This window comes from Streptomyces boncukensis (assembly GCF_011045075.1).
GTDB classification, from domain to species: Bacteria; Actinomycetota; Actinomycetes; order Streptomycetales; family Streptomycetaceae; genus Streptomyces; species Streptomyces boncukensis.
Window position 1 is genome coordinate 1 of sequence record NZ_JAAKZZ010000004.1, and the last position, 47,123, is coordinate 47,123.

At 73.3% G+C, this 47,123-nt stretch carries 45 protein-coding genes and 1 riboswitch; of the genes, 24 read left to right on the plus strand and 21 right to left on the minus strand.

Annotated elements, in window-relative coordinates; all coding sequences use genetic code 11:
* Positions 1-212: 212 nt before the first annotated feature.
* Positions 213-1,967 carry an acyl-CoA dehydrogenase family protein gene (locus G5C65_RS00920; RefSeq protein WP_338146188.1) on the minus strand — a complete coding sequence of 585 codons (1,755 nt, stop codon included), beginning with the start codon at positions 1,965-1,967 and terminating at the stop codon, positions 213-215.
* A 230-nt stretch (positions 1,968-2,197) separates the two neighbouring features.
* Here G5C65_RS00920 and G5C65_RS00925 point away from each other — a divergent pair, with 230 nt between their 5' ends.
* Genes G5C65_RS00925 through G5C65_RS00935 form a run of 3 tightly spaced genes read left to right on the plus strand, consistent with a single transcriptional unit; the run spans position 2,198 to position 4,886 of the window.
* Positions 2,198-3,922: a fatty acyl-AMP ligase gene (locus G5C65_RS00925; RefSeq protein WP_165296612.1), complete on the plus strand. Its 1,725-nt coding sequence runs from the start codon at positions 2,198-2,200 to the stop codon at positions 3,920-3,922.
* Positions 3,923-3,924: 2 nt separating this feature from the next.
* Entirely contained in the window at positions 3,925-4,236 is a 312-nt protein-coding gene (locus G5C65_RS00930) for an acyl carrier protein (RefSeq protein WP_165296613.1), read from the plus strand.
* Complete coding sequence (locus tag G5C65_RS00935; protein WP_165296614.1) at positions 4,236-4,886, plus strand: SGNH/GDSL hydrolase family protein; 651 nt, start codon at positions 4,236-4,238, stop codon at positions 4,884-4,886. Before G5C65_RS00930 ends, G5C65_RS00935 begins: the two co-directional genes overlap by 1 nt.
* Positions 4,887-4,946: 60 nt before the next feature.
* Here the strand turns inward: G5C65_RS00935 and G5C65_RS00940 are convergent, their stop codons facing one another.
* The 3 genes from G5C65_RS00940 to G5C65_RS00950 are packed head-to-tail and all read right to left on the minus strand — an operon-like array spanning position 4,947 to position 6,984.
* Positions 4,947-5,717: a GDSL-type esterase/lipase family protein gene (locus tag G5C65_RS00940; RefSeq protein ID WP_165296615.1), complete on the minus strand. Its 771-nt coding sequence runs from the start codon at positions 5,715-5,717 to the stop codon at positions 4,947-4,949.
* Positions 5,714-6,148, minus strand: coding sequence for a nuclear transport factor 2 family protein (locus tag G5C65_RS00945; RefSeq protein WP_241265456.1), 435 nt, complete (start codon positions 6,146-6,148; stop codon positions 5,714-5,716). Before G5C65_RS00945 ends, G5C65_RS00940 begins: the two co-directional genes overlap by 4 nt.
* 41 nt (positions 6,149-6,189) lie before the next feature.
* Positions 6,190-6,984: a BTAD domain-containing putative transcriptional regulator gene (locus tag G5C65_RS00950; RefSeq protein ID WP_165296616.1), complete on the minus strand. Its 795-nt coding sequence runs from the start codon at positions 6,982-6,984 to the stop codon at positions 6,190-6,192.
* A 350-nt stretch (positions 6,985-7,334) separates the two neighbouring features.
* Between G5C65_RS00950 and G5C65_RS00955 the strand changes: the two genes are divergently transcribed.
* The 15 genes from G5C65_RS00955 to G5C65_RS01025 all read left to right on the plus strand — a co-directional run bounded on the left by G5C65_RS00955 (position 7,335) and on the right by G5C65_RS01025 (position 22,974).
* The gene (locus G5C65_RS00955; RefSeq protein ID WP_165296617.1) at positions 7,335-7,802 is read left to right on the plus strand and encodes a helix-turn-helix domain-containing protein; all 468 of its coding nucleotides are present in this window, start codon (positions 7,335-7,337) and stop codon (positions 7,800-7,802) included.
* A 22-nt stretch (positions 7,803-7,824) separates the two neighbouring features.
* The gene (locus G5C65_RS00960; RefSeq protein WP_165296618.1) at positions 7,825-8,367 is read left to right on the plus strand and encodes a hypothetical protein; all 543 of its coding nucleotides are present in this window, start codon (positions 7,825-7,827) and stop codon (positions 8,365-8,367) included.
* The gene (locus G5C65_RS00965) at positions 8,367-9,563 is read left to right on the plus strand and encodes an MAB_1171c family putative transporter (protein ID WP_338146189.1); all 1,197 of its coding nucleotides are present in this window, start codon (positions 8,367-8,369) and stop codon (positions 9,561-9,563) included. The genes G5C65_RS00960 and G5C65_RS00965 overlap by 1 nt, the downstream gene beginning before the upstream one ends.
* Before the next feature lie 318 nt (positions 9,564-9,881).
* A complete protein-coding gene (locus G5C65_RS40310) occupies positions 9,882-10,814 on the plus strand; it encodes a helix-turn-helix domain-containing protein (protein WP_165296620.1) in 933 nt (310 codons plus the stop codon).
* Positions 10,811-12,046 carry an alcohol dehydrogenase catalytic domain-containing protein gene (locus G5C65_RS00975; protein WP_165296621.1) on the plus strand — a complete coding sequence of 412 codons (1,236 nt, stop codon included), beginning with the start codon at positions 10,811-10,813 and terminating at the stop codon, positions 12,044-12,046. Before G5C65_RS40310 ends, G5C65_RS00975 begins: the two co-directional genes overlap by 4 nt.
* 179 nt (positions 12,047-12,225) lie before the next feature.
* The gene (locus G5C65_RS00980; protein WP_241265457.1) at positions 12,226-12,681 is read left to right on the plus strand and encodes a PaaI family thioesterase; all 456 of its coding nucleotides are present in this window, start codon (positions 12,226-12,228) and stop codon (positions 12,679-12,681) included.
* 65 nt (positions 12,682-12,746) lie between these two features.
* The gene (locus G5C65_RS00985) at positions 12,747-13,673 is read left to right on the plus strand and encodes a crotonase/enoyl-CoA hydratase family protein (protein WP_165296622.1); all 927 of its coding nucleotides are present in this window, start codon (positions 12,747-12,749) and stop codon (positions 13,671-13,673) included.
* A 63-nt stretch (positions 13,674-13,736) separates the two neighbouring features.
* The gene (locus tag G5C65_RS00990; protein WP_165296623.1) at positions 13,737-15,602 is read left to right on the plus strand and encodes an acyl-CoA dehydrogenase C-terminal domain-containing protein; all 1,866 of its coding nucleotides are present in this window, start codon (positions 13,737-13,739) and stop codon (positions 15,600-15,602) included.
* A 56-nt stretch (positions 15,603-15,658) separates the two neighbouring features.
* The gene (locus tag G5C65_RS00995; protein ID WP_165296624.1) at positions 15,659-15,913 is read left to right on the plus strand and encodes an acyl carrier protein; all 255 of its coding nucleotides are present in this window, start codon (positions 15,659-15,661) and stop codon (positions 15,911-15,913) included.
* A 24-nt stretch (positions 15,914-15,937) separates the two neighbouring features.
* The gene (locus tag G5C65_RS01000; protein ID WP_165296625.1) at positions 15,938-16,921 is read left to right on the plus strand and encodes an acyl-CoA desaturase; all 984 of its coding nucleotides are present in this window, start codon (positions 15,938-15,940) and stop codon (positions 16,919-16,921) included.
* The gene (locus G5C65_RS01005; RefSeq protein WP_165296626.1) at positions 16,911-18,689 is read left to right on the plus strand and encodes an AMP-binding protein; all 1,779 of its coding nucleotides are present in this window, start codon (positions 16,911-16,913) and stop codon (positions 18,687-18,689) included. Before G5C65_RS01000 ends, G5C65_RS01005 begins: the two co-directional genes overlap by 11 nt.
* Positions 18,686-19,738 (plus strand): SDR family oxidoreductase, encoded by a 1,053-nt coding sequence (locus G5C65_RS01010; protein WP_165296627.1) that lies wholly within the window; start codon positions 18,686-18,688, stop codon positions 19,736-19,738. Before G5C65_RS01005 ends, G5C65_RS01010 begins: the two co-directional genes overlap by 4 nt.
* A gap of 32 nt (positions 19,739-19,770) precedes the next feature.
* A complete protein-coding gene (locus G5C65_RS01015; protein WP_165296652.1) occupies positions 19,771-20,697 on the plus strand; it encodes an SDR family NAD(P)-dependent oxidoreductase in 927 nt (308 codons plus the stop codon).
* A complete protein-coding gene (locus tag G5C65_RS01020; RefSeq protein ID WP_165296628.1) occupies positions 20,694-21,569 on the plus strand; it encodes an SAM-dependent methyltransferase in 876 nt (291 codons plus the stop codon). Before G5C65_RS01015 ends, G5C65_RS01020 begins: the two co-directional genes overlap by 4 nt.
* 19 nt (positions 21,570-21,588) lie before the next feature.
* Entirely contained in the window at positions 21,589-22,974 is a 1,386-nt protein-coding gene (locus tag G5C65_RS01025) for an NAD(P)/FAD-dependent oxidoreductase (protein WP_165296629.1), read from the plus strand.
* Positions 22,975-23,483: 509 nt separating this feature from the next.
* On the opposite strand, the gene G5C65_RS01030 is transcribed toward G5C65_RS01025, so the two are convergent.
* The 7 genes from G5C65_RS01030 to G5C65_RS01055 form a co-directional block, all read right to left on the minus strand.
* Complete coding sequence (locus G5C65_RS01030; RefSeq protein ID WP_165296630.1) at positions 23,484-23,705, minus strand: hypothetical protein; 222 nt, start codon at positions 23,703-23,705, stop codon at positions 23,484-23,486.
* Positions 23,702-24,055, minus strand: coding sequence for a hypothetical protein (locus G5C65_RS01035; protein WP_165296631.1), 354 nt, complete (start codon positions 24,053-24,055; stop codon positions 23,702-23,704). Before G5C65_RS01035 ends, G5C65_RS01030 begins: the two co-directional genes overlap by 4 nt.
* A 211-nt stretch (positions 24,056-24,266) precedes the next feature.
* Positions 24,267-24,539, minus strand: a complete 273-nt coding sequence (locus G5C65_RS01040) for a hypothetical protein (RefSeq protein ID WP_241265458.1) — start codon at positions 24,537-24,539, stop codon at positions 24,267-24,269.
* 169 nt (positions 24,540-24,708) lie between these two features.
* Complete coding sequence (locus G5C65_RS01045; RefSeq protein ID WP_165296632.1) at positions 24,709-25,944, minus strand: helix-turn-helix domain-containing protein; 1,236 nt, start codon at positions 25,942-25,944, stop codon at positions 24,709-24,711.
* 279 nt (positions 25,945-26,223) lie between these two features.
* Positions 26,224-26,721 (minus strand): alpha/beta hydrolase, encoded by a 498-nt coding sequence (locus G5C65_RS38870; protein WP_241265459.1) that lies wholly within the window; start codon positions 26,719-26,721, stop codon positions 26,224-26,226.
* A complete protein-coding gene (locus G5C65_RS01050; RefSeq protein WP_241265460.1) occupies positions 26,649-27,767 on the minus strand; it encodes an alpha/beta fold hydrolase in 1,119 nt (372 codons plus the stop codon). Before G5C65_RS01050 ends, G5C65_RS38870 begins: the two co-directional genes overlap by 73 nt.
* Before the next feature lie 501 nt (positions 27,768-28,268).
* Positions 28,269-29,663, minus strand: coding sequence for a peptidase C39 family protein (locus tag G5C65_RS01055; RefSeq protein WP_165296633.1), 1,395 nt, complete (start codon positions 29,661-29,663; stop codon positions 28,269-28,271).
* A gap of 152 nt (positions 29,664-29,815) precedes the next feature.
* Here G5C65_RS01055 and G5C65_RS01060 point away from each other — a divergent pair, with 152 nt between their 5' ends.
* Together G5C65_RS01060 and G5C65_RS01065 are read left to right on the plus strand one after the other, a co-directional pair.
* On the plus strand, positions 29,816-30,415 hold the full coding sequence (locus tag G5C65_RS01060; protein ID WP_165296634.1) for a uridine kinase family protein: 600 nt from the start codon (positions 29,816-29,818) through the stop codon (positions 30,413-30,415).
* A 396-nt stretch (positions 30,416-30,811) separates the two neighbouring features.
* Positions 30,812-32,953 (plus strand): AAA family ATPase, encoded by a 2,142-nt coding sequence (locus G5C65_RS01065; protein ID WP_206441097.1) that lies wholly within the window; start codon positions 30,812-30,814, stop codon positions 32,951-32,953.
* Here the strand turns inward: G5C65_RS01065 and G5C65_RS01070 are convergent.
* From G5C65_RS01070 to ribD, 10 genes are all read right to left on the minus strand, one after another.
* The gene (locus G5C65_RS01070; RefSeq protein ID WP_165296636.1) at positions 32,847-34,094 is read right to left on the minus strand and encodes a hemolysin family protein; all 1,248 of its coding nucleotides are present in this window, start codon (positions 34,092-34,094) and stop codon (positions 32,847-32,849) included. The two genes, G5C65_RS01065 and G5C65_RS01070, sit on opposite strands and share 107 nt — an antisense overlap.
* The gene (locus G5C65_RS01075; RefSeq protein ID WP_165296637.1) at positions 34,091-35,461 is read right to left on the minus strand and encodes a hemolysin family protein; all 1,371 of its coding nucleotides are present in this window, start codon (positions 35,459-35,461) and stop codon (positions 34,091-34,093) included. The genes G5C65_RS01070 and G5C65_RS01075 overlap by 4 nt, the downstream gene beginning before the upstream one ends.
* A gap of 154 nt (positions 35,462-35,615) precedes the next feature.
* Positions 35,616-36,071, minus strand: coding sequence for a PH domain-containing protein (locus G5C65_RS01080; protein ID WP_165296638.1), 456 nt, complete (start codon positions 36,069-36,071; stop codon positions 35,616-35,618).
* 21 nt (positions 36,072-36,092) lie between these two features.
* Positions 36,093-36,941, minus strand: a complete 849-nt coding sequence (gene hisG / locus G5C65_RS01085) for an ATP phosphoribosyltransferase (protein ID WP_165296639.1) — start codon at positions 36,939-36,941, stop codon at positions 36,093-36,095.
* Between the two features lie 31 nt (positions 36,942-36,972).
* Positions 36,973-37,245 (minus strand): phosphoribosyl-ATP diphosphatase, encoded by a 273-nt coding sequence (locus G5C65_RS01090; RefSeq protein ID WP_165296640.1) that lies wholly within the window; start codon positions 37,243-37,245, stop codon positions 36,973-36,975.
* 12 nt (positions 37,246-37,257) lie between these two features.
* Positions 37,258-37,779 carry a 6,7-dimethyl-8-ribityllumazine synthase gene (gene ribH / locus G5C65_RS01095; RefSeq protein ID WP_165296641.1) on the minus strand — a complete coding sequence of 174 codons (522 nt, stop codon included), beginning with the start codon at positions 37,777-37,779 and terminating at the stop codon, positions 37,258-37,260.
* A gap of 40 nt (positions 37,780-37,819) precedes the next feature.
* Positions 37,820-39,199: a bifunctional 3,4-dihydroxy-2-butanone-4-phosphate synthase/GTP cyclohydrolase II gene (locus G5C65_RS01100; RefSeq protein ID WP_165296642.1), complete on the minus strand. Its 1,380-nt coding sequence runs from the start codon at positions 39,197-39,199 to the stop codon at positions 37,820-37,822.
* 28 nt (positions 39,200-39,227) lie between these two features.
* Positions 39,228-39,908, minus strand: a complete 681-nt coding sequence (locus G5C65_RS01105; RefSeq protein ID WP_165296643.1) for a nicotinamide mononucleotide transporter — start codon at positions 39,906-39,908, stop codon at positions 39,228-39,230.
* Complete coding sequence (locus G5C65_RS01110; protein ID WP_165296644.1) at positions 39,905-40,525, minus strand: riboflavin synthase; 621 nt, start codon at positions 40,523-40,525, stop codon at positions 39,905-39,907. Before G5C65_RS01110 ends, G5C65_RS01105 begins: the two co-directional genes overlap by 4 nt.
* Positions 40,526-41,674, minus strand: coding sequence for a bifunctional diaminohydroxyphosphoribosylaminopyrimidine deaminase/5-amino-6-(5-phosphoribosylamino)uracil reductase RibD (gene ribD / locus G5C65_RS01115; protein ID WP_241265464.1), 1,149 nt, complete (start codon positions 41,672-41,674; stop codon positions 40,526-40,528).
* A gap of 210 nt (positions 41,675-41,884) precedes the next feature.
* Positions 41,885-42,015, minus strand: a riboswitch (FMN riboswitch).
* A 220-nt stretch (positions 42,016-42,235) separates the two neighbouring features.
* Here ribD and G5C65_RS01120 point away from each other — a divergent pair.
* From G5C65_RS01120 to G5C65_RS01135, 4 genes are all read left to right on the plus strand, one after another.
* Positions 42,236-43,525 (plus strand): MFS transporter, encoded by a 1,290-nt coding sequence (locus tag G5C65_RS01120; RefSeq protein WP_165296646.1) that lies wholly within the window; start codon positions 42,236-42,238, stop codon positions 43,523-43,525.
* 151 nt (positions 43,526-43,676) lie between these two features.
* The gene (locus tag G5C65_RS01125) at positions 43,677-45,131 is read left to right on the plus strand and encodes a uracil-xanthine permease family protein (protein WP_165296654.1); all 1,455 of its coding nucleotides are present in this window, start codon (positions 43,677-43,679) and stop codon (positions 45,129-45,131) included.
* 80 nt (positions 45,132-45,211) lie between these two features.
* Entirely contained in the window at positions 45,212-45,919 is a 708-nt protein-coding gene (locus G5C65_RS01130; RefSeq protein ID WP_165296647.1) for a DUF5995 family protein, read from the plus strand.
* A gap of 96 nt (positions 45,920-46,015) precedes the next feature.
* Complete coding sequence (locus G5C65_RS01135) at positions 46,016-46,945, plus strand: TIGR03619 family F420-dependent LLM class oxidoreductase (protein WP_165296648.1); 930 nt, start codon at positions 46,016-46,018, stop codon at positions 46,943-46,945.
* The last annotated feature ends 178 nt before the right edge of the window (positions 46,946-47,123 follow it).

The window sequence follows — 47,123 nt, forward strand, 5'->3', positions numbered from 1 at the left end:
CAGCACGGCCACGGCGCCGGCCGCCGCCAGCACGGCGCACCACGCCAGCAGCCGCGCGACCGCCTTCCCGGGGGAGCCCGGCATCCGCGTCCGGTCCATGGCGCCCTCTCCCGTGGTGTTCGGCCTTCCGGCCCGCTGCCGGCCACCAGTCTGCGCACCCCCGCACGGGCGGGCACCACGGGCGGGCCGTACGAGTGAGCCCGGCCGCAGTCCTAGATGCGGAAGGAGTGGAGGGAGAACTCTCCGTCCTTCTCCAGGCTGTCCAGGACCACCCGCTCCAGCGGCGCCGCGTGGTGGGCGGAGAGCTGGCGGGAGGGGTCGAGCCGCTGGAGGAGGCGCTCCAGGCACAGCACGAGCCAGCCGCCTGCGGCGAACTCGCCGCCCAGGTCCTTCCGGTTGACCTGCCAGGTGAGCAGGCAGGAGGCGGCGGCGTGGTACACGGCGTGCTCGGTCGCGACCGACTGGGCCCGCACGCTGCCGCTGTCCCAGTCCCGCTCGGCGGTGACCGAGGACCAGCATGCCGTGCTGCGCTCCCGGAACTCTCCTACCAGGCCGCGCAGCTCCGGCAGGACCGGGAGGGGATCCGGCGCCGCGGCCAGCTCCCCGAGGTGCCGCTCCGCCTCGTCCCAGCCGGTGGTGATCTCGTCGTGCCCCCGGTTGCTCAGCTGGAGCCGGGAGCCGTCGGGTTCCCACCGGGGCGCGTCCCGCGTCATGCAGAAGACCGCCTCCAGCAGCCGCCGGCGCCCGGCCGCCTCCTCGGCGGTGGCCTCGCGCGAAGCGCGGCGCAGGACGTGCGGGAGCTGGTGGGCCACCCCGTGCAGGTTCACATGCGTGGTGCCCTCGAAGACGCTGGCGATGGCGTGGTCCCGCTGCAGCTTCTGGAAGATGCCGTCGGCCACTCCCTCGCGCAGATAGCCGCGGGCGCCCAGCACCGCGGCCATGCTCGCGACGACCTCCTCGGCCAGCACCGGCACGAAGAACTTCACCACGGAGGACCACAGGCTCAGCCGCGACGGGGCGACGCTGAGGGCCCGGCTGACCGGCACCGCCACGCACTCGCCGATGAGCAGATCCACATGGGCCTTCAGCAAGGTGTCCCGGATGACGGGCAGGTCGTAGACGGGGCGTCCGTACAGCTCGCGGTCGTGCGCGTAGCGCAGGGCGATGCGGATGGCGGCGTCCATCGTTCCGATCGAGAGAGCGGCGATGGCGGTGCGGGTGATCTGGAGCGCCTTCAGCGTCTGGGCGAGACCGGTCCCCTCGTGCCCGATGACCGAGGAGGCGGGTATCGGGGCCTCGTCGTAGACGATGCCGCTCAGATCGTGCCCGCGCAGGCCGGCGGTCCGTACGGCGGGCAGCTGCGCCCAGGTTCCCGGGGGCAGTTCGGCCTTGTCCACCAGCAGCAGCGAGAACCTCCTCCCCTCCTCCGCACGCGCGAAGGTCGTGACGAAGCGGGCCCTGGTGGCGTTGCCGACGGGCCACTTGGCTCCGGAGAGCACGAGGTGGCCGCCCGTGTGCCGGACGGTCGTCGCGCTGGACATCAGATCGCTGCCGTGGTCCGCCTCCGAGACCCCGAAGCAGGTGAGCCTGCCGCGCAGGATCTCCGCCGCCAGCGCCTTCTTCTGCTCGTCCGACCCCCAGAGCCACACCGGATTGGCGCCCAGCAGGGCCGAGCCGAACATCACGGCGACGGTGAGATTTCGCTGCGCGACGGTGCGGGTGACGCAGAAGAGCTCTTCGAGGTTGCCGAACCGGCCGCCCTGCTCCACCGGCACCAGAAACTCCTGGAATCCCCAGGAGCGTATGGCGTGAATCGCGCCTTCGGGAAGTTCGTTGCGCTCCTCTGCCGCAACTGTCTCTCGATAGGAGAAGGGCCCTCCGGGTTCCCGAGGGTTTCCCAGGAATGTGCCCAGTTCTGCGGCAGCCGCTCGGGCCGAGGTCATGCCAGGGTTTTCGGTGCTGGTCATACCATTTCCCTTCTGCCGCGCTATCCGAACTCAGCAGTCGCCATCCTAGGCGCCGCAATAGCGGTTCTGAAGCCGGATCCATGCCGCAGGACCACGATGAAAGAGCTCCTTTAGCTGTCGATAGCCATCACTTTTGCGGGCACCACTAGTGTGGCTCCGCGACGTCAGGAAAAACCGGTGAGAACAGTGGGGGTCCCTTGCACCAGTCGAATCCGGCATCTTTTTCGAAGATGATCCAGCAGCACGTCCAAAGGGGGGACCGTACTGCTTTCTCCTTCATCCGGGACGCGAAGAACGGAGAAGTCAGCAACACGCTCACCTACCGGGAGCTGGACGCGTCGGCACGCGGGATCGCCGCCCGGCTGACCGCGGACGGCGGCCCCGGGCAGCGAGTCCTGCTGCTCTTCCCGGACGGGCTCGACTTCGTCAAGGCGTTCGTGGGGTGCCTCTATGCGGGCGCCGTGGCCGTGCCGGCCCCGCTGCCCGACCGGTTCCGGACGGCCGCCGACCGGGCGGCCGGGATACTGCGCGACGCGGGAGCGGGCACCGTGCTCACCGACCGCGCGCACCTCGACAGCGTCCGGGCGTGGCTGCGCGCCCAGGGCGCCCCCGGGACGGCGTGCGCCGACGCGGGGACCCTCGCGGGCACGGCGGAGACCCGGAGCCCTCCGGCGCCCCCGCCGGAGAGCCTCGCCTTCCTCCAGTACACCTCGGGTTCGACGAGCGAGCCCAAGGGGGTGATGGTCTCCCACGGAAACCTGCTGGCCAATCTGGAGTCGATTCACCGCACCATCGGCGGCACGCCGGAACTCAGCGCCGTGGGCTGGCTGCCCGTCATCCACGACATGGGGCTCGTCGGGCAGCTGCTGTCGGTGCTCCGCGCCGGAGGGCATCTCGTCCTGATGCCGCCGAACGAGTTCCTCCGCCGCCCGCACCGGTGGCTCAGCCTCGTCCAGGAGTTCAGGGCCACCCACACCGCCGCTCCGAACTTCGCCTTTGATCTGTGTCTGCGGCGGATCACCGACGAGCAAGCGGCCTCCCTGGACCTGACGAGCCTTGAGGTCGTGCTCAACGGGGCGGAGCCGGTGCGCGCGGACACCATGGCCGCGTTCGCCGACCGCTTCGCCCGCGCCGGCTTCGACCCGGCCGCGTTCTCGCCCTGCTACGGCATGGCCGAGGCGACGCTGTTCGTGTCCGGCAGCCCGCGGCTGGAACCTCCCGTCACCGCCGCGGCGGACCCGGAAGCGCTGGCGGAGGGCGTGCTCAGACCGGCCGCGCCGGGCGCGGCGCAGCGGCGTCTGGTCAGCAGCGGCCGCCCGCTGGGCGCCTCGGTGGCGATCGTCGACACCGGGACCGGGGAGGTGCTGCCCGACGGCCTGGTCGGCGAGATCCGGGTGCGCGGTGCGGCGGTGGCCCAGGGCTACTGGCGGCGCGGCGCCCTCACCCGGGAGACGTTCGGGCAGACCACCGCGGTGCCGGGCGCGGAGGAGGGCTGGCTGCGCACCGGGGACCTGGGGGCGATGCGCGCGGGCGAGCTCTTCGTCACAGGACGCCTCAAGGACGTGGTCATCGTCGGCGGCCGCAACCTCTATCCGCAGGACATGGAGTACGTCCTGCAGCGTGCGGACGAGCACCTGCTGGCCGACGCCGGCGCCGTGTTCGGCCGGACGGCGGGGAGCGCGGACGTCGTGGTCGTCCAGGAGGCCAGGCCGGTGCTGTTCCGCTCCGGGGATCCCGAGGAAGTCGCCGGGAAGATACGCCGGGCTCTGGCCCGGGAGTTCGACATCTCCCCCCGGACGGTGCTCCTGACGCGGCCCGGGACCGTGCGCAAGACCACGAGCGGGAAAGTGCGCCGCTCACTGATGAGGCAGCTGTTCATCGACGGCGCGCTCGAAGGCGCCGGCTACCGAACGGACGTCCCGGCCGGAGCGTCGGCCGGGCAGAGAGGACAGTGACCATGGCGAGCAGTGCTGGGGACTCGACCGACGAGTTCCGGACCTGGTTGACCGAGCGTGTGGCCTTCTACCTGGACCAGCCGGCGGAGAGCATCGACCCCGCCGTCGAACTCGCCGAATACGGGATGGACTCCATCTACGCCCTCAGTGTCATCAGCGACATCGAGGACCGGCTGGGCATGGAGCTGGACGTCGGCGAAGTGCGCCAGTACCGCACCGTCGACGCCCTGGCGGACTATCTGGGGCAGTTCGGCGCCGCGCGCACGGAGCCGGCGCCGGAGCCGGAGCCGGCGCGGACCGCGGGGGACGTCTGATGGCGCTGCCCGATCGGCCGCGGCTCGTCGCGCTGGGCGACTCCATGACGCAGGGCCGGGACGACCCGGCTCCCGGGGGAGGCTGGCGCGGATGGGTACCGCGGCTGGCCCGCCAGCTCGGCATCCCCCGGGACACGGTGGCCAACACCGCGGCGGAGGGCGCCACGGCGGCGGACGTCGTCGAACGGCAGATCCCCCGGGTGCGGAACGCGCGGCCCGGGATCGTGGCCTTCATCTGCGGCATGAACGACATCACGGGCAGCGGCGATGCCGCGGAGTCGAAGCGCGGCTGCGAGGCGCTGCTCTCCTGGGCCGCGGGGACCGGTGCTCTGGTGCTCACCTCGGGTGTCGTGCCCTGCTGGGAGAAGCTGCCGGTCTCCCGGGTCCGGCGGTCGCGCCTCCAGCGCGACGTCGCCCGGTTCAACCACGACCTGGCGGCCCTGGCCGCCGCGCACGGCGCGTCGTGCCTGGATCCGGCGGTGCTGCCCGAGGCGCGGGACCCCGCCATGTGGGCCGGGGACGGCATCCACTTGTCGCCCCTGGGCCACCAGGTGATCGCGCGGGAGTTCACCCGGCTGGTGCGCCAGAGGCTGCCGCTGGAGGCGTCGGCGCGTCTGTCGCTGGGCCTGGGCCTGGAGGTGGGGACCTGACGGGCGCGGTGCGCCGGCCCGTCCGCCGGCGGGCCGGCGCGCTGCCGGCGAGCGGGCGGCTCAGCTCCCGAGGGGACGTCGGGCACCGGACGTCCTGAGTGCGTCGCGCGTCACCGCGAGGAACCCGTCGGCGATCTCGGCATAGCCGCGCGCCGACGGGTGGAACCGGTCCGCGGCGAAGAACACGCGCGGCTCGTCCGCCATGGCGTCAGCGGGCAGCGGCACGCAGAACGCGCCGTTCGCCGCAGCGCAGGCGCGCAGCGCCCGGTCCATCCGCTGGGCCCGCAGGCCGAGAGCCGCCCGCAGGGGCTGCGGAAGCGCGGGGAACCTCCCGACCGGGGGCAGCCCGCAGAACACGAGCGGCGGGGCCGTTCCCAGCCGGTCGCGGACCGTGGCGATCAGAACCTCCAGATCCCGCCGCCAGTTCCGCAGCCCCCGGTACCGGAGAAGGTCGTTGATCCCCACCACGACGATCACCAGATCCGGGGACGCGACCGGCCCCTTGGCCAGCTTCCTCGCGGTCGACTCGGCGGTGGCTCCCCCGCGCGCCACCACCTGCCAGCTGACCGAGCGGCCGGTCTCCGCCGCCCATCGGTCCGCCAGCCGGCCGGCCAGGCCGGCGCTGTGGTGCGGGACGCCCACTCCCGCGGCCATGGAGTCCCCCACGACGAGGAGCCGCAGCGCGGGCTCGGCGCCGGGCACTCCTCCGACGGCACCGGCGGCCTCGGACAGCCGCGGCGTCCGCTTTTTCACCCGCAGGATCTGCGGGACGAGCACGGGCAGGAGCAGCAGCGAAAGCCGCTGGACGGTGCGGAGTACGTGGTCGTTCACCGGGGCCTCGCCGCCCCGGCCGGGCCGCCGGCGGCTGGGGTGTCCTGCTCCATGCGGGCCCCGACGGTCCGGGCCAGGGTCATGGCGGCAGGCAGCGGGCGGACCATGACCACCAGGCTGGTCACCAGCCCGGCCGCGTCGTATTCGAGGACGTCGACGCCCTGCAGGGGCTTGTGTTCCACTCGCGCGTCGAAGAGCAGCACATGGGTGCGGCCGCCCTCGTCCCGGCTGTCGTTCCACAACTCCTGTGTGTAGCGGAACTCCTGGAGCACCTCCGACAGGACGCGGAGGAACGCGGCGACCTTCGTACGTCCCCGGTAGGGGCGGACCATGACCGGGCTGAAGAACGTCACATCGGCGGCGAGCGTCTTCTCCACCGCGGTCATGTCGCGTAACTCGACGGCCTCGCGGAAGGCGCGGACGGGCATCATGCAGACGGGTCCCTTCGTGGTCGGAGTTCCGGCCCCGTGCGTCACAGGGCCGGAGTCAGGCGGGTTTCCAGGGCGGGGTCGCGGTTGAGAATGGCCTGCTGCAGGGACTTGAGGCGGGCTCCGGGCTCCAGGCCGAGCTCTTCCACCAGGGCGCTGCGCACGGCCCGGTACGTCTCCAGCGCCTCGGCCGTCCGCCCGCAGTGGTACTGAGCGATCATCAGCTGCTCGTGCAGCCCCTCGCGCAGCGGCTGCCGCTTGATCAGCTCGGTCAGGCGGGGAATGGTCGTGCCGTACCGGCCCAGCAGCAGGTCCATGGCGATGTGCTGCTCCTGGGCCGCGAGCCTGGCCTCGTTGAGCCGCCCGGCCTCGGCGTTCAGTTCGGCCGGCCCGGTGATGTCGGCCAGGGCCGGCCCGCGCCACAGCCCCAGAGCCCGTCCGAACAGCAGGGACGCGCGCTCGATGTCCCCGGCGCACTCGGCCCTCCGCGCCGCCGAGCACAGCGCCTCGAACCGGGCCAGGTCCAACTCGTGCTCCTGGACGGCCAGGATGTAGCCGGAAGGCGCCGTCACCAGCCGGGTGGAGGCATCGCGCTCCGCGCTCCCTTCATGGACCGAGAGATGTCTCCTCAGTCTGCAGATGTAGACCTGCAGCGCCGTCTTGGCGGTCCTCGGCGGCGCCGAGTTCCACATCTGCTCGACCAGGTCGTCGGCGACGACGACGCGGTTGGCGTTGAGCAGCAGCAGGGCGAGCAGTTCGCGGAGCTTCCGCGGGGTGGGAGTGATCAACCGGTCGGGTTCCTGATACACGGCGACCGGCCCGAGCAGCCTGAATTTCACCAGTACCTCCACTGAGCACTGAGCCGAGACCTGTGTGGCAGTTGCGATGTGCGCGCGGCAGATGCCCGGACTCCGGTCACGGGCAAGCGGGTCCGCCGCGCGGGTTCGCCGAGGGGAGCTCGGCGGCACACCGGCGCGGGCCTGCGGAGCAGTTGTGGAGGTACGAGCGCGCTTCTATGCCCCTCTTGCCCCCGTTGTTACGCACTTGCCCGATCCCTTGATCATACGGTTGACTATCGTTCCGAGGCGCTCTGCTGTTCGTTGGACTGCTCCGCGATGATGAACCGTTCTCAACTGTAGGTTCAGAGGCGGAGAACAGTAATCGACTTCCAGTCGAGTTCTGCGAGGTGATGGTGGATCAAGCAACCGGGTCTCAGGGCGATCAGACGCTGGCCGGCCGCCTTGAGGCGCTCTTCGATCGCGTCCGACCCGCGGGCCTGCGGGGTCGCAGGTACACGAACGACGAAGTCGCCCTTGCGATCAAGAAGGACGACTACGCGGTCCGGGTGAGTGGAGCCTATCTCTCCGCTATCCGCAGGGGGTCGAAGACCAATCCGTCGACCGACCTCCTGCGCGCCCTGGCCCGCTTCTTCGGCGTCCCCGCCTCGTACTTCCTGGACGAGGATCCCGACGGGCAGGTGGATGCGGAGATCGCCCTCGCCCGGGTCGCGCAGAACAACGAAGTCCGAAACCTTGCGATGCGGGCCCTGGACCTCTCGCCGGAGAGCCTGACCGCGGTCAGCCAGATCGTCGACGTCTATCTGCGCAGCGATGGTGCCCCCTCAGGGTCCGGCACGCGGAATGAGCACAAGGAGTAGACCGACGGAGGGCTGTGCCCTGATGGACAAGAGAGCCATGCGACGGAGCTGTGCGCTGTTGGTCCGCGGGCTCGTCAGCGAGCGCCCGGATGATCCGGGCGCCTGGATCGACCCGCTGTGCGGACGGCTGCGGGAGCTGTCGGGACGCGCCGTACGGCACAAACTGGTCGCGTTTCCGCCCCGCACCGTCAGCGGCCTGTGGGTGGCGACGGAGGATACGGACCACATACTCTGCGAGCAGAACACCAGCCCCTGGCATCAGCTCCTGATCACCGGGCATGAGGTCTGGCACATCCTGGACGGCCGCCGGCCCGCCGCCGGCGGAGCCCGCTGCCTGCCCGCGGTGGACGCCGGCTCGCTGAGCTCCGAGGCCCTCGGGCGCATCATGGCCGCACGGGGACCCTACGACGCCCGAGCGGAGCGCGAGGCCGACCTGTTCGCGTCACTGCTGCTGGCCAGGCTGACCAGCCGGTCGTGGAAGCCGGGGTACGGCACCCCGAGCGACGTCGCCGTCCACCGGGTGGACAGAACGCTGCGCGGGGTCGCCGGGAGGGATGGCCCGTGATGGAGCGCAGCGTGGGCTACTGGGCGTGCGCTGTGCCGCTGTGGCTGGTGTTCGCGTCCAAGGCGATCGAGCTGACGAGAGCCTGGCACGACCCCATGCGCCGCGCCGTGTGCGCGACGCTGCTGTCCTGCGCGGCGATTCCCACCCTCACCGCGCCCGCGGCGATGGGCGCGGTCAACGACCTCTCCGGGGTGCCCAACCTGGGCATCTTCGTCGTCTTCTCGCTGGGGATCACGCTGGCGGCCTCGGTGCAGGTCCTCGTCGTGTACTGGCAGGAGCCGGACGGCCAGTCCGCGGTCGTGGCACGGCGCTGGATCGCGGGATACGGGGGCGTGCTGCTGGGGATGTCCGGGCTGTTCTGGGCGGGCGAGGCGCCCGTCGAGCGCCGCACCGACTTCGAGACGTTCTACGCGGACACTCCCTACATCTCCGAGTTCGTTCTGCTCTATCTGACCGCCCAGGCGGTGGCCATGGTCAGTGTGAGCCGGAGGTGCCTGCGCTGGGCCCGGCTCGCGGGGGACCCCTGGCTCCGGCGGGGCCTGAGGCTGATCGCGACCGGCGCGGCGTTCGGCGCCGGTATGAGCGTGGCCCGGGGCCTGGCGATGGCGGCCCGGTGGCTCGGCGGCAACTGGGACGTGCTCAACACGAGGGTGTCCGTCCTGTGCACCCTGCTCGGGCTCCTCCTGGGAGTGCTGGGTTTCGCGCTCCCCGCGTGGGCCGGACACCTCGTGGGCCCCCGGGAGGCGCTGCGCTCCTATCGCGGCTACCGCGAGCTGTATCCGCTGTGGAACGCCCTGCGCACCGCCGTGCCCACCATCGTGCTCCCCGCCCGGATCCCGTGGTGGAGCGTGCAGCTCCGGCTGACCCGGCGGCTGGCGGAGATCAACGACGGTCGGCTGGTGGTGTGGCCGTTGACGGACCAGCGGGTGGCCCTCCGGGCCCGCCGCCTGGGGCGGCAGGCCGGCCTGTCGGCCGCCGAGCAGAGCGCCGCGGTCGAGGCCGCGCTGCTGAAGGGCGCCCTCGACGCCCGGCGGGCCGGTGCCGACGGCGGGTCCGCCAAGGAGCCGCCGCCCGAGCCGGCCGACCCGGTCGCCGTGCCCGGAGGGCTGAGCGAACTGGAGTGGCTCACCCTCGTCGGCCGGGCCTTCGCCGGCGCGGTCGCCACGGCGGCGGCGCTGCCGCGCAGCACCGCCTGAGCCCGGCGGCCCGGCCCGCGTCGCGCACCGCCGCCGCCCGGCTCCGCCGGAGGAGCAGCACTCAGGGGCCAGAGTGGCCCGGGTGGCGCGTGGTGGAGGTGTGTTCCGCCTCCTGGACGTCGTCATTGACGGCACAACAAGAGATGCGGATCGTGGGGGACTTGACCAGCGGGGCGCGGACCGAAGCCTCGGATCTGCCGTGGCGCGGAAGCGGCGGGCGGATGTCCGCACGCGTGGAGCGCCCGCCGGTCCAACGGGTGGATTCCTGGAGGAACACAAGTGGACGGAACAGCGTTACACGACGACCGACTGCCAGCAGTGGAACGGCCCGTCCGCAGTCAGGCACCGCGCCTGTCCGGACCGCACACTCCCACACCCCCTCTTCCCTCGCCCCTCCGCGCCGGGACAGCCGACGGCGCCTTCGAGCACCTGCTCGTCCTCGACGCCGGTCCCGAGCATCTCGCCGCGCTCGCCCGCTACCGCGGCGCCGCGCCCGTCCGCGGCGTCTTCACCCTCACCGCCGGCGGCCGCCTCCTGCCGCGGCTCCGCACGGAGCTGACCCGCGCCGAGACGGCCCGCCTGCACCAGGTGCTGCGCCCGCTCGGCAGCGCGTCGGCCGCGGGCGACGTGCTCTATGTGCGCCGTGCCGACCTGCCGCTGGACGACGGGGACGTGCGGCGGCTGACCGGCGTCCGGCTGGCCGCGGAGGGCGGGCCCGGCGCCGCGCTCGCCCGGTTCCTCTCCTGCCTGCTGGACGACCCCGTTCCGCTGGGGCCGCCGGATGAGCTGCGCCTGGGACGGATCGCGCTGGACCTGCTCCTGACGGCCCTGTGGCGCCACCTGGACGCCGGCAGCGCGGGTGCCCCTCCCGACCCCCGCCAGGAGCTGATCCTGCGGCTGCGGCTGTACATCGAGGAACACCTCGCCGACCCCGCGCTCTCGCCCGCCGTGCTCGCCGAGGCCCACCACATCTCCGTACGCCAGCTCCACCGGGTGTTCCAGCAGCAGGGCGCGACCGTCGCCTCGTGGATCAGGGCGCGCCGTCTGGAGCGCTGCTGCCAGGACCTCGCCGACCCGGCCCAGGCGCATGTGCCGGTGCACGCGGTCGCCGCGCGCTGGGGCTACCGGCGCGCCCCCGAGTTCACCCGCGCCTTCCGCGCGGTGTACGACATGCCGCCCAACACCTGGCGCCGGCGCGCGCTGCGGGCCGCCGGGACGGTGCGGGAAGCGGACGCGGGGCGCCCGCGATGAGCGGGCCGGCGCACCGGCAGCGCGGCCTGCTCCGCCGCACGGGCACCTCGCTGGTCTCGGCCCGGCCCGCCGCGCGGGCCCTGCTCGAACACCACACGGGCCTGCGCGCCGCGCGCCTCGCAGCGGCGGCGGCCGACGGGCTGCGCGAGCGGCTGCGCCCCACGCGCGGCCGGATGCGGGCGCTGACGGCCGGACCGGGCGGCCTCGCGTGGCGCGAGGTGCCGCAGCCCCCGCCTCCGGGCCCCCGGGGCGCGAGCGTGCGCCCGATCGCCGCGGCCACCTGCGACATGGACCGCCCGCTCGCGCTGGGGGCCACCCCGTTCCCCCTCCCGGCGCACCTCGGCCACGAGTGCGTCGCCCAGGTGCTGGAGGTGGGGGACGAGGTCACCCGGGTGCGGCCCGGCGACCAGGTGGTGGTCTCCTTCCAGGTGGCCTGCGGCCGCTGCCCGTCCTGCGCCGGGGGCGCGACCGGCGTGTGCGAGGAGGTGCCGCCCTGCTCCATGTACGGCTTCGGGGCGATGGGCGGCCACTGGGGCGGCACCTTCTCGGAGGTCGTCGCGGTGCCGTACGCCGACGCGATGCTCTTCCGGCTGCCGCCCGGCGTCTCACCGCTCGCCGCCTCCAGCGTCGCCGACGGGGTGTGCGACGGCTACCGGCACCTGGCCCGCCACCTGCCGGGCCTGCTGGACCAGGACAAGGACACCGAGGTACTGATCCTCGCGGGCCTGGCGCGCCGGCCGCTCTTCTCCCCGAGCGCGGCCCTGTACGCGGGGCTCGCGGCCCGGGCCCTCGGCGCCCGCGAGGTGCGGCTGTGCGACAGCAGGCCCGCGGTGCGGGAGCGGGCCGCCCAGCTCGGCATGGTCCCGCTGGCCCCGCGCGAGCTGGGCCCGAGGCAGCGGGCCCGGCTCGTCATCGACCGCAGCTGCCACCGGCGCGGGGTGCCGCTGGCGCTCTCGCTCACCCGGCCCGAGGGGGTCTGCGCCTCCACCGGCGGACTGCACCGGGTGGCGCGGGTGCCGTATCTGACCTCGTTCGGGCGGCGGGTGACGCTCCAGCTCGGCGACTCGCACAACCAGGCCGCCGTGCCCCGCGTACTGGAGCTGATCGCCGCCGGCGAGCTGCGGCCCGAGCTGGTCATCAGCCGGACCGCGCCCTTCGACGACGGAGTACGCGCGCTGCGCGCGCATGTGCGCGGGGACGCGGTCAAGACCGTGCTGGTGGAGAGCCGATGACGGCGCGGAATGCCAAGGGGTGGGCGCTGAGCGCTAACGACTTCCGCCCGGCCCGTGTGCGAATGTTCCCTCACACCGGCTCCGCCTCCGGTGTGCCGCACGACGGCCTGGCAGGAGTAGCGCCCGCATATGCGACACTCCGTCCCGATCGGCACCGCGTCCTGATGAGGTGAGATGGCTTGACCGCATCGTCGTCCGCACGGCAGTGGCGGGCACCCAACCCGGAGTTCGCGAAGGTCGTCCAGGACGCGTTCGAGAAGCAGTCCGCGATGGCGCTGCTCGGCGCGACGCTGGAGGTGTGCGAACCGGGCGTCGTGCACATCGGGCTGCAGTGCCACGAGCGGGTGATGTCGCACATCCCGCCGGCTGTGCACGGCGGGACCGTCGGGATGATCGCGGACAGCGCCATGGGGTTCGCGGGGCTCACGCTCGCGGACGTGGGCGAGCAGGGCGTGACGGCGGAGTACAAAATCAACTTCCTCGCACCGGCCGTCGGAGATCAGCTCATCGCGCGCGGCGAGGTGTTCAAGAAGGGCGCCAAACTCACGGTGGCCACCGCCGAGGTCGTCGCCGTGCAGCCGGACGGCGCCGAGAAGAAGGTCGCGATGTCCACCGCCACGCTCATCCCCTTGTGACGCCCCGATGACGCCCTGTGCGGCGCCCCCGGTGACGTGAGCAACCTGGTGTCGAGAGGAATGCGATGACCGAGCCCGACACGGAATTCCGCACGATGCTCTACACGGTCGACGGTCCTGTCGCCCGCATCACCCTCAACCGGCCCAAGCGCGGCAACGGCATCACCCTCGACATGGCCGGAGAGCTCCAGCGCTGTGTCGAGCGCGCCAATGTCGACGCAGCCGTCCATGTGATCGCGCTCACCGGCAACGGCCCCGGATTCTGCGGGGGCTACGATCTCGCGAGCGCGGAGAGCCTGAACGCCTACGACCCGCAGAGCGCCGAGGCCCCGGCCGGCGGGCCGCTCGACCCCATGGTCATGGCCGCCAACCACGACCAGAACGGCACCTGGGATCCGGTGACGGACTACCAGATGATGTCCCGCAACGTCCGCGGCTTCATGAGCCTCTTCCACTCGGACAAGCCGGTGCTCGTCAAGGTGCAGGGCTTCTGCGTCGCGGGCGGCACCGACATGGCGCTCTGCGCCGATCTGCTGGTGGTCGCCGACGACGCGAAGATCGGCTATCCGCCGGCCCGCGTCTGGGGCACCCCGACCTCCGCGCTGTGGGCGGCCCGGCTCGGCGTCGCGCGCGCCAAGCGGCTGCTGTTCACCGGTGACTGCCTCTCCGGCACCGAGGCGTACGAGTGGGGGCTGGCCACCGAGTCGGCGCCCGCCGACCAGCTCGACGAACGGTTCGAGACGCTGGTGCAGCGCGTCGCGCGGCTGCCCGTCAACCAGCTGGTCATGCAGAAGCTGCTGATCAACCAGGCGCTGTACGCCCAGGGGCTGCAGGCCACCCAGGTCCTCGGCACCTTCTTCGACGGGGTCTCCCGCCACTCGCCGGAGGGCTTCGGCTTCCAGTCGCAGGCGGCCGAGCACGGCTGGCGCGAGGCGGTACGCCGCCGCGACGAGCCCTTCGGCGACGCGGGCTCCTCCACCTTCAAGGGCTGACAGCGCCGCAGGGGGCGTCGCACCAGCACTGCCGCACCGCACCGCACCGACCACGGGGGACGTGTGAGTCACTACAGGGGAAATGTCGGCGATCTGGAGTTCAACCTCTTCGAGGTGCTCCGTATCCAGGACGGTTCGGGCTCCGCGTCCGGTGAGCGGCCCGACGAGGACACCGTGCGGGGCGTGCTGCGCGAGCTCGACCGCTTCGCCGCCGAGCAGCTCGCCCCCTCCTTCGCCGAGGTGGACCGCCACCCGCCCGTCCTCGATCCCGCCACCCACGCCGCGCAGCTGCCGCCCCCGCTGCGCGACGCCTTCGACAAGCTGTGGAAGGGGGAGTGGCACCGGCTCCACCTCCCCGCCGAGCTGGGCGGCTACGGGCTGCCGGGCTCCGTGCGCTGGGCGGCAGCCGAGATCCTGATGGCGGCGCACCCCGCGCTGCACATGTACTTCAGCGCCGTCCCCAACTGCGCCGACCTCGTCCACCGCCTCGGCAACGCCGAGCAGCGCGGCTGGGCCCGGCTGATGGCCGAGCGCGGCTGGGCCGGCACCATGTGCATCACGGAGCCCGAGGCCGGCTCCGACGTCGGCGCGCTGCGCACCCGCGCCGTCGCGCAGCCGGACGGGAGCTGGCATCTGGAGGGCGTCAAGCGCTTCATCACCGGCGGCGAGCACGACCTGACCGAGAACATCGTGCACCTGGTCCTGGCCCGTCCGGAGGGCGAGGGCCTCGCCCCGGCCCCGGGCACCAAGGGGCTGAGCCTGTTCCTGGTGCCCAAGTTCCACTTCGCGGCGGAGAGCGGGGAGCTCGGCGCGCGCAACGGCGTCTTCGCCACCCACCTTGAGGACAAGATGGGCGTGCGCGGCTCCACCACGGCCGAGCTGGTCTTCGGCGGCCACGGCACCCCGGCCTGCGGCTGGCTCATGGCGGACGAACACCGCGGCATCGCCCAGATGTTCGAGGTCATTCGCTGGGCCCGGATGCTGGTCGGCACCAAGGCCGTCGGCACCCTCTCCACCGGCTATCTCGGTGCCCTCGCCTACGCCAAGGAGCGCCGCCAGGGCCCCGACCTGACGCGCCTCACCGACCCGACCGCGCCCCGCGTCCCGATCATCGACCACCCGGACGTGCGCCGGCAGCTCATGCTCCAGAAGGCGTACACCGAGGGACTGCGCGCCCTCTATCTCTACACCGCCTCCCTCCAGGACCGCACCGACGCGCCGGAGCCGGGCGCCGCCACCCATGCGCAGGTGCACGACCTGCTGCTGCCCGTGGTCAAGGGCGTCGGCTCGGAGCGCGCCTACGAGCAGCTCGGGCAGGCGTACCAGGTGCTCGGCGGCTCCGGCTATGTGCGCGACCACCCCTTCGAGCAGTATCTGCGGGACGCGCGGATCGACTCGGTCTACGAGGGCACCACCGCGATCCAGTCCCTGGACCTCTTCTTCCGCAAGTACCTCAAGGACGGCGGGCTCGCCTGGGCCCGGATCGCCGCCGGGATCGAGGAGACGGCCACGGCCCCGGACGCCGGGGGCCCCGCGGACGACTCTGCCGACGGCGACGGCCCCGCCGACGCTCTCGCCGAGGAGCGCGCCCTGCTGCGCGTGGCCCTCGCGGACGTCTCCGCCATGCTCGGGGCGCTCTCCGCCGCCTTCGGCGAAGCGGCCGGGGACCCCGGGCACCTCTACCGCATCGGACTGCACTCCGTACGGCTGCTGATGAGCGTCGGCGACCTCCTGGTCGGCTGGCTCCTGCTGCGCCAGGCCGACATCGCCGCCGCGCCCGGCTCCCGTACGAGCGCGGACTTCAAGGCCGGCAAGGCGGCCGCCGCGGCCTTCTTCGCGCGCACCGTCCTGCCCGAACTCACCGCCCGCCGGCGCATCGTCGAGAGCGCCGACCACCGCCTCATGTCGGTACCGGCCGGGGCCTTCTGACCCGTACGGCCGACCACCCCACCCAGCGGACCGGTCCGTCCACAAGGAGAGCACCCATGATCACCGTCGAAGAAGTCACCAAGCTCATCCACCGGGAGATGCGGGGCAAGGCCCCCACCGGCATCGAGATAGCCGAGGACACCAAGCTGGGCGACCTCGGCCTCTCCAGCCTCCAGGTCACCGAGATCGTCTTCACCCTGGAGGAGACGCACGGCGTCGAGTTCGACCCGGCGCGCGCCGCTGACGCCCGGACCCTGGGCGACCTGATCGCCATCGGGAACGAGGCGCTCGCCGCTCAGGACTCCGCGTGACGCACACGCCCAAGGAGTGATCCCATGGACGGCCGGAAGCACTACGGATTCATCCTCGTCTCGTCGCTGCTGCCGCTCTTCGGCGTGGTGGCGGCCATGGTCCTGCTGTGGAACAGCCTAGCGGGACCGTCCGACCTCGTCGCCTTCCTCGTGATGTTCGTGATCGCGGGGCTCGGCGTCTCCACCGGATACCACCGGCTGCTCGCGCACCGGTCGTTCCGCACCTACCGCCCGATCAAGATCTTCTTCGCGACGGCCGGCGCCATCGCAGGCCAGGGCCCGCCGCTGATCTGGGTGGCCCACCACCGCAGGCACCACCGGGTCGCCGACAAGCCGGGCGACCCGCACAGCCCGTACCAGGAAGAGCAGCCCGGCATCCGGGGCGCCCTCAAGGGGCTGTGGCACTCGCACCTCGGCTGGCTGTTCGACCCGGGCCTCACCAGCGACCCCATCCGCTACTGCCCCGATCTCGCCCGCGACCGGGATCTGCGGGTGATCTCCCGCTGGTTCATCCCGATCGTGCTCGCGGGCATCGTGCTGCCCGGACTCATCGGGTTCGCGCTGACCGGCACCCTCTTCGGCTTCGCCACCGGTGCGCTGTGGGGCGGGCTCGTCCGCTTCTTCGTCAGCAACCACATCACCTACGCGGTCAACTCCATCGGGCACTACTTCGGCCGCCGCCGCTTCGACACCCCCGACGAGTCGCGGAACGTCGCGTGGCTCGCGATCCCGTCCTTCGGCGAGGCATGGCACAACAACCACCACGCCTTCCCACGCTCCGCCAGCCACGGCATGCGCTGGTGGGAGGTGGACGTGAGCGCGCTGGTGATCTCCGGCCTGAAGTCGGCCCGGCTCGCCTGGGACGTCATGGAGATCGACCGCGAGCGCCAGGAGCGCCGCGCCGACGGGCTGCGGAAGACCGGCGGCGGCCGTCAGGGGCGCTCCGCGCCGCCCGTGCCGCTCGCCGAGCGCAAGGACGCCGTCGTCGGGGTCGCGGATGTCGAGTGACGCGCGGCGCCCGGAGCGCCCGGAGCATCCGGAACACCCGGAGAACACGGCGCGGGACGTGCGCCCCCAGGGGCGCGGGGCGGCGGACAGCGCGGGGCAGCCGCTTCCCAGCCAGGGAAAGCTCTGGCAGCGCCTGACCCGCGACACCGCGGCGTTCACCACGGCGCTGCACGCCTGGGACGGCGACACCTACCGGGAGATCCCCTGGCCGCGCCTGGTGCGCGACGCCGAGGCGATGACCGCCGGGCTGCGGGCCGCGGGGGTGCGGCCCGGCACCACCGTGGCGTCGGTGCTCACCAACTCCGCCGCCACGGTGCGCGGCCTGCTCGCCGTCTGGCTCGCCGGCGGCGCCGTCGCCTCCCTGCCCGTGCCGGTACGCGGCATGAGCGCCGAGGAGTACCAGGGCCGGCTGCGCGCCATCTGCGGGCAACTGCGCCCGCCGGTCCTCCTCGTCGAGGAGCGGATGCGCACCCTGCTGCCCGAGCACCTCGGCTCCGGCACCCGGGTGCGCGCCTGGGAGGAGATGGACGGCACAGGCCGGATCGACCCCGCCCCGCCCGGGGACGACGAACTCGCCTTCGTGCAGTACTCCTCGGGCTCCACCAGCGCGCCCAAGGGCTGTATGCTCTCCACCCGCGCGATCACCGCGCAGCTGGAGCTGCTGGGCGAGCTGATCGACCCGCGGCCCGGCAGGGATGTGACGGTCGGCTGGCTGCCGCTCTCGCACGACATGGGGATGTTCGGCATCCTGCTCACCACCTGGTGGGGCGGGGCCGACCTGTATCTCTCCACGCCGGAGCGGTTCATGTTCGCGCCGGGCACCTGGTTCTCCGACATGGCCGCCGCGGGCGGCACCCTGACGGCCGGCACCCCGACGGGCCTCTTCCTCGCCGCGCGCTCGGCCAGCCGCGCGCCCCGGCTGGGCGACGGGCTGCGCGCCCGGGTCTGCATCGTCGGCGCCGAGCGCGTCGAGGAGCGGGCCCTGCGGTATGCCGTGGACGTCCTGGGCCCGTACGGCTTCCGCGAGGAGGCCCTCATGCCCGCCTACGGCCTCGCCGAGGCCACCCTCGCCGTCACGGCCACCCGCCGCGACGAGGCGCCCCGCGCGGTCACGGTGGACCCCACAGCGCTGGCCGCCGGCGAGCTGGTCGAGGCGGATCCCGCCCAGCCGGACGCCACCCGGCTGGTCAGCGCGGGGGCGCCCTGCGCCGGGGTCGAGCTGCCCGCTCCCGGCACATCGGCGGTCGGCGAGATCACCGTGCGGTCGCCGAGCCTGTCGCACGGCTATCTGGGCGACCCGGACGGCACCGCGGACCGCTTCGCCGGCGGCGTCCTGCACACCGGCGACCTGGGCTTCGTGCGCGACGGGCACCTCTATCCCGTGGGACGCGCGGACGATGTGATCTCGCTGGCCGGGCGGAAGGTGTACGCGAGCGAGATCGAGTCCGCCATCGACACCCTGGAGGGGGTGCGGCGCGGCTGCTCGACCCTCATCGGGCACCACGAGGGCACCGCGATGCGCTTCACCCTCTTCCTCGAACCGCGCGGCCGGGACCTGGACTTCGAGGCCCTCGCGCGCAGCGCCGCCGATCTGGCGATGCGGCGCGCCGCGGTCGGTCTGGACACCTGCGTCTTCCTGCGGCGCGGCGCCCTGCCCAAGACCCCCACCGGCAAGATCCAGCGGCACCGCTGCCGCCAGCTCTTCGACTCGGGCGGCTTCGAGCCGCTGGCCACCGTCGAACTCGCGCCCGCCGGGGGTCCGTCATGACCGGCGGTGCCCGGCCCGGCGGGCACCGCACCGTGCTGATCACCGGTGCGTCCGGGGTGATCGGCCGCGAAGTCGCCCGGGAGCTGGCGGACTTCCATGTGATCGGCACCGCGCACAGCGACTCCCGCCCGCTGCCCGTGGACGAGACGCTCCGCTGCGACCTGGCCGCCGAGCGGCTGGGCCTCGGCGTACCCGAGTGGCAGCGGCTGGCCGACCGTACGGATGTGATCGTGCACTCCGCCGCGCTGACCGAGTGGGGCCTGCCGCGCGCCCGGTACGAGGAGGTCACGCTGCGGGGCACCGAGCGGGTCGCCGAGCTGGCCCGCGCGGCCGGCGCGCCGGTCCACCAGGTGAGTACCAGCTTCGTACGGGCCATCGAGCGCGGCACGGTGGAGGAGATGAGCCCGGACAACGTGGTGACGCCCTACATCTGGTCCAAGTGGGAGTCGGAGAAGATCTTCGCGGCCTCCGGCATCCCGCACACGGTGTACCGGCCGACCAACCTCGTCGGCCACTCCCGCACCGGAGCCAGCGACCGCCCGCAGATCGTGCAGCGCCTGTCGGACTGGCTGGGGCGCGGCAAGGCCCCGTACTACCCGGCGCACCCCGGCAATCTGGTCGACCTCGTCGCGCTCGACACCACCGCGCAGGCCATCGCGCACGGGGTGCGCCAGGACGCGCTCGGGAAGCTGCTGTGGCTCACCTACGGCGACGGGGCGATGACCGTCGACGAGGCCCAGGACATCCTCATCCAGCACGCCCGGGGGCGCGGCAGGGAGCTGGCCCGGCTCGAAGTCGTCGATCCGGCCCTGCTCGGCGAGCGGGACCTGGCCGAGATCCCGGCCATCTCCCGGCAGTTCATGCGCACCCTCATCCATGTCAGCGAGGTCACGGCGGCGTCCGGCGGCGCGCTGCCCTCCTCCTGGCCCGAGCTCACCGCGCTCGGCGTCCGGCGGGTCAGCGACCGTGACGCCTTCCGGCACAGCCTCGCCTTCTGGGCGCGCGAGCGCGAGCGCGAGCGCGAGGGCGAGGGCGAGGGTGCCGCATGACCGACACGTACCACGAGACAGGGGAGTTCGGCATGGACGAGCAGGACCGCTGGGCACCGCCGGATCTCAGCGGCGCCGTGGCCCTGGTCACGGGCGCCAGCCGGGGCGTGGGGCGCGGTATCGCGCTCGCGCTCGGCGACGCGGGCGCCACGGTCTATGTGACCGGCCGCAGCGTGCGCGGGGGCGCCCGTACGGAGGATCTGCCCGGCACCGTGGACGACACCGCGGAGGGGGTCACCGCGCGCGGCGGCCAGGGCATCGCGGTGCGCTGCGACCACACCGACGACACCGACACCGAGGCCCTGTTCGCGCGCGTCACCGAGGAGGCGGGCCGGCTCGACCTGCTGGTCAACAACGCCTGGGCGGGCTACGAGCGCGGCATGGACGTGCGCTTCGACGCGCCCTACTGGGAGCAGCCACTGTGGCGCTGGGATCTGTGCGCCGGCTCGCTGCGCGGCCAGTTGCACGCCTCGCGGCTGGCGACACCGCTGCTGCTGGAGCGGGACCGCGCGCTGATCGTCAACATCTCCTTCACCGACGGCGACATCTACCTCGGCCAGGTCGGCTACGACGTGTGCAAGAACGCCTCCGACCGTATGACCCTGGGCATGGCCCACGACCTGCGCAAGCACGCCGTGGCGGCGGTGGCGCTGCATCCGGGCTTCGTCCGCACCGAGCGGGTGGAGGCGGCCTGGGACCGGCTGGGCTCGGGTCCGGCGCAGATCGTGCACACCCCGGAGTACGTGGGCCGCGCGGTGGCCCACCTCGCCGCCGACCCGAAGGCGGGCGAGGACTCCGGCCGGCGCCTCGCGGTCGGCGACCTCGCGGCGCGCTACGGCTTCACGGATGTGGACGGCAGGCAGCCCGCCGCCTTCCGGCTGGAGGGCCGGATGACGCTCGCGACCCGTATGCAGCGGCTCAACAGGGTCGTGGCGGCGCAGCGGGGTGAGAGCGGATGACCGGCGGAACGCCTGCCTACGCCGGCGCCTCCCAGGACGCCATCCAGGGGCACTACGACATCGGGAACGACTTCTACGGCCTGTGGCTGGACGAGACCCGCAGCTACTCCTGCGCGCTGTGGGACCGGGACACCCCCACCCTGCGCGCCGCGCAGGAGCGCAAGCTGGACTACCTCGTCGAGCAGGCGCGGGCGGCCGGGGCCCGCCGCGTGCTCGACATCGGCTGCGGCTGGGGCGGGCTGATGCGCCGTATGGTCGAGACCCACGGCGTGCGGCACGCCACCGGGCTGACGCTCAGCGACGCCCAGGCCGAGGAGGTGCGCCGCTGGGCGGACGCGCGCTACGACGTACGGGTCGAGAACTGGACCGAGCACACCTGCGCGGAGCCGTACGACGCCATCATCTCCATCGGCGCCTTCGAGCACTTCGCGGACTTCGGGCTGGGGCGCGCGGGCCGCATCGCCGCCTACCGCGCGTTCTTCGAGCGGTGCCGCGCGTGGCTGCCGCCCGGCGGACGCCTGGCGCTGCAGACCAATGTGAAGGGCAACAACGTCCGCCTCGACCGCAAGGCCGTGCGCGACCTGCTCTTCATCGTGGACCGCATCTTCCCCGAGTCCGAACTCCCCTGGACCTCCGAGATCATCGAGTCCTCGGAGCGGCTCTTCGACGTGCTGCACCTGCGCAACGACCCCGAGCACTACGCCCGCACCTGCGGCCTGTGGCTCCAGGGGCTGCGCGCGCGCCGCGAGGAGGCGCTGGCGCTCGTCGGCCCCCAGGTCGTCGCCGACTACGAGCGCTATCTGGAGGCGGCCGTCGCGGGCTTCACCCAGCGCCATCTGGGGCTGGTGCGGATCGTCCTCGAACGCGTATGAGACACACGGAAGGCAGCAGATGACAGCGTTGGATGGCCCGGCCAGGGCCGCGCGGGACGCGCCGTCGGCCGTCAGGCACGAGATCTACTGGCGCTCCACCGAGCCCGTCGCGCCGGGGCCGCCGCTCACCGGGGATGTGCACTGCGACGTGGCGGTCGTCGGCGCCGGCTACACCGGCCTGTGGACGGCGTACAACCTCAAACGGGCCGAGCCCTCGCTCGACATCCACATCGTCGAGGCCGAGTTCGCCGGCGCCGGGGCCTCCGGGCACAACGACGGCTTCGTCACCCCCACCATCGGCCACAGCCTGGAGGGGCTGGTGGGCCGCTTCGGGCCGGAGCGCGCCAAGTCCGCCTACGCCCTGGTCGGCCGGTCCATGCTGGAGCTCGGCCGGTTCTGCAAGCGCCACGGCGTGGACGCCGAGCTGGAGCCCAGCGGCTACTTCCAGGTGGCGGCCAGCCCGGCGCAGGTGCGGCGGCTGGAGGCGGACCTGCGGCTGGCCGAGCGGCTCGGCTCGGCGGCCGGCCTGGAGCTGTACAGCGCGGCCGAGGCCCGCGACCGCATCGACTCGCCCGCCATCCACGGCGCCTTCAAGGTCGGCGGCTCCCTGATCAACCCGCACAAGCTGGTGCGCGGGCTGGCCCGGGTGGTGCGCGAGCTCGGCGTGACGATCCACGAGAACACCCGCGCCACCCGGGTGGAGCGCACCGCCAAGGGCCCGGTCGTCACGACCCCGCACGGCCGGCTCTCCTCGGACAAGCTGCTGCTGGCGACCAACGCGTACCAGCACAGGTTCTGGCCCTTCCGCCGCAAGGTCGTGCCGGTGTGGAGCTACGCGGCCGTCACCGAACCGCTCACCGGCGAGCAGCTCGCGCAGGTGCACTGGCCCGGCCGGGAGGGCTTCGTGGAGGCCCGCAACTTCATCGTCTTCGGCCGCTTCACCGCCGACAACCGGCTCCTGATCGGCGGCGGCCCGGCACCGTACTACTACGGGCGCGACATGGACGAGGGCAGGCACATGGACAACCCCTCGGCCACCGCCGAGCTGCGCGCCATCCTCGGCCGCTACTTCCCGCAGTGGCGCCACCTGCCCTTCACGCACGCCTACGGCGGCTGCGTGGCCATCACCCGCGAGTTCGTCCCGCATGTGGGCTCGATGGGCCCGGACGTCTACTACGCGCACGGCTACTGCGGCAACGGCATCGCCGTCACCCACACCACCGGCAAGGTGCTCCGCGATCTGATGCTGGGCCGCCGGACGGCGTACACGGACCTGCTGTTCGTCGACGGCGCGGAGCGGGGCTTCCCGCCGGAGCCGCTCAGCTTCGCGGGGGCGAGGGCGATGACGGCGCTGATGGCCGGGAAGGACCGCTTCCCCGGCCTGCTGCGGCACCTGCCCGACTGAGCGCCGCGGGTTCCCGCCGCGGCGGGAACCCGCACCGGAGGGGCCCGCTCCGGTGCCTGGAGCGGCCCCCTGCCGTGCACGTCAGCAGAGCCCGTGCCGTCGGCGCCCTTCCGCTTGGTCCGCAGCCAGATGTTCTCGAACTGACGGTACGCACAGCAGTAGCTGGATAGATCACCCCGACGCGCCAGCCAGCACAGCGGGGCGGTCCGCCCGTCGCGTTCCACGCCTTCTCAGACGTCTCCACGACGGGCCGCCCTGGAGGGGCGTATGAGCACGAGTGCCACCACTCTGGCGGGTGGCTGCATATGCCAGCAATCCGCCGGCACTCCCCTCTTCCGCGAGTGAACACCTCACACCGCGTGTAAACCCGGGCCGCCTGCCTGGAGGTGTACGAGGCGGCCGGGGCGGTCAGTACTGCGTCCCGCAGCCGGTGCATTTGCCGCCATCGCCAATGCGCGCACCGCACAGGCACTTCAGGTACGGGGCCAGGGCGGCCAGCCATCGGCGGATCATGTAGCGCTCCCCGCGTCGAACTGTGCGATGTCGTCGCGGAGCCACTGCGGCGCGGCCGGGCTCGCGGCCAGCTGGCGCGCGTGCCCCACACACGCCTCCACGATCCCGCCCGGCCCGGAGCCGCACTCCACATAGGCGACCGCCATCGAGTCCGGCACCCGCGCTTCGCACCGCGCACACCAGCCCGGAGCCACCAGCCCGTCCATGCCGTCCGTCATGCCCGCGCCTCCCCTCTCCGGGCACCGGCCGCCAGAAGCGCGAACGCGGCGTGCAGCTCGATGTGCCGCTCGTGCTGCGGCCGGGCCCGCACCGTGAACGGTCCGCAGCCCCGGTGGGCCCGTGCGGCCCGGTGCAGCTGCTGCGCGTACGCGTCACCCCGCACCGCCCCGCCGCGCGCCTCCCACGCCAGGCGCGCCAGTACGGCGGCCCGGTCGACGGGCGGCGTCGCCTGCCAGACCGCACGTAAGAACGGCGCCCCCGCCGCCCGCAGGACGCCAGGGCCCCGATGGGCGAGAAGGGCCGCCAGCGTCCCGCGCGGCCCCCGCCGACAGGAAAGGGTCTCGGTCACGGTTCACTCCGCTCGGGCGGGTCGGGTGGCGGGCAGGCGCAGGCATAGGTGCCGCGCACGGCGATGGCCGGGGGCGCGTCCCCGGGCGTCGGCTCGGTCCAGGCGCTGACGCGGGGCGGCATCCCGCAACGCGGACACGGTGCGGCCTCCGCGCGCACCACCCCGGTCACGGCCGCGACCGCGCGGGCAGCGGTACGGCGGGCACGCGGGCTCACCGCCGCGGCCTCGTCTCCGCGTACCGGGCGGCTGCGGCGTCGTAGGCGGCGCGTTCCTCGTCGGTCGCGGCGCGCAGGTCGCCGGTGCGGGTGGTGATCTCGACCGCGTGCGGCAGGATGATCCGCACCCAGCCCCCGGCGAGCACCATCTGCACCCGGCCCGTCCAGCAGGACACCGGCGGCGACTCCCGCGCAGCGACCTCATCCACCACATACGCGCCACGCATGAAGCGGGCGGTGGTCTTCGCGCTCGTTGCTGTCCGCACCATCAGACTGCCCTCGGTCAGTACATGAGGCGTCGGGGCCGCTGGAGAACGTGCGACCCCGACGGTCACATGCGTATCAGTGATCGTCTAGTCACTGACCGTAGGACCGTCAGACACAGGAAAGGGACACAGAGTGGGTCCCTGTGCCCCTTCGCTGCCTACTGCTGCGCCCTCACACCACGCCGAGGCGCAACCCGAACTCCACCAGCGACGACCGCCGTTGCGTGTGAACCATCATCCGCGTGGTCTCCCGCACACCTGCATGCATACGTGTCGCCTGCGGCGCCATCCGCTCAGCCGTCAAGAAGGCATCGAGGGCCTCGTCACGCTGCCCGTTGTAGAAATGGGCACGCCCCACGTCGATCCAATGGTGAGAGCGGCGCTCCGGCGCATAGTCCGCCGGAAGACTGGCGGTAACCTGTTCTGCTCGGCGAACCGCGTCCTTGCCCCGCCCCATCTCGACCGGCAGTGTCACCGACCAGATCGCCGTATTGGTCGGCCCGAACTGCAACTCGAAATCGTTGCGGTCCTCGCCGAGTCGGTTGGCCTGTTCCTGAGCCTTCTGCAGTTGCATCTCCGCAGCCTTGCCGTCAGCCGCTCGCGCGTGGTTCAGGCTCGCCTTCAGGTGGAACAACCCTCGCAGAGATACCGCTTCGGGGCGGCTGGCTCGGATGCTGCTCAGTTCCGTCAACGCGTCGTCGATGATGGCGCCGGCTTCGTCGTGCTCGCCGATACTGAGGAACTCGCCGGCGTCATACCAGCGGGAGGACAGTCGCCTCAGCGGGTCCTCCGTCGCCTCTGCGCACCACACAACCCTTTCGGTGGCGAGCGTGGCTGCCGCCGTGTGACCGAGCTTGTACAGGTACTGCATGGCGCACTCATAGCCAGACGCGAGAAGGCCAAAGGCCAGCCGACGCTCCTCTCCAACGCACAGATCGGCTGCAACTTGTAGGTCACGAAGGAGACCCGGCAGCACGGCGCCGCTCTTGGCCAGTGCTGACCTCTGTCGATAGGCGTTGGCCTGCGCAACCCGGGCGCGCAGGCCAGCGAGGTCTATGCCCGAAACCTCCTGCTCTGTGGGCCAAGCTGGACGGCCGTGGCGCATCAGGACCCGGCGTACGGCAGCCACAGAAGCTGCCGCGGCTTGTCCATCCGGGTCAGAGTCTGGTGGCGCATACGGCTGGCCGGTGATCTCGGTGGGGTGACAGTCCAGGGCCTTGACGAAGCGCAGGATTACATCTGCACGATCCAGCGATCGGTTTCCCTGCTCGAACTTCTTCACGGCCGACAGAGAGTAGCCGCTTTCCGTGGCGAGCTTACGCTGATCCCAGCGGCGACGCTTGCGCAGTCGGGCTAACCTCTGCCCGTTCGTCTCTGCACCCCACTGGATGTCGCTGCGTTGGGGCATACTGGCTCCATTCCTAGCGTCCACTGGGAACGGTACCCCCGTCGCGCGTCGGGAGACCTGTGAAGGGCCCAACGGATTCGTTCCGTTGGGCCCTTCAGCATGTGCTGCTGGTGCGGGTAGCTGGGCATGCTCGGGGTGCGGCTCGGCGCTGCGGGGCGCAGGGTGGTGTCATGGCCGCGCCGATCACCGTGCACCCGCCCGACGCCGAGGGCGGCCGGCGCGTCGTCGCCCGGGGCCGCATCCTCGGCACCGCCCGCGTCGCCGAGGGCGTCGACAGGGTTACGCCTCGCAGGTCGGGTCGTGTGCGGGAAGTCGCCCTGTGCGGAGGTAGTCGTTGACACGCTCGTCGATGCAGGCATTGCCGTACTCGCCGTACAGGCCGTGCTGGCGGGCGCCGTCCATGGTGAGCAGCCGGGAGCTCGGCCACTGCTCACGCATGTCCTCGGCGCTGGCGTAGACAGTGCGGGGGTCGCCGGTGGCGGCGACGAGCAGGGCGGGGACGTCGTTGTCGAGCACGGTCGGCGCCTCGGCGGGCCGGTCCCAGAACTCGCAGGGAGTGATGTTGCCGGCCAGCGGCCCTGCGACGGGGAACCGCTCACGGGAAACTTGGACCGCGCGCCAGTAGTTGCCAACGCCGCGCCGCTCGGCCACGTCGCCGCAGATGATCGCGGTCATCTGGCTGGCGGGGGCCGAGCCTGCCCCGGTCAGCAGGAACTCCAGCTGCCCGGCGAGCGCTTCGGACGGATCGACCGGCTCCCCTTCCGCGGCGCGCGCCATGAGGCTGAGGGTCGCGGCCAGGCTGGCGCGCGGCTTGTCGAGGTCGCTGCCGAGGCCGCCGATGAGGACGGCGGGGAGGACGTGTTCGTCCAGCTGGTACGTCTTTCCGATCCGCAGCGGCTTCTGCGCGGCGGCGTCGAGGATGTGCTCGACGGTTGCCAGGACCTCGGCGCGCGTGGCCCCCAGCCCGTAGGTGCCGTGTCGTGCGGCGGCCCACGACGCCCAGGTGCGCAGGGCCGCCTCGTTGGCCGCTTCGGCGCCGCGCAGCAGAGTTTGGTTGTAGAACTTCGGGACGCGACGCCGTCGAGCACCATGCGATCCGTGCGGCCCGGGAAGAGCTGTGTGTAGACCTCACCGAGGTAACTGCCGTAGGAGTAGCCGAGGTAGGAGAGGGCGTCCTCGTCGAGGGCGGCGCGGATGACGTCCATGTCGCGAGCGGTGTTGCGGGTGGTGACGTACGGCAGCACGTCGCCGTGGGCGCGTTCGCACTGCCTGGCCAGGTCGCGGGCGACGGTGACCTCCTGGCGGAATGCCGTCCGGTCGGCGCCCGCCGAGCGCAGGGGGGCCGATCCGAGGTCCCAGCCGCAGTCCAGTGGGGTGCTCCGGCCGACGAAGCGCGGGTCCATGCCGATCAGGTCGTAGCGGTCGGCAACTTCTCCCATCACCTCCGACTTGGTCAGTGGCATGTGGAGGCTGGGGCCGGCCGGTCCCCCGTCGTTGAGCAGGAGCGGGCCAATGCGGTGGTCGGTGTCGGTGGCCTTCAGACGCGATAGGGCGACGGTGATCGTGCGACCGCCGGGGTCGGCGTAGTCGAGCGGTACGGTGATGTCCGCGCAGTCGGCGCCCGCGGCGTCCAGGTCCTGGCCGAGCTCGTCGTCGGCACCGAGGGCACAGGCGTGCCAGTCGACATGCTGGCCGTGGAAACGGGCTAACGGGTTCGGCTCGGCGGTGGTTGCGGTGGTTGCGGTGGTTGCGGTGGTCGTCGCGGTGGCGGCGAGCACCGCTGCGCAGGCCGCGAACGCCTTGACACGTCGGGAAGTTGACATGTCCGCACGCTAGGGCTGCGGACACCGCAGCACACTCCGGGAAAGCCCCGAACCGGGGTGGGGTTGTCCCCCGAGAAAGCTCAGACCACCTGCCGAACCGGCCGAGCGGCGACCCGGCAACCGCCGCGACCGTGCGGAGTCGCCTCGATCACGCCGACGTACTCCTCGGCAGCCTGCAGCTCGACGCGACCAAGCCTCCGGAACTCCGCGGGTTCGACGGGACTCGTGGAACCAGCGGCAGTGGAAGCCCGCTCTCGCCGCTGCCGGGGTCATCCCGGAGCCGGAGGTGGTACGCCGGGGTGCGCGACAGCGGAAGGAGATGAAGTACACCGAGGCTCGGGACTACGCACACATGATGCCGGAGGCGGATGGTCGGGGACGTGACGCCATGGACGCCTGGTTTCAAGATCTCTGGCGTTTCTCCCTCAGTACTCCCTCAGAGGATTTCGATCAAGCAGAAACGCCCTCGCCGGAACAGGTCCGGCGAGGGCGTCACCTGTCTCAGCAGAGCCCGTGTCGCCGCAAAACACGACGCTGAGCTGGAGAAACGTCGGTCGGGAAGTAGACGTAGCAGACGCCGCCCGTCCCGGACAGGACCGTGCCGTCGGCGCCCTTCCGCTTGGTCCGCAGCCAGATGTTCTCGAACTCGCGGCGCTTGTAGACGTGCCGGACGGCGTCGTTGTCCGGGGAGTTGGGGTCGTTGGCGATGACGTCGCCGTCGTCGGTGAAGCCGATCACCGTCATCAGGTGGCCCGCTGTGCCGTAGCCCGCGCCGTCGAGCTCGGACTCCAGGAAGGACTGGGAGGTGATCAGCGGGATGCCGGCCGCGATCAGCTCCTCGGCCTGGGCGAGGGTGTCCAGCCGGGTGACGACGGCCTGCATGTCCCGGTAGGTGGCGGCGTAGGCGCCGTTGAAGGGCCAGTTGCCGCAGCCCTCGTACTGGTAGTCGTAGGTGTGGCGGGCGGCGTGGCACACCTGGGGGTCGTCGTACTCGGGCCTGACCCAGGCCAGGTCCTCGGCGGTGGGCTTGCGGCCCCAGTACTCGATGATCATCTGCGAGGAGGTGGGGCTGCACCACGCCTCGCCGCCGTTGTCGTACTCGGGGTACCGGCCGATGTGGATCTCCTGCGAGTAGCGCGGGACCTCCAGCTCGACGCCGGTGGCAGGGCCCGGCCGGGAGGCGGGGACCTCGAAGCGGTCGGGCACGTCGGAGCTCATCACGCCGGCCCGCCACACCTTCGGGGTGGCGTTGCTGCCGGGGGCGCGGCACAGGGTGAGGCGCAGCGTGTACGCGGTGATGCGCAGGCCGCTGGGCAGGTCGCCGATGGCGATCGTGTCGGTGTAGACGGTGCTCTTGCCGTCCTTCTGGCCGCCGACGGAGGTGCGGCGGGGCACGTCGTCGCCGTCACCCGCGCTCCAGATGCCGAGGACGTACCAGGGGGTGTCGGTGCCGTCGGAGTAGGTGCCGCGCAGCTCCGTCCTGATCCAGGTGCCGGGCGGCGTGTCGGCGTTCCAGGAGGCGATGATCTCGCCGCCGGGGACGGCCGGCTGGTGGCGCGGCGCGGTCCAGGTGGCGTACTCCCAGTCGGCCGTCCTCCCGGTGTGCGGGTCCCGGTACTCCAGGGTGCCCGCGGGGGTGGCCAGGACGATGCCGGGGCGCCTGCCCCGTTCGGCCCGGGTGCCCTCGGCCCTGCCGGACCGCCAGTCCCGGTAGCTGGACCAGGAGCGCAGGTCGACATGGGTGTCGTCGCGGGGCGTGGCCTTGCCCTTCCGGGCGCCGCCGGACCGCTCCGCTCGGGCGGGCGTGTCGGCCAGGGCAGCCGGCGACGTCGCCGAGGCGGCGACGGCGACCCCGGCGGCCAGGAGGGTGCGGCGGCTGGCTGGTCTGCTGATCATGGCGGTGCTCCCCCAGTCGTGTGCGGTGGGTGGTGCGCGATGGGTGGTGCCACTATTGCCGCTGACGGGGGCCGGACACCAGGGTCCGGCCGTTCGGCACGCCGCCGCCTTTGGGCTGAACCAGGGCCATCGTACGCCCGTACGCTGTGGGGATGCCCGTTCTCCTGTCCCTCGAAGCGCTCGCCGCACGGCTGAGCACCCTGCCCCCCTCCTGCGGCCCGGTACGGCTCGTCGGCGTGGACGGGTACGCGGGCTCCGGCAAGTCGGCGCTGGCCGCACGGCTGGCCGCCGAGCTCGGCGGTGCGCCGGTGCTCCATCTGGACGACCTCGCCAGCCACCCGGCCCTGTTCGGCTGGACCGGCCGGCTGGACCGGCAGGTGCTGGAGCCGCTGCGGCGCGGGGAGACGGCGCGCTACGAGGTCTACGACTGGAACCGCGGGGCGTACACCTCCGAGGCGCTGCTGCCCGCCGCGCCCGTCGTGCTGGTCGAGGGGGTCGGCGCCGGGCGGCGCGCGCTGCGTCCGTCCCTCGCCTGTCTGCTGTGGCGGGAGCTGCCGCGCGGCGAGGCGTGGCGGAGAGGACGGCGCAGGGACGGGACGGCCCAGGCGGAGTTCTGGGACCGGTGGATGCCCGCGGAACGGGCCCACTTCGCCCGGGATCCGTCCCGGCCCTCCGCGAATTTCCTGGTACGGGAGGGACATCGGACATATGAGGTACTGCCGGGTCCGGCGGGGCCGGTATACGGGCCGTGATATCTCACTCTGTGTATGGGTGAGGGCCAATAACCGGACGCCCCCGCGGCACTCCCCGCAGAGCGGCTTGACCCGGGCGCCACGGAGCAATTACGTTTCCGGCAAGCGGTTTACGCAGGCCGCTCGCGAACGCGAAGCCCCCGGTTGTTCCCCCGTGACCGGGGGCTTCGTTCTGCCCGCCGCCACCAAGCGGAAGCACACCCATGTGTTTCACTCACTTGTAGTAGCCACCTCTCCCCCACAGGCTCGCTGCACACTCCCGCACCACCCCCGTACGCCGCTCTTCGACGCCGCCTCGTGCACGGGTACGATGCGAAACGACGCGGAAACCCGGGGTGACGCCGGGTCGCTGTCGGCAAGTCCCGTCTGGACGGGGGACGTTTCGTGGGGGACGTGATGAACTTCGGCACGCAGGACCCCCAGGGCCTGCACGCCCCGGCCGAACTCGCGTGGCTGCGGGGGGTGGACGCGTACACGGTCGGCGGATACGCCCAGGCCGAGGAGGAGTTCCGCACCGCGGTGCGGCTCGACCCGGGGATGGCCGACGGCTGGCTCGGGCTGCACGCGCTGCGCGCCGACACGGCCACCGCGCTGGTGCGGATGTACCACCACCGGGACCGCTTCGGCGAGCAGCGGGCCCGGCACGCCCGCACCCTCAACTCGTGGTACTGGCTGGGCTGGTGGGTGCAGCCGGTGCTGGAGAGCGAGCGCGACCTGCTGCTGGCGCACGCCTCGCACTGGCTGGACGGCCGCCATGTCGCCGAGCTGGACCGCGCGCTGGCGGACTGCCCGCCCGTCGAGGCCGACCCGCAGGTGCGCTTCCTGCACGCCTGCCGGGCCTATCTGGCCAAGGACTGGGAGCGGCTGGTGGCGCACACCGAGCCGCTGGTGGACGACCCGCTGCTGGGCATCGAGGCGGGGCTGTTCGCGGGGATGGCGCGGGTGCGGCTGGAGATGTACGCGCAGGCCGAGCCGCTGCTGGCGGCCGCGCTGATGCGCTGCCGCAGCGAGCAGCCGCAGCGCAAGGAGCTGCGGTACTGGCTGGCGCGCGCCCGGGAGGGCACCGGACGCAGCGCCGCTGCCCTCCCCCTCTACCGCGCGGTGCACCGGATAGACCCGACCTTCATGGACACGGCGGCCCGGCTGACGACCATCGCCGACGCCGACACCCTGGGCGGCGGCTCCGACCCGGGCCTGACGGCCGCCGTCATCGCGGGCGGCACCGGCCCGGCCGCCAACGCCGGGCAGGAGCTGTTCGACAGCGGTCTGGACGCGCCCGCCGACCCGGCCGAACCGGCGGACCCCGCCGACCCCGTGGACGCGGCAGGCCCTGCCGCCCTGGGCGCCGGCGGCCTCGGGGAGGGCGCGCTCGGGGAGGGTGCGCTCGGGGACGGCGGCCTCGCGGACGGCGCCGAGCCCCCTCCCGCCGACCTGGACAGCGCCGGGCTCCCGGACAGCGCGGAGAGCGCCGACCCCGAGGTGGACCCGGGCGCCGACGCGCTGCGCCTGGAGGACTCCGGGGACCCGGCGGAGCCCGTGCGGGTGGACACCAGCGCGATCCGCGAGCGCGCCGCTGCCCGCGACACCTCGGGGCGGCTCCCCTCCGGCCCGTCCGACCCGGTGCTGCTGGCCCAGGCGCTGGACGAGCTGGAGCGGATGGTGGGGCTGGAACCGGTCAAGCGCCAGGTGCGGGCGCTGTCGGCGCAGCTGCACATGGCGCGGCTGCGGGCCGGACAGGGGCTGCCGGTGCAGCCGCCCAAGCGGCACTTCGTCTTCTCCGGCCCCTCGGGCACCGGCAAGACGACGGTCGCGCGGATCCTGGGCCGCGCCTTCTTCGCACTCGGGCTGCTCGGCGGGGACCATCTGGTGGAGGCCCAGCGCGCCGACCTGGTGGGCGAGTTCCTGGGGCAGACGGCCGTCAAGGCGAACGAGCTGATCGACTCGGCGCTGGGCGGCGTGCTGTTCGTGGACGAGGCGTACGCGCTGTCCAACTCGGGCTACTCGAAGGGCGACGCGTACGGCGACGAGGCCCTCCAGGTGCTGCTCAAGCGCGCCGAGGACAACCGCGACCAGCTCGTGGTGATCCTGGCGGGCTATCCGGAGGGCATGGACCGGCTGCTGGCCGCCAACCCGGGCCTGTCCTCCCGGTTCACCACCCGGGTGGACTTCCCCTCGTACCGCCCGCTGGAGCTGACGGCGATCGGCGAGGTGCTGGCGGCCGACAACGGCGACGTGTGGGACGAGGAGTCCCTGGAGGAGCTGCGCAGCATCAGCGGCCATGTCGTCGACCAGGGGTGGATCGACGAGCTGGGCAACGGCCGGTTTCTGCGCACGCTCTACGAGAAGAGTTGCGCATACCGCGACCTGCGGCTGTCCAGCTATCCGGGCACGCCGACCCGGGACGACCTGGCCACGCTGCGGCTGCCGGACCTCATGCAGGCGTACGGCGAGGTGCTGTCCGGCCGCGGTCCCGAGGGGCCCCGTCCAGGTCCGGGCCCGGGTCCGGGTCCGGGTCCGGGCCCCGGGCCGCTGGGCTGAGTCCGGCGGGCGCCCGCTCCCCGGCCGGGTCCTGGGTGCCGCGGCGTCCGGCGGGGCGCCGGGGGTGCGGTGCCGCCGTCCCGCTCCCGCCGGCCGGGTCCGCCGGGCCGCCGGGAGCGTGGGCCGGGTCGTGGACCTCGCCGACCAGCTTCTCCAGGACGTCCTCCAGCGCCACCAGCCCCAGGGCCCGCCCGGCGGAGTCCGCCACGGCCGCGAGATGGCAGGCGGCGGCGCGCAGCGCGCCCAGCGCGTCGTCCAGCGGCAGCTCGGCGCGCAGGGTGATCATCGGCCGCCAGAGCCGCTGCGGGACGGCCCGCTGGTGGTCCTCCAGGTCGAGCACGTCCTTGACGTGCAGATAGCCGAGGAACCCGCCGTCGTCGGCGAGCACAGGAAAGCGCGAGTAGCCGGTGCGCACGGTCAGCTCCTCCACCCGGTGCGGGGTGACGCCCGCGTCGACGGTGACCAGGTCGGCGCGGCGCAGCAGGACGTCGGTGACCGGGCGGGAGCCCAGTTCGAGGGCGTCGGCGAGGCGCTCGTGCTCGGCGTGCCCGAGCAGCCCGGCCTGCCGGGAGTCCGCCACGAGCTGGTTGAGCTGCTCGCTGGTGAAGACGGTCTCCACCTCGTCCTTGGGCTCGACGCGGAAGGCGCGCAGGATCAGCTTCGCGCAGCTGCCGAGCCCGGCCGTCACCGGGCGGGTGAGCCGGGCGAAGGCGACCAGTGCGGGGCTGAGCCACAGCGCGGTGCGCTCCGGGGCCGCCATCGCCAGGTTCTTGGGCACCATCTCGCCGACGACCAGGTGGAAGAAGACGACGACGGCCAGCGCGCAGGCGTAGCCGGCCGGATGGATGGCGGCGGCGGGCAGCCGGGCGGCGTGGAAGAGCGGTTCGAGCAGATGGGCGAGGGTCGGCTCGGCGACGGCGCCCAGGGTGAGGGAGCACACGGTGATGCCGAACTGCGCGGCGGCCATCATCTGCGGCAGGCTCTCCAGGCCGCGCAGCACCTGCCGGGCCCGCGCCGAGCCCGCGGCGGCCAGCGGCTCGATCTGGCTGCGGCGCACGGACACCAGCGCGAACTCGGCGCCCACGAAGAAGCCGTTGCCGAGCACCAGCAGCGCGGCGAAGAGCAGCTGCAGGACGCTCATCGGGCGGCCCCCCGCTCCCCGGTGGCGAGCGCGGGAACGCGCGCCGGCGCGACGATGCGGACGCGCTCCGCGCGATGGTGCGTGACCCGGCGCACCCTCAGCTGCCAGGCGCCCTGCGGGCCGTGGACGACGGCGGTGTCCCCGGGCGCGGGGATCCGGCCGAGGAGGTCGGCGACGAGCCCCGCCACGGTCTCGTACGGCCCCTCGGGCACGTCGAGCCCGATGCGCGGCAGCGAGGTCACCCGGCAGCCGCCGTCGGCCTCCCAGGCCGGCCGGCCCTCGGGGTCCGGTGCGGTGGGCGCGAGTTCGGGCAGCTCGTCGTACAGCTGCCCGTCATGCTCGTCCCGCACCTCGCCGACGAGCTCCTCGACGATGTCCTCCAGGGTGACGACGCCCGCCGTGCCGCCGTACTCGTCCACGACGACCGCGATGGGCTGCTCGCTGCGCAGCCGCTCCAGCAGCGGCTGCACCGGCAGCGTCTGCGGAACGAGCAGCGGCGGAACGGCGATCCGGCCCGCCGGGGTGTGCAGCCGCTCGTGCGCGGGGACGGCGAGGGCGTCCTTGAGGTGGACCATGCCGGTGACCTCGTCCAGCCGGTCGCGGTAGACCGGGAAGCGGGAGAGGCCGGTGGCGCGGGTGAGGTTGAGCACGTCCTCCGCGGTGGCGAGGGACTGCAGGGCGCTGACCCGCACCCGCGGGGTCATCACGCGCTGCGCGGTCAGCCCGCCGAGGGAGAGGGTGCGCACGAACAGGTCGGCGGTGTCCTGCTCGATGGCGCCGGCGCGCGCCGAGTGCCGGGCCAGGGAGACCAGTTCGCCGGGCGTACGCGCGGAGGCCAGCTCCTCGGCGGGCTCCACCCCGAAGGCACGCACGACGCGGTTGGCGGCGGCGTTCAGCAGCGCGATGACGGGGCGGAAGAGCGCCGCGAACAGACGCTGCGGGCGGGCCACGAACCGGGCGACGGCCAGCGGCCGGGAGACCGCCCAGTTCTTCGGCACCAGCTCGCCGAGCACCATCTGGACGGCGGAGGCGGTGAGCATGCCGACGGCGACGGCGACGCCCGGCACCACGCCGGACGGGATCCCGGCGGAGGTCAGCGGGGCGTCCAGCACCTCGGCGAGCGCGGGCTCGGCGAGCATGCCGGTGACCAGGGAGGTGAGGGTGATGCCGAGCTGGGTGCCGGAGAGCTGGAAGGAGAGCTCGCGCAGGGCGCGGACGACGGCGCGGGCCGCGCGGTCGCCCCGCGCCGCGGCGCGCTCGGCGTCCGGCCGCTCGACGGTGACGAGGCCGAACTCGGCGGCGACGAAGAACCCGTTGGCGAGAATGAGCAGGAAGGCTACACAGAGCAGGACTAGCGGGAGGATCATGCCACGGCCTCCCGGCACGGGAGCGTGGCGCACGTACTACAGGACGTTCCGTCCATCGCTGGAGGTGGTCACTCCTCGGGTCGCAGGAGCCCGCGGGTGAGGCGGGGCGGCGAGTGCCGTACCGACCAGAGTAAACACCACCCCGGCCCGGCGGTCAGCCCAGCTCGGCGCCGCCCGTGCCGTGTTCCTCCACGAGGGTGCGCAGCGCGCGGGCGTCGGCGATGGCCCGCTGCTTGGCGATACCGGGCTGGATGCCCATCGCGGGCAGGCTGGTGCCGTCGGCCAGGTCGAGGGAGACCCACGGGTCGCCGGGGCGCAGGTTGACGCGGAGCACCTCCGCCCAGTCGAGACGGCGCGTGGTCGTCAGATTGACGACCGTCACACCGCCGTCGTCCGCGCTCACCCTCGGGCGGCTCAGCAGCACCAGCACGCCGAGGAACAGCGCGGCGGTGACCACGAAGCTCGCCCGCTCCCCGCCGCTGACATCCAGCAGGAACGCGACCGTCGTGATGAAGACGAACGCGAGGGCGCCGACCGTCAGCAGCACCACGCGGGTGCGGGTGGGCCGGAACGTGACGGGGAGGGCGGGGAGTTCGGCGTGCTGGGACATGTCCGTGGGGTTCCCGGTGGGTCAGAGGCGGCAGGCGTGGATGCCGGTGGTCAGGATGGCGCGGGCGCCCAGGTCGTACAGCTCGTCCATGATGCGCTGGGCCTCCTCGGCACGGACCATGGAGCGGACCGCGACCCAGCCCCTGTCGTGCAGCGGGGAGACGGTCGGGGACTCCAGACCGGGGGTGAGGGCCACGGCCTGCTCCACGGACTCGGCGCGGATGTCGTAGTCCATCATCACGTAGCTGCGGGCGACGAGGACACCCTGCAGCCGGCGCAGGAACTGCCGCACCTTCGGCGCCTCGGGGTCGGCCCCGGTGCGCCGGATGACGATCGCCTCGGACGTCAGGATCGGCTCGCCGACGATCTCCAGGCCCGCGTTGCGCAGCGAGGTGCCGGTCTCCACCACATCGGCGATGACCTGCGCCACGCCCAGCTCGATCGCGGTCTCCACGGCGCCGTCGAGGTGCACGACGGAGGCGTCGATGCCCTGGTCGGCCAGGTGCTTGCCGACGATGCCCTCGTAGGAGGTGGCGACCGTGGTGCCGGCGAGGTCCGCGAGGCCGGTGAGGGTGCCGGGCCTGGCGGCGTAGCGGAAGGTGGAGCGGGCGAAGCCCAGCGGCAGCATCTCCTCGGCCCCGGCGCCGGAGTCGAGCAGCAGATCGCGGCCGGTGATGCCGATGTCCAGCTTGCCGGAGCTGACGTAGATGGCGATGTCGCGGGGGCGGAGGTAGAAGAACTCCACCTCGTTCTCCGCGTCGACCAGCACCAGCTCCTTCGTCCCCCGGCGCTGGCGGTATCCGGCCTCATGCAGCATGTCCCCCGCAGGGCCGGAGAGGGAACCCTTGTTGGGGACGGCGATGCGCAGCATGAGGTGACCTTTCGTACCGGAGAGTGCGGGCTCAGAGGTGAGCGTATACGTCGTCGAGGGAGATCCCGCGCGCGACCATCAGCACCTGGAGATGGTAGAGGAGCTGGGAGATCTCCTCTGCGGTGCGGTCCTCCCCCTCGTACTCGGCGGCCATCCAGACCTCCGCGGCCTCCTCCACGACCTTCTTGCCGATGCTGTGCACGCCCTGGGAGACCAGTTCGGCGGTGCGGGAGGTGATGGGATCGCCGGTGGCGGCCTTCTGCCGCAGCTCTTCGAAGAGCTCCTCGAATGTCTTGTTCGCCATGGTGCCCTCACCCTACGGGGTGCCGCCCCCGCCTCGCGCACCCCGCGTCTGGCGCCAGGGCTCGGCGACGGTCCGCAGCGCGGCCGCGGTGGCGACCGCCGCGGTGACCGCCTCGTGCCCCTTGTCCTCGGTGGAGCCCGGCAGCCCCGCGCGGTCGACCGCCTGCTGCTCCGTGCTGCAGGTCAGCACGCCGAAGCCGACGGGGACGCCGGTGCGCACGGAGACCTCGGTGAGGCCCTGGGTGACGCCCTGGCAGACGTAGTCGAAGTGCGGGGTGCCGCCCTGGATGACGACGCCGAGCGCCACGATCGCGTCGTAGCCGCGGTCGGCGAGGACCTTGGCGACGACCGGCAGCTCGAAGCTGCCGGGCACCCGCAGCAGGGTCGGCTCGTCGATGCCCAGCTCGCGCAGGGCGCGCAGGGCGCCGTCCACGAGGCCGTCCATGACCTGCTGGTGCCACTGGGCCGCGATGACGGCCACGCGGAGGTCACCGCAGTTCTCGACGGTCAGTTCGGGTGCGCCCTTGCCGCTCACGTTGCTCCTCGCGCTCTCGGTGGTCGGTTCGTCCGGTCGGTCACTGGTTGGCGCACGGGGAGGTGCGGCCGTCGTCCAGCCAGGGCAGGTCGTGCCCCATCCGGTCCCGCTTGGTACGCAGATACGTCAGGTTGTGCTCGCCCGCCTGGACGGGCATGGGCTCGCGGCCCGTCACCCGGAGCCCGTGCCGGACCAGGGCCGCGGTCTTGTCCGGGTTGTTGGTCATCAGCCGCAGGGAGCGTACGCCGAGGTCGGCGAGCATCTGCGCGGCGGCCGCGTAGTCGCGCGCGTCGGCGGGCAGGCCGAGCTCCAGATTGGCGTCCAGGGTGTCGCGGCCCCGCTCCTGCAGCTCGTAGGCGCGCAGCTTGGACAGCAGCCCGATGCCGCGCCCCTCGTGGCCGCGCAGATACAGCACGATGCCGCGCCCCTCGCCCTGGACGCGCTCCAGCGACGCCTCCAGCTGGGGCCCGCAGTCGCAGCGCAGCGAGCCGAGGACGTCCCCGGTGAGGCACTCGGAGTGCACCCGCACCAGGACGTCCTCGCCGTCCAGCGGGTCGCCGGGGCCGCCGATGTCGCCCGCGGCCAGTGCGATGTGCTCGATGCCGTCGACCGCCGAGCGGTAGCCGTACGCGCGGAAGTCGCCGTAGCGGGTGGGCAGCCGGGTGGCGGCCTCGCGGTGCACGGTGGGCTCGGCGGAGCGGCGGTAGGCGATGAGGTCCTCGATGGAGATGACCGCCAGGCCGTGCTTGCGGGCGAAGGGCACCAGCTCGGGCAGCCGCAGCATCGCGCCGTCCTCACCGGCGATCTCCACGATGGCGGCGGCGGGCCGCAGCCCGGCCAGCCGCGCGAGGTCCACCCCGGCCTCGGTGTGGCCCGCGCGGACCAGCACACCGCCGGGCCTGGCGCGCAGCGGGAAGGCGTGGCCGGGGCGTACGAAGTCGGCGGGGGCCGCCGCCGGGTCGGCCAGCAGCCGGATGGTGGCGGCGCGGTCGGCGGCGGAGATCCCGGTGGTCACGCCGTGTGCGGCGGTGGCGTCGACGGAGACGGCGAAGGCGGTGCCCATCGCCTCGGTGTTCTCGTCGACCATCTGCGGGAGCCGCAGCCGGTCCAGGTCGACGGCCTCCATCGGGGTGCAGATCAGGCCGCGGCACTCGCTCATCATGAACGCGACGGCCTCGGGGGTGATCAGTTCGGCGGCCATGACGAGGTCGCCCTCGTTCTCCCGGCTCTCGTCGTCGACGACCACCACCGGGCGGCCCGCCGCGATATCGCGGACGGCGTCCTCGACCGGGTCGAGGACCAGGTCGAGCTGCGGCAGCGCCGCGGCCTCGGGGGCCGGTGCGGGGCCGGGCGCGGGATCGGGCGCGGGGCCGGTCCGCCGCCCGTCGTGGATCTCGTACCAGCTCGGCAGTGCCGTCATGGCCGTACTCCTTCACTCCGTGCCGCGGTCACAGCGCGGCTCCGTTCAGGGCGGGCTCCGGCTGCTGGGCCGGCCGGGGCGGGGCCGCGTCGACGCGGGAGCGCAGCCACCAGGCGCGCATGCCCCACAGGACGAGGCCGAGGTAGATGACGTAGACGAGTCCGGAGAAGGGCAGTCCGCTGCTGAACGCGAGCGGTACGCCCACGACGTCGACCAGCAGCCAGGCGAACCAGAACTCGACCAGGCCGCGCGCCTGCGCGACCATCGCGGCCAGGGTGCCGACGAAGATGTAGGCGTCCGGCCAGGGGTTCCAGGACAGTTCGGGGACGAGCGAGAACAGCGCGCCGACGGCGACGGTGCCGACGGCCGTGCCGCCGAGCAGCGCGGCGCGCTCCCGCCAGGTGGCGAAGCGGACGGCGATGGAGCCGTCCCGCGCCTTGCGCCGGCCGCGGGTCCACTGGCGCCAGCCCCACAGCGCCACGACGATCACCAGGAGCTGCTTGCCCACGCCCCCGGCGAGCTGCGCCGAGGCGAAAGCGCCGATGAGGATCAGCCCGGACAGCAGCTGGGCGGGCCAGGTGAGCAGGGAGCGGCGCCAGCCGAGCGCGAGGGCCGCCAGGCCGATGACGTTGCCCAGCATGTCGGACCAGATGACGTGCTGGCCGAAGGCGGTGAACGCCTCACCGTTGAGCGACGCGAAGGGGTTCACCGGTCCGCTTCCTCCCGGGCCGGGGCCGTACGCCCGCCCAGCAGCCGCTCGACGTACTTCGCGAGGACGTCGACCTCCAGGTTGACGGGGTCGCCGGGCTGCTTGTGGCCGAGCGTGGTGAGGGCGAGCGTGGTGGGGATGAGGGAGACCGAGAAGTGGTCGTCCCCGGCCTCGACGACGGTGAGGCTGATCCCGTCGACGGTGATGGAGCCCTTCTCCACCAGATATCTGCCCAGGCCGGGCGGCAGGCTCACGGTGATGTCGGTGCCGCCGTCGGCCTCCGTACGGGCCGTGACCGTGCCGGTGCCGTCGATATGGCCCTGGACCAGGTGGCCGTCGAGCCGGGCGCCCAGGGCCATGGCCCGCTCCAGGTTGACGCGGGAGCCGGGGGCGAGGGCGCCGAGGCTGGAGCGGCGGAGCGTCTCGGCGATGACATCGGCCGTGAACTCGCCGTCCGCGACCTCGGCCACGGTCAGGCACACGCCGTTGACGGCGATGGAGTCGCCGTGCCGCGCGTCCTGGGTGACCAGCGGACCGCGCAGCCGCAGCCGCGCCGCGTCCGTGCGCTCCTCGACGGCGACGACCTCGCCCAGCTCTTCGACAATTCCGGTGAACACTCAGAACTCCTCGGTGGCGGTGGCGGTGGCGACGGCGGAGCCGGGGGCGACGGCCCCGGCGGGAGCGGAGGCGGCGGAGGCGGCGGCGCCGGACGCGGTGATCCGCAGATCCGGGCCGAGGCGCTCGGTCTCGCAGACGGTGAGCCGCAACGCCTGCGCGATCGTGCTGATTCCCGCGTCCCCGAGCACGGCAGGGCCCGCGCCCAGCAGCACCGGGGCGAGGTAGCCGACGACCCGGTCGACCAGCCGCTCGGCGACGAACGCGCCGGCGAGCGCCGCGCCGCCCTCCAGCAGCACGGAGCGCACCTCGCGCGCGTGCAGCGCGGCGAGCAGGGCGTGCAGGTCGAGTCCGGCTGCCCGGCCGGCAGGGCGGGCCCGGGGCAGCCGCAGCAGCTCGGCCGCGCCCTCCAGCTCCGACGCGTCGGCGTCCTCGGCGACGGCGATCAGGGCGGGGGCCGCGTCGTCCAGGACCCGGGCGCCGCGCTTGACGGCGGAGGCGTGGGTGTCCAGCACGACGCGCAGCGGCTGTACGGCGCCGGGGACGCCGCGCACCGCGAGGTGCGGGTCGTCGGCGCGGGCCGTGCCGGAGCCGACGAGCACGGCGTCCGCCTCGGCGCGCAGCCGGTGCACGTCGGCGCGTGCGGCCTCGGAGGTGATCCAGCGGCTGGAGCCGTCGGCCGCGGCCGTACGGCCGTCCAGCGTCGCGGCGAACTTCCAGGTCACATACGGGCGGTGGTGCAGGACGGAGGTGAGCCAGGCGATGTTCCCGGCCGCCGCCTCGTCGGCGAAGAGCCCGCCCTCGACGTCGACGCCGGCGTCCGCGAGAGCGCGGGCTCCGCCGGTGGCGGTGGGGTCGGGGTCCGCGACGGCGTAGACGACGCGGGCGATCCCGGCGCCGATGAGCGCCCGGGAGCAGGGGCCGGTGCGGCCGGTGTGGTTGCAGGGCTCCAGAGTGACGACGGCGGTCCCGCCGCGGGCGTCGTCCCCGGCCTCGGCGAGGGCGTGGATCTCGGCGTGCGGTCCGCCGGCGCGCTGGTGCCAGCCCTCCCCCACGGTGCGGCCCGCACGGTCGAGGATCACACAGCCGACGACGGGGTTGGGGCTGGTCGAGCCGAGTCCGCGCGCGGCGAGGTCGAGGGCGCGGCGCATCGCGGCGCGCTCGGCACGTCCCGGCTGAGAGCCGGACGGCGCTTCGGAGTGGGTGGCCACCGGGTCCTCCTGCCTCTTCGGCATGGACTCCGGGGCTGCGCGGGACTCAGTGACGGACGCTGACTCCGGGGCGCCCCCTCGGGGACGGGGCCCGCTCCCCGGTTCCGGGGGCAGGGCCGCCGCGCTGGGCGGAGCACCGGCCTCGGCCCGCCGCGCACTGCCTCCCATCCGGACTTTCACCGTCGGTCCAGGAGTTTCACCTGGTCAACCGGCCGCTGGCGGCGGCCGGGTCGCGGACTTTAACCGCCGGTTCGGACTTTCACCGACCCCGGAGTGCGCTGCTGACTGAAGTTGTACGCCCGTACCCGATCTCTCGTACGGGGTGTACAAGGTCCAGTCTGCCACGCTGCCCGGCGGACTATGCCGACGCCCGCTGTGGGCTGACTCACAGCACACCGCAGGGCACGGCGGCGCGCAGGCGTTCGACCGGGCCGTGCCCCGGGCACGATCTCCGCACAAACGGCCGGGGTCCGGGGGCCGGGGACCAGAGGGAGCTGACACATGCGACGCACGAACCGCGCCGGGGCCGCCGGGCCCGCGCCGGGGCCGCCGCCCCAGCCCGGTGTGATCCGCGCGCGGCGCGCCGTCGCCGTGGTCTTCGCGGTGCACGGGACGGCGAGCGGCAGCTTCGCGACCCGCATCCCCTGGCTCCGCGAACACCTCGGGCTGAGCCCGGGGTGGCTCGGGGTGGCGCTGGTCTGCATGACGGCCGGGGCCTCGGCGGCCATGCCGCTGTCCGCACGGCTCGCACACCGCTACGGGCCGCGCCGCTCGCTGGCCTGGCTCTGCCTGATGTGCTGCGCGGGCCTCGCGCTGCCCGCCCCCGCCCCGGCGCTCGGCTGGCTGTGCCTGGCGCTGTTCTGCTACGGCTGCGGGCTCGGCCTGATGGATGTGGCGATGAACGCGCACGGCGTCCGGGTCGAGGAGCGGTACGGCCGGTCCGTGATGTCGGGCCTGCACGGGATGTGGAGCGTGGGCACGCTGCTGGGCGGGGCCGGGGGCGTCCTGGCGGCGCACGGCGGGCTGGACGCGCGGGTGCACCTGGGGGTGGCAGCGCCGCTGCTGGCCGCGGTCGCGCTCACCGCGTGCCGGGGCACGCTGGACGACGGGGCCGCCGGCGGCGGGCCGGGCACGGAGCACGGCGGCCGGTCCGGGGCGCCGGAGGAGGCGCCGCCCCGGTTCGCGCTGCCCGCGCGCGGCGTGCTGGCGATCGGCGTCGTCGGCTTCTGCGCGGTCTTCGCCGAGGGCGCCTCGATGGACTGGTCCGGCATCTATCTGGACGACGTCACGGGCGCCGGTCCGGGCCTGGCGGCCTCCGCATACACCGCGTTCGCCTGCACGATGGCCGTGGCCCGGCTGTCCGGCGACGCGGTGGTGCGGCGGCTGGGGCCGGTCAGGACGGTGCGCGCGGGCGGCGTGCTGGCGACCCTGGGCGCGGGCCTGGTGGTGGCGGCGCGGGTGCCGGCCGCCGCCGTCGCGGGCTTCGCGCTGATCGGGGTGGGCATCGCGGTGGTGGTGCCGCTGTGCTTCGCGGCGGCGGGGCGGATGGGCGGTGCCGCGCCGGGGCAGGCCATCGCCGGGGTGGCGACGCTCGCCTACGCTTCGGGGCTGGCCGCCCCGGCGGCGGTGGGGTGGATCGCGGAGACGACCTCGCTGTCGGCGTCGTTCGGAGTGGTGACGGTGCTGCTGGTGGGCCTGATCGCCGGCGCGGGGGTGCTGCGGACGGAGTCCGCGACGCGGGGCGCGCCTGCTGTCGCCCCCGCCCGGGAGGAGGGCGCCGAGCGGGGCTGAGCCCTTCCCGCCGACGCGGGGCCCACACCGGTCGGCGCCCCGGACGTGCCCCGGACGTGTCCCGGCAGGGGCGCGGGGCCGGGAGGCGGGCGCCACTCCCCCGACCGCATACCATGTGGCCGGAATTCGACGGCTGAAGCGGAGCGACAACATGGGCGGCGGGGTACGCGACGGACTCGGCGTGCGATGGAGGGTCCACGGCGACGGCCGCGTCCCGGCCCCCGGCGCCGTCGTACGCCCCGACGAACGGCTCTCCTGGCCGCGTACGGCGGGCCTCGGCGCCCAGCACGTGGTCGCGATGTTCGGGGCGAGCTTCGTGGCGCCGGTCCTGATGGGCCTCGACCCGAACCTCGCGATCATGATGTCCGGCCTGGCCACCATGGTGTTTCTGCTGGCCACCCGGGGCCGGGTGCCGAGCTATCTCGGGTGCAGCCTGTCCTTCGTCGGGGTGGCCGCCGTGATCCGGGGACAGGGCGGCGACAGCGCGACCGTGACCGGGGCCATCCTGGTCGTGGGCGCCGCGCTGTTCCTGGTCGGCCTCGCCGTACGGAAGTTCGGCGCGCGGATCATCCACGCCGCGATGCCGCCGATCGTCACCGGCGCCGTGGTGATGCTGATCGGCTTCAACCTCGCGCCCGTGACCGCCGGCACATACTGGCCGCAGGACCAGTGGACCGCGCTGCTCACGATGCTGCTGACCGGCCTCGCGGTGGTCTGTCTGCGCGGCTTCTGGTCGCGGGTGGCGATCTTCCTGGGGCTGGTCGCCGGATATCTGATGTCCTGGGCCTTCGACGCGGCGTTCGGAAAGATCCACTCGCCCGACGGCGGCAGCAAGGCGGTCGACCACTGGCGGCTGGACCTGAGCGCGGTACGGGACGCGGACTGGTTCGGGCTCCCGTCGGTGCACGGTCCGTCGTTCTCCTGGTCGGCGGTGCTCGTCGCGCTGCCGGTGGTGATCGCCCTGGTGGCGGAGAACGCCGGGCACGTCAAGGCGGTGGGCGAGATGACGGGCGACCCGCTGGACGACCAGCTCGGCACCGCCATCGCCGCGGACGGCGCGGGCAGCGTGCTGTCCACCTCGCTGGGCGGCCCCGCGACGACCACGTACTCGGAGAACATCGGCGTCATGGCCGCCACCCGGGTCTACTCCACGGCCGCCTACTGGGCCGCGGCCTGCTTCGCGCTGCTCTTCGGCCTGTGCCCGAAGTTCGGCGCGGTCGTCGCGGCGGTCCCGGGCGGGGTGCTGGGCGGGATCACCGTGATCCTGTACGGGATGATCGGCCTGCTGGGCGCCCAGATCTGGATCAGCAACGGGGTCGATCTGCGCAACCCCCTCAACCTCGTCCCGGCCGCCGCGGGCATCATCATCGGCGTCGGCGGCGTCAGCCTGGAGATCACCGACAACTTCGAGCTGGGCGGCATCGCCCTGGGCACCCTGGTGGTGCTCACCGGCTACCACGTCCTGCGGGCGCTGGCCCCCGCACACCTCAAGTCCCAGGAGCCGCTGCTCGACGAGGGCACCAGTTCGTACGACCCGGAGGGCCAGGACCCGGAGGGCCAGGATCCGGGGGCCCAGGATCCTGGGGCCGGGCGCGGCACGGAGTGACCGCGGGCCGTGTCCCCCGTCCGTGGGCCGTACGGACCGGGCGCGCGGCCGAGGACGGCGCGGGCTGTCACGCTGCGTCCATGACGACAGCTGAACAGGTGCCCGCGCAGCGGGCGGGAGACGTGCTCCCGATCCGGGACGTGACGGCGCGGATGCGGGAGATCGGCGCGGAGCTGCCGCCGCGGGACGGGGTGGCGGTGTTCAACCGGGTGTACCTCTCGGTGACCGAGGAGCTGGAACGGCGGCTGGCGGCGGGCCTGTTCGAGGAGCGGGAGGCGACCGGCGAACTCGGCGCCCGGTTCGCGGCGCGGTACCTGGACGCGGTGGACGCCGAGCGGGCCGGCCGGCGGCCCCCCGCCTGCTGGCGCCCGCTGTTCCAGATGCGGCGTCACCCGGCCGTGCACGCCCTGCAGTTCGCGCTCGCCGGGATCAACGCGCACATCGGGCACGACCTCCCGCTGTCCCTGGTGGACACCTGCCGGTCGCGCGGCACCGAACCCGACGCCCTGGAGGCGGACTACGAACGGATCGGGGAGCTGCTGACCGGGCTGGAGGAGCGGATCCGGGAGGATCTGATGCCGGGGCCCGACCTGCTGGACGTGGCCGATCCGCTCACCCATCTCGTCGGATCCTGGAGCCTGGAGCGGGCGCGCGGCGGGGCGTGGGCGGCGTTCCGCGCGCTGTGGGGGCTGCGCGCGTTCGAGGCGCTGGCGGAGGAGATGACGGAGGGCCTGGATGCCACCGTGGGCATGACGGGCCGCTACCTGCTCACTCCGCTGGACCGCTAGCGGGTGGCGGGCGAGGGGGTCTTGCGGGGACCGTTACCGTCCCGTAGGTATGTGAGGGTTCAATCAAGACGCTCACTCTCCCGCGAAGGGGACGGAATGGCACTGCGACTCGGTATGGGGCTCCCGCAGACGGGCAGCTATGACACCGCCCGCGATGTGACGGCGGCGGCACGGGCGGCCGAGGAGATCGGCTACGACAGCGTGTGGGTGCTGGACCGGCTGATGCGGCCCGAGGAGCCCCTGGACGACATGTATCTGATCCCCGGTCTGCCGTGGGCCGAGTACTTCCGCTCGGTCGCCGACCCGCTGGTGACGCTGGCGCAGGCGGCGGCCGTCACCGAGCGGGTACGGCTGGGCTCCGCCGTGCTGGTGGCCCCGCTGCGTTCGCCGTTCCTGCTGGCGCGGGCCCTGGCGTCGCTGGACGCGGCGAGCGGCGGCCGGGTGGTCGCGGGCTTCGGCACGGGCTGGTCCCGCGACGAGTACCGCGCGGCGGGGGCCGACCACGCCGCGCGCGGCGCCGCGCTGGACGAGGTGCTCGACGTGTGCGCCGCGGTGTGGGGCCCGGATCCGGTGCCCGCGTACGAGGGGGAGCGCACCCGCTTCACCCCGTCCGCCGTCGGCCCCAAGCCCGCCGGCCGCATCCCGGTGCTGCTGGCCGGGCACGCCGACCGCGCGCTGCGGCGGATGGCGCGGCGCGCGGACGGGTGGGTGCCGTCGTTCGTGACCGTCGAGCAGGTGACGGCCGTACGGGCCCGGCTGGCCGCGCTGGCCGCCGAGGCGGGCCGGGACCCCGCCGCGCTGACCACCACCGTACGGGCCTCCGTGGAGCTCACGGACAAGCCGCGGGACGGCGAGCGGATGCCGTACCAGGGCAGCGTCGAGCAGATCGTGGAGGACCTGGCGGCGTTCGCCCGGGCCGGCGTGGACGAGGTGCTGCTCGACACCCAGCTCACCGCCGGCTCGGCGGGCGAGCTCGTCGAGCAGGCCCGGGTGCTGCACACGGCGGCGCGCGACGCCGGGCTCTGACCGCGCGCCGAACAGCAGGGGCAGCCCCGACCCAGCACGATCCGCCGGACAGACCCTAGGGGGTGTTTCGAAAGCCCCGTGCGGCGCATGGGGCGTCCGGTGCGTGCTCTCGGCGTGCCGGGTGAAAGCCCTCGTACTGGGCGTACTCGGGCTTTCGGCCGGTGCGGCGAGAGCACGT

Coding starts and splice junctions, on each gene's coding strand:
- G5C65_RS00955 (WP_165296617.1), top strand. CDS start 7,335: ATGGTGGATCAAGCAACCGGGTCTCAGGGCGATCAGACGCTGGCCGGC.
- G5C65_RS01055 (WP_165296633.1), bottom strand. CDS start 29,663: ATGATCAGCAGACCAGCCAGCCGCCGCACCCTCCTGGCCGCCGGGGTC.
- G5C65_RS00920 (WP_338146188.1), bottom strand. CDS start 1,967: ATGACCAGCACCGAAAACCCTGGCATGACCTCGGCCCGAGCGGCTGCC.
- G5C65_RS01125 (WP_165296654.1), top strand. CDS start 43,677: ATGGGCGGCGGGGTACGCGACGGACTCGGCGTGCGATGGAGGGTCCAC.
- G5C65_RS00965 (WP_338146189.1), top strand. CDS start 8,367: ATGGAGCGCAGCGTGGGCTACTGGGCGTGCGCTGTGCCGCTGTGGCTG.
- G5C65_RS01120 (WP_165296646.1), top strand. CDS start 42,236: ATGCGACGCACGAACCGCGCCGGGGCCGCCGGGCCCGCGCCGGGGCCG.
- G5C65_RS01090 (WP_165296640.1), bottom strand. CDS start 37,245: ATGGCGAACAAGACATTCGAGGAGCTCTTCGAAGAGCTGCGGCAGAAG.
- G5C65_RS00995 (WP_165296624.1), top strand. CDS start 15,659: ATGATCACCGTCGAAGAAGTCACCAAGCTCATCCACCGGGAGATGCGG.
- G5C65_RS00945 (WP_241265456.1), bottom strand. CDS start 6,148: ATGATGCCCGTCCGCGCCTTCCGCGAGGCCGTCGAGTTACGCGACATG.
- ribD (WP_241265464.1), bottom strand. CDS start 41,674: ATGCGCCGCGCCCTCGACCTCGCCGCGCGCGGACTCGGCTCGACCAGC.
- G5C65_RS01010 (WP_165296627.1), top strand. CDS start 18,686: ATGACCGGCGGTGCCCGGCCCGGCGGGCACCGCACCGTGCTGATCACC.
- G5C65_RS01025 (WP_165296629.1), top strand. CDS start 21,589: ATGACAGCGTTGGATGGCCCGGCCAGGGCCGCGCGGGACGCGCCGTCG.
- G5C65_RS01030 (WP_165296630.1), bottom strand. CDS start 23,705: ATGACGGACGGCATGGACGGGCTGGTGGCTCCGGGCTGGTGTGCGCGG.
- G5C65_RS01045 (WP_165296632.1), bottom strand. CDS start 25,944: ATGCCCCAACGCAGCGACATCCAGTGGGGTGCAGAGACGAACGGGCAG.
- G5C65_RS01050 (WP_241265460.1), bottom strand. CDS start 27,767: ATGTCAACTTCCCGACGTGTCAAGGCGTTCGCGGCCTGCGCAGCGGTG.
- G5C65_RS01100 (WP_165296642.1), bottom strand. CDS start 39,199: ATGACGGCACTGCCGAGCTGGTACGAGATCCACGACGGGCGGCGGACC.
- G5C65_RS00925 (WP_165296612.1), top strand. CDS start 2,198: ATGATCCAGCAGCACGTCCAAAGGGGGGACCGTACTGCTTTCTCCTTC.
- G5C65_RS01005 (WP_165296626.1), top strand. CDS start 16,911: ATGTCGAGTGACGCGCGGCGCCCGGAGCGCCCGGAGCATCCGGAACAC.
- G5C65_RS00960 (WP_165296618.1), top strand. CDS start 7,825: ATGGACAAGAGAGCCATGCGACGGAGCTGTGCGCTGTTGGTCCGCGGG.
- G5C65_RS00975 (WP_165296621.1), top strand. CDS start 10,811: ATGAGCGGGCCGGCGCACCGGCAGCGCGGCCTGCTCCGCCGCACGGGC.
- G5C65_RS01135 (WP_165296648.1), top strand. CDS start 46,016: ATGGCACTGCGACTCGGTATGGGGCTCCCGCAGACGGGCAGCTATGAC.
- G5C65_RS01130 (WP_165296647.1), top strand. CDS start 45,212: ATGACGACAGCTGAACAGGTGCCCGCGCAGCGGGCGGGAGACGTGCTC.
- G5C65_RS01020 (WP_165296628.1), top strand. CDS start 20,694: ATGACCGGCGGAACGCCTGCCTACGCCGGCGCCTCCCAGGACGCCATC.
- G5C65_RS01070 (WP_165296636.1), bottom strand. CDS start 34,094: ATGAGCGTCCTGCAGCTGCTCTTCGCCGCGCTGCTGGTGCTCGGCAAC.
- G5C65_RS01075 (WP_165296637.1), bottom strand. CDS start 35,461: ATGATCCTCCCGCTAGTCCTGCTCTGTGTAGCCTTCCTGCTCATTCTC.
- G5C65_RS38870 (WP_241265459.1), bottom strand. CDS start 26,721: ATGGCGCGCGCCGCGGAAGGGGAGCCGGTCGATCCGTCCGAAGCGCTC.
- G5C65_RS01040 (WP_241265458.1), bottom strand. CDS start 24,539: ATGGTGCGGACAGCAACGAGCGCGAAGACCACCGCCCGCTTCATGCGT.
- hisG (WP_165296639.1), bottom strand. CDS start 36,941: ATGCTGCGCATCGCCGTCCCCAACAAGGGTTCCCTCTCCGGCCCTGCG.
- G5C65_RS00930 (WP_165296613.1), top strand. CDS start 3,925: ATGGCGAGCAGTGCTGGGGACTCGACCGACGAGTTCCGGACCTGGTTG.
- G5C65_RS01080 (WP_165296638.1), bottom strand. CDS start 36,071: ATGTCCCAGCACGCCGAACTCCCCGCCCTCCCCGTCACGTTCCGGCCC.
- G5C65_RS01000 (WP_165296625.1), top strand. CDS start 15,938: ATGGACGGCCGGAAGCACTACGGATTCATCCTCGTCTCGTCGCTGCTG.
- G5C65_RS00985 (WP_165296622.1), top strand. CDS start 12,747: ATGACCGAGCCCGACACGGAATTCCGCACGATGCTCTACACGGTCGAC.
- G5C65_RS01015 (WP_165296652.1), top strand. CDS start 19,771: ATGGACGAGCAGGACCGCTGGGCACCGCCGGATCTCAGCGGCGCCGTG.
- G5C65_RS00935 (WP_165296614.1), top strand. CDS start 4,236: ATGGCGCTGCCCGATCGGCCGCGGCTCGTCGCGCTGGGCGACTCCATG.
- G5C65_RS01060 (WP_165296634.1), top strand. CDS start 29,816: ATGCCCGTTCTCCTGTCCCTCGAAGCGCTCGCCGCACGGCTGAGCACC.
- G5C65_RS01065 (WP_206441097.1), top strand. CDS start 30,812: ATGAACTTCGGCACGCAGGACCCCCAGGGCCTGCACGCCCCGGCCGAA.